51 protein-coding genes (1 of these 51 cut by a window edge) are annotated in these 56,698 nt (G+C 60.6%); 20 read left to right on the top strand and 31 right to left on the bottom strand.

Going from position 1 to position 56,698, the window contains the following annotated elements:
• The 5 genes from PMI28_RS10090 to PMI28_RS10110 all read right to left on the bottom strand — a co-directional run.
• Positions 1–604, bottom strand: the 5' portion of a protein-coding gene (locus PMI28_RS10090; RefSeq protein ID WP_007988806.1) for an AI-2E family transporter. It extends 452 nt beyond the left edge of the window; the window shows 604 of its 1,056 coding nt (coding positions 1–604); the start codon lies at positions 602–604; its stop codon lies off the left edge, out of view.
• A 69-nt stretch (positions 605–673) separates the two neighbouring features.
• The gene (locus PMI28_RS10095; RefSeq protein WP_007988805.1) at positions 674–1,480 is read right to left on the bottom strand and encodes a DUF4892 domain-containing protein; all 807 of its coding nucleotides are present in this window, start codon (positions 1,478–1,480) and stop codon (positions 674–676) included.
• 8 nt (positions 1,481–1,488) lie between these two features.
• On the bottom strand, positions 1,489–2,148 hold the full coding sequence (locus PMI28_RS10100) for a glutathione S-transferase family protein (RefSeq protein ID WP_007988803.1): 660 nt from the start codon (positions 2,146–2,148) through the stop codon (positions 1,489–1,491).
• A gap of 50 nt (positions 2,149–2,198) precedes the next feature.
• A complete protein-coding gene (locus tag PMI28_RS10105) occupies positions 2,199–3,053 on the bottom strand; it encodes an alpha/beta hydrolase (protein ID WP_007988801.1) in 855 nt (284 codons plus the stop codon).
• Entirely contained in the window at positions 3,050–3,856 is an 807-nt protein-coding gene (locus PMI28_RS10110) for an alpha/beta fold hydrolase (protein ID WP_007988799.1), read from the bottom strand. Before PMI28_RS10110 ends, PMI28_RS10105 begins: the two co-directional genes overlap by 4 nt.
• 205 nt (positions 3,857–4,061) lie before the next feature.
• Here PMI28_RS10110 and PMI28_RS10115 point away from each other — a divergent pair, with 205 nt between their 5' ends.
• Entirely contained in the window at positions 4,062–7,049 is a 2,988-nt protein-coding gene (locus PMI28_RS10115) for an RHS repeat-associated core domain-containing protein (protein ID WP_007988796.1), read from the top strand.
• Here PMI28_RS10115 and PMI28_RS10120 read toward each other — a convergent pair.
• The 5 genes from PMI28_RS10120 to PMI28_RS10140 form a co-directional block, all read right to left on the bottom strand.
• Entirely contained in the window at positions 7,046–7,489 is a 444-nt protein-coding gene (locus tag PMI28_RS10120; RefSeq protein WP_007988794.1) for a hotdog fold thioesterase, read from the bottom strand. The genes PMI28_RS10115 and PMI28_RS10120 overlap by 4 nt on opposite strands.
• Positions 7,490–7,521: 32 nt before the next feature.
• Positions 7,522–9,189, bottom strand: coding sequence for an AMP-binding protein (locus tag PMI28_RS10125; protein WP_007988792.1), 1,668 nt, complete (start codon positions 9,187–9,189; stop codon positions 7,522–7,524).
• Positions 9,190–9,389: 200 nt separating this feature from the next.
• On the bottom strand, positions 9,390–9,842 hold the full coding sequence (gene sixA, locus PMI28_RS10130) for a phosphohistidine phosphatase SixA (RefSeq protein ID WP_007988790.1): 453 nt from the start codon (positions 9,840–9,842) through the stop codon (positions 9,390–9,392).
• Entirely contained in the window at positions 9,839–10,186 is a 348-nt protein-coding gene (locus PMI28_RS10135) for a DUF4389 domain-containing protein (RefSeq protein ID WP_007988788.1), read from the bottom strand. Before PMI28_RS10135 ends, sixA begins: the two co-directional genes overlap by 4 nt.
• 31 nt (positions 10,187–10,217) lie before the next feature.
• The gene (locus PMI28_RS10140) at positions 10,218–11,243 is read right to left on the bottom strand and encodes an NAD(P)H-dependent glycerol-3-phosphate dehydrogenase (RefSeq protein WP_033063470.1); all 1,026 of its coding nucleotides are present in this window, start codon (positions 11,241–11,243) and stop codon (positions 10,218–10,220) included.
• A 195-nt stretch (positions 11,244–11,438) separates the two neighbouring features.
• Between PMI28_RS10140 and PMI28_RS10145 the strand changes: the two genes are divergently transcribed.
• From PMI28_RS10145 to PMI28_RS10170, 6 genes are all read left to right on the top strand, one after another.
• Positions 11,439–13,562 (top strand): TonB-dependent receptor plug domain-containing protein, encoded by a 2,124-nt coding sequence (locus PMI28_RS10145; RefSeq protein ID WP_007988783.1) that lies wholly within the window; start codon positions 11,439–11,441, stop codon positions 13,560–13,562.
• 1 nt (position 13,563) lies between these two features.
• Entirely contained in the window at positions 13,564–14,496 is a 933-nt protein-coding gene (locus PMI28_RS10150) for an ABC transporter substrate-binding protein (protein WP_007988780.1), read from the top strand.
• Positions 14,493–16,394, top strand: a complete 1,902-nt coding sequence (locus tag PMI28_RS10155) for an ATP-binding protein (protein ID WP_007988775.1) — start codon at positions 14,493–14,495, stop codon at positions 16,392–16,394. Before PMI28_RS10150 ends, PMI28_RS10155 begins: the two co-directional genes overlap by 4 nt.
• A gap of 247 nt (positions 16,395–16,641) precedes the next feature.
• A complete protein-coding gene (fabA, locus tag PMI28_RS10160) occupies positions 16,642–17,157 on the top strand; it encodes a 3-hydroxyacyl-[acyl-carrier-protein] dehydratase FabA (protein WP_003179264.1) in 516 nt (171 codons plus the stop codon).
• Between the two features lie 11 nt (positions 17,158–17,168).
• Positions 17,169–18,389 (top strand): beta-ketoacyl-ACP synthase I, encoded by a 1,221-nt coding sequence (gene fabB / locus PMI28_RS10165; protein WP_007974551.1) that lies wholly within the window; start codon positions 17,169–17,171, stop codon positions 18,387–18,389.
• A 409-nt stretch (positions 18,390–18,798) separates the two neighbouring features.
• On the top strand, positions 18,799–18,987 hold the full coding sequence (locus PMI28_RS10170; RefSeq protein ID WP_007988774.1) for a hypothetical protein: 189 nt from the start codon (positions 18,799–18,801) through the stop codon (positions 18,985–18,987).
• An 83-nt stretch (positions 18,988–19,070) separates the two neighbouring features.
• Here the strand turns inward: PMI28_RS10170 and PMI28_RS10175 are convergent, their stop codons facing one another.
• The 7 genes from PMI28_RS10175 to PMI28_RS10205 form a co-directional block, all read right to left on the bottom strand.
• Complete coding sequence (locus PMI28_RS10175) at positions 19,071–19,613, bottom strand: DUF2058 domain-containing protein (RefSeq protein WP_007988773.1); 543 nt, start codon at positions 19,611–19,613, stop codon at positions 19,071–19,073.
• 28 nt (positions 19,614–19,641) lie between these two features.
• Entirely contained in the window at positions 19,642–20,475 is an 834-nt protein-coding gene (gene mazG, locus PMI28_RS10180) for a nucleoside triphosphate pyrophosphohydrolase (protein ID WP_007988772.1), read from the bottom strand.
• Positions 20,476–20,604: 129 nt separating this feature from the next.
• Positions 20,605–22,848, bottom strand: coding sequence for a GTP diphosphokinase (relA, locus tag PMI28_RS10185; RefSeq protein WP_007974540.1), 2,244 nt, complete (start codon positions 22,846–22,848; stop codon positions 20,605–20,607).
• 122 nt (positions 22,849–22,970) lie between these two features.
• Positions 22,971–24,323, bottom strand: a complete 1,353-nt coding sequence (gene rlmD / locus PMI28_RS10190) for a 23S rRNA (uracil(1939)-C(5))-methyltransferase RlmD (protein WP_007988771.1) — start codon at positions 24,321–24,323, stop codon at positions 22,971–22,973.
• Positions 24,323–25,225, bottom strand: a complete 903-nt coding sequence (cysM, locus tag PMI28_RS10195; protein WP_007988770.1) for a cysteine synthase CysM — start codon at positions 25,223–25,225, stop codon at positions 24,323–24,325. The genes rlmD and cysM overlap by 1 nt, the downstream gene beginning before the upstream one ends.
• A gap of 167 nt (positions 25,226–25,392) precedes the next feature.
• Positions 25,393–26,814, bottom strand: a complete 1,422-nt coding sequence (locus PMI28_RS10200; protein ID WP_007988769.1) for a sensor histidine kinase — start codon at positions 26,812–26,814, stop codon at positions 25,393–25,395.
• Positions 26,804–27,523: a response regulator transcription factor gene (locus PMI28_RS10205; RefSeq protein ID WP_007988768.1), complete on the bottom strand. Its 720-nt coding sequence runs from the start codon at positions 27,521–27,523 to the stop codon at positions 26,804–26,806. The genes PMI28_RS10200 and PMI28_RS10205 overlap by 11 nt, the downstream gene beginning before the upstream one ends.
• A gap of 216 nt (positions 27,524–27,739) precedes the next feature.
• Between PMI28_RS10205 and PMI28_RS10210 the strand changes: the two genes are divergently transcribed.
• From PMI28_RS10210 to PMI28_RS10225, 4 genes are all read left to right on the top strand, one after another.
• Complete coding sequence (locus PMI28_RS10210; RefSeq protein ID WP_007988767.1) at positions 27,740–30,493, top strand: response regulator; 2,754 nt, start codon at positions 27,740–27,742, stop codon at positions 30,491–30,493.
• Positions 30,494–30,697: 204 nt separating this feature from the next.
• Positions 30,698–31,690 (top strand): 2-hydroxyacid dehydrogenase, encoded by a 993-nt coding sequence (locus tag PMI28_RS10215; RefSeq protein WP_007988766.1) that lies wholly within the window; start codon positions 30,698–30,700, stop codon positions 31,688–31,690.
• A 77-nt stretch (positions 31,691–31,767) separates the two neighbouring features.
• Positions 31,768–32,202, top strand: coding sequence for a hypothetical protein (locus tag PMI28_RS10220; protein ID WP_007988765.1), 435 nt, complete (start codon positions 31,768–31,770; stop codon positions 32,200–32,202).
• A complete protein-coding gene (locus tag PMI28_RS10225; protein WP_007988764.1) occupies positions 32,202–32,606 on the top strand; it encodes an META domain-containing protein in 405 nt (134 codons plus the stop codon). Before PMI28_RS10220 ends, PMI28_RS10225 begins: the two co-directional genes overlap by 1 nt.
• 196 nt (positions 32,607–32,802) lie before the next feature.
• Here PMI28_RS10225 and PMI28_RS10230 read toward each other — a convergent pair whose 3' ends face one another.
• The gene (locus PMI28_RS10230; protein WP_007988762.1) at positions 32,803–33,270 is read right to left on the bottom strand and encodes a TlpA disulfide reductase family protein; all 468 of its coding nucleotides are present in this window, start codon (positions 33,268–33,270) and stop codon (positions 32,803–32,805) included.
• A gap of 114 nt (positions 33,271–33,384) precedes the next feature.
• Between PMI28_RS10230 and arsC the strand changes: the two genes are divergently transcribed.
• The 3 genes from arsC to PMI28_RS10245 are packed head-to-tail and all read left to right on the top strand — an operon-like array spanning position 33,385 to position 34,758.
• The gene (gene arsC, locus PMI28_RS10235; RefSeq protein ID WP_007988761.1) at positions 33,385–33,738 is read left to right on the top strand and encodes an arsenate reductase (glutaredoxin); all 354 of its coding nucleotides are present in this window, start codon (positions 33,385–33,387) and stop codon (positions 33,736–33,738) included.
• Positions 33,735–34,331, top strand: coding sequence for an NAD(P)H:quinone oxidoreductase (gene wrbA / locus PMI28_RS10240; RefSeq protein ID WP_007988758.1), 597 nt, complete (start codon positions 33,735–33,737; stop codon positions 34,329–34,331). The genes arsC and wrbA overlap by 4 nt, the downstream gene beginning before the upstream one ends.
• Before the next feature lies 1 nt (position 34,332).
• Positions 34,333–34,758: a DUF2069 domain-containing protein gene (locus tag PMI28_RS10245; protein WP_007988756.1), complete on the top strand. Its 426-nt coding sequence runs from the start codon at positions 34,333–34,335 to the stop codon at positions 34,756–34,758.
• Between the two features lie 88 nt (positions 34,759–34,846).
• Here PMI28_RS10245 and PMI28_RS10250 read toward each other — a convergent pair whose 3' ends face one another.
• Positions 34,847–35,521 (bottom strand): DNA-3-methyladenine glycosylase I, encoded by a 675-nt coding sequence (locus tag PMI28_RS10250; protein WP_007988754.1) that lies wholly within the window; start codon positions 35,519–35,521, stop codon positions 34,847–34,849.
• A 178-nt stretch (positions 35,522–35,699) separates the two neighbouring features.
• A complete protein-coding gene (ttcA, locus tag PMI28_RS10255) occupies positions 35,700–36,524 on the bottom strand; it encodes a tRNA 2-thiocytidine(32) synthetase TtcA (protein ID WP_007988752.1) in 825 nt (274 codons plus the stop codon).
• Between the two features lie 283 nt (positions 36,525–36,807).
• Between ttcA and PMI28_RS10260 the strand changes: the two genes are divergently transcribed.
• Both PMI28_RS10260 and PMI28_RS10265 read left to right on the top strand, forming a co-directional pair.
• Complete coding sequence (locus tag PMI28_RS10260) at positions 36,808–37,410, top strand: Yip1 family protein (RefSeq protein ID WP_007988750.1); 603 nt, start codon at positions 36,808–36,810, stop codon at positions 37,408–37,410.
• A 157-nt stretch (positions 37,411–37,567) separates the two neighbouring features.
• Positions 37,568–38,062, top strand: coding sequence for a SprT family zinc-dependent metalloprotease (locus PMI28_RS10265; RefSeq protein ID WP_007988749.1), 495 nt, complete (start codon positions 37,568–37,570; stop codon positions 38,060–38,062).
• A gap of 109 nt (positions 38,063–38,171) precedes the next feature.
• On the opposite strand, the gene PMI28_RS10270 is transcribed toward PMI28_RS10265, so the two are convergent.
• Together PMI28_RS10270 and PMI28_RS10275 are read right to left on the bottom strand one after the other, a co-directional pair.
• On the bottom strand, positions 38,172–39,353 hold the full coding sequence (locus PMI28_RS10270) for a CaiB/BaiF CoA transferase family protein (RefSeq protein ID WP_007988747.1): 1,182 nt from the start codon (positions 39,351–39,353) through the stop codon (positions 38,172–38,174).
• Positions 39,354–39,497: 144 nt separating this feature from the next.
• Positions 39,498–40,832 carry a dicarboxylate/amino acid:cation symporter gene (locus PMI28_RS10275; protein ID WP_007988745.1) on the bottom strand — a complete coding sequence of 445 codons (1,335 nt, stop codon included), beginning with the start codon at positions 40,830–40,832 and terminating at the stop codon, positions 39,498–39,500.
• A 338-nt stretch (positions 40,833–41,170) separates the two neighbouring features.
• On the opposite strand from PMI28_RS10275, the gene PMI28_RS10280 reads away from it, so the two are divergent.
• Positions 41,171–42,169, top strand: a complete 999-nt coding sequence (locus PMI28_RS10280) for an AraC family transcriptional regulator (RefSeq protein WP_007988743.1) — start codon at positions 41,171–41,173, stop codon at positions 42,167–42,169.
• A 150-nt stretch (positions 42,170–42,319) separates the two neighbouring features.
• On the opposite strand, the gene PMI28_RS10285 is transcribed toward PMI28_RS10280, so the two are convergent.
• The 3 genes from PMI28_RS10285 to PMI28_RS10295 form a co-directional block, all read right to left on the bottom strand.
• Positions 42,320–43,666: an ATP-binding protein gene (locus tag PMI28_RS10285; protein WP_007988741.1), complete on the bottom strand. Its 1,347-nt coding sequence runs from the start codon at positions 43,664–43,666 to the stop codon at positions 42,320–42,322.
• Positions 43,663–44,340: a response regulator transcription factor gene (locus PMI28_RS10290; protein WP_007988739.1), complete on the bottom strand. Its 678-nt coding sequence runs from the start codon at positions 44,338–44,340 to the stop codon at positions 43,663–43,665. The genes PMI28_RS10285 and PMI28_RS10290 overlap by 4 nt, the downstream gene beginning before the upstream one ends.
• Before the next feature lie 189 nt (positions 44,341–44,529).
• The gene (locus PMI28_RS10295; RefSeq protein ID WP_007988738.1) at positions 44,530–45,132 is read right to left on the bottom strand and encodes a membrane protein; all 603 of its coding nucleotides are present in this window, start codon (positions 45,130–45,132) and stop codon (positions 44,530–44,532) included.
• Positions 45,133–45,278: 146 nt separating this feature from the next.
• Here PMI28_RS10295 and PMI28_RS10300 point away from each other — a divergent pair, with 146 nt between their 5' ends.
• Positions 45,279–46,070, top strand: a complete 792-nt coding sequence (locus tag PMI28_RS10300; protein WP_007988737.1) for a dienelactone hydrolase family protein — start codon at positions 45,279–45,281, stop codon at positions 46,068–46,070.
• Positions 46,071–46,282: 212 nt separating this feature from the next.
• The gene (locus PMI28_RS10305; protein WP_202949529.1) at positions 46,283–47,008 is read left to right on the top strand and encodes a 4'-phosphopantetheinyl transferase family protein; all 726 of its coding nucleotides are present in this window, start codon (positions 46,283–46,285) and stop codon (positions 47,006–47,008) included.
• Between the two features lie 126 nt (positions 47,009–47,134).
• On the opposite strand, the gene PMI28_RS10310 is transcribed toward PMI28_RS10305, so the two are convergent.
• Both PMI28_RS10310 and PMI28_RS10315 read right to left on the bottom strand, forming a co-directional pair.
• Positions 47,135–48,745 carry an ATP-binding protein gene (locus PMI28_RS10310; protein ID WP_007988734.1) on the bottom strand — a complete coding sequence of 537 codons (1,611 nt, stop codon included), beginning with the start codon at positions 48,743–48,745 and terminating at the stop codon, positions 47,135–47,137.
• Positions 48,742–49,464, bottom strand: coding sequence for a response regulator (locus tag PMI28_RS10315; RefSeq protein ID WP_007988733.1), 723 nt, complete (start codon positions 49,462–49,464; stop codon positions 48,742–48,744). The genes PMI28_RS10310 and PMI28_RS10315 overlap by 4 nt, the downstream gene beginning before the upstream one ends.
• A 740-nt stretch (positions 49,465–50,204) precedes the next feature.
• Here PMI28_RS10315 and PMI28_RS10320 point away from each other — a divergent pair.
• Complete coding sequence (locus PMI28_RS10320; RefSeq protein WP_007988732.1) at positions 50,205–53,099, top strand: ribonucleoside-diphosphate reductase subunit alpha; 2,895 nt, start codon at positions 50,205–50,207, stop codon at positions 53,097–53,099.
• A gap of 271 nt (positions 53,100–53,370) precedes the next feature.
• Here PMI28_RS10320 and flgE read toward each other — a convergent pair whose 3' ends face one another.
• From flgE to flgB, 4 genes are read right to left on the bottom strand one after another with little or no spacing between them, the layout of a single operon-like run.
• The gene (gene flgE / locus PMI28_RS10325) at positions 53,371–54,702 is read right to left on the bottom strand and encodes a flagellar hook protein FlgE (RefSeq protein WP_007988731.1); all 1,332 of its coding nucleotides are present in this window, start codon (positions 54,700–54,702) and stop codon (positions 53,371–53,373) included.
• A gap of 31 nt (positions 54,703–54,733) precedes the next feature.
• Positions 54,734–55,456 (bottom strand): flagellar hook assembly protein FlgD, encoded by a 723-nt coding sequence (flgD, locus tag PMI28_RS10330; RefSeq protein ID WP_007988730.1) that lies wholly within the window; start codon positions 55,454–55,456, stop codon positions 54,734–54,736.
• Between the two features lie 15 nt (positions 55,457–55,471).
• Entirely contained in the window at positions 55,472–55,915 is a 444-nt protein-coding gene (gene flgC, locus PMI28_RS10335) for a flagellar basal body rod protein FlgC (protein WP_007980123.1), read from the bottom strand.
• 3 nt (positions 55,916–55,918) lie between these two features.
• The gene (gene flgB / locus PMI28_RS10340) at positions 55,919–56,326 is read right to left on the bottom strand and encodes a flagellar basal body rod protein FlgB (protein WP_007988729.1); all 408 of its coding nucleotides are present in this window, start codon (positions 56,324–56,326) and stop codon (positions 55,919–55,921) included.
• Between the last annotated feature and the right edge of the window lie 372 nt (positions 56,327–56,698).

The following is a 56,698-nucleotide window of genomic DNA, read 5'->3' as shown; positions in this document are numbered from 1 at the left end:
CGACCAGTTCAATGTAGTAGCCGGCCCGTTGACCGATCAGCCGCTCCAGCAATGTGTGCACAAACGCCGCCAGGCGCGGCCCGTCACGATAGAAAAAGAACACGAAGAGGATGCTCAGGGTCAGTTCGAGAATACCGCCACCGATCTGCGCGCTGCGCGCCAGCAACCAGTTACCCACCTGCCCCAGATAAGGCTTGAGCGATACCATCATCGCTGCGCCGTGCTCATCAATGCTGTTCCAGAGCCCGACCAGCCGCTCGCCCACCAGGGGAATCGAGCCCAGCCAGGCTGGCGCCTCGGGTAGACCCTCGACCTGCGCATCCTTGATGAACGCCGTGGCATCGCGAACATGGTCGGCAAGGTTGAAGCCCAGCCACACCAGCGGTGCCGCTACCAGCACCATCCAGCCCACCGTCAGCAATGCCGCCGCCAGCGACTCACGGCCATTGAGCCAACGGGTCAACAAGCGCATCAGCGGCCAACTGGCAAAGGCCAGGACTGCGCCCCAGAACAACGCCGACCAGAACGGCGCCATCACCCAGAAGCTCGCGCCGAACAGCACCACGAGCAGGATCTGCACCAACAGGCGATCGTTATTGATCATCTAAAGTCTCGAAAAAGTCAGTCAGCAAAAGAGTAGGCGAACACGGCGTACGCGCTCGCCCGGTACAGCCTACCGCAATAGCTCGATGTGCAGACCAGAGCCTCCGGCACTTCCGGTTTCCATCCGCGCAGCACGCACGCCTTGGCCAATCAGTGCCTGACGCCAGGCTTCGGCATTCGCTCCGGAAATACTGACCCGCAAAGTGGTGTCGAGATTCAGTCCGCGAGAAATCAGGCGTAGCCAGGTCTCGTCAGGTGCGTCGCTCAACGCGGAGAAGTCGAGCTCACCGGTGCTCCTGAGTTCACGCAGCAAGGTCGCGGAGGTCGGCAACAACTCGCCCAGCGGTGCCGAAGCTTCGAACTGTTCGACATGCAGATAGGCTTTGCGATTACCCCGGGTGATGCTGTACAGCGCGACGAGGGTGTTGTCCCGAGGAGCGGCAAGTCGCAGCAGCAAATAGGCTTGTTGATCGTCGGCGCCGTACAGCTTGGCGTTGCCGAAGACTTGATTGGCCCAGAGGCTGCTTTCGCCGCAATCGCGCGCCTGGCACCAAAAGAGCAACCCGGCGTCCTGTTTTTGCAAAGCCTCGCGGGCAGCGGTGAACGCCTCGATGGACGAATGCTCCGGTGGCAACTCGTAGGTCACCGAAGTGACGTTGCCGCGGGCACTGACCTGACCGTCAAAACGTAACTGGCCACTGATCTTGCGGATCGAGCCCAACGGGTAGATCCGCTCCAGTTCGGCGGCGGGGCGATAGTCGACAATCTGGGCGTCAGCCATACGCGGCACTATCGGCAGGTCCTGACTGCCCGGAAGATCGGCGGCGAACAACAAGGGACTGAAACTGCACAGCACCAGCAAACTGAATGAACGCATGGATAGACTCATCGGATCAGCATGGCCTGGGCACCCTTGATGACACTGGCTTCATCGGCGCGTTGCGGTATCTGCAGTCCACGCTGCACCGCCGGCCGGGCCTCCATGGTTGCCATCCAGCGTTGCAATGCCGTCAAGCCCTCCACCGAGACACCCGACCACTCGTAACCGCGCACCCACGGAAAGGTTGCGATGTCGGCGATGCTGTACTCGCCAGCGAGGAATTCCACGCTTTGCAAACGCGTGTCGAGTACTTCGTAGAGACGACGGGTTTCATGCTGATAGCGGTCGATGGCGCCCTGGAGCTTTTCCGGAAAGTAGCGGAAGAACACGTTGGCCTGGCCCTGCATCGGGCCGATACCCCCCATCTGGAACATCAGCCACTGCAATACCACCGAACGGCCCTTCGGGTCGCAAGGCATCAGTTTGCCGGTTTGTTCAGCGAGGTAAATCAGGATGGCGCCGGACTCGAACACAGCGAAATCGCCGTTGGCACGGTCGACAATCGCCGGAATCCGGCCATTGGGGTTGATCTTGAGGAAGTCCGCGGACTTCTGCTCCTTTTTGTCGAAACTCAAGGCATGCACCGTGTAGGGCAGGCCGAGTTCCTCGAGCACGATAGAGACCTTGTGGCCATTCGGGGTCGCAGCGGTGTAGAGATCTATCATGGTTGTCTCCCATTTCAACCCGCCAAGCCTCGACAGTTGCCAGACGCAAGTCAAGGAATGGCGAAGAACCGATTGAAACAGTCTGCGACAAGATCGGCACCGGACTCGTCATTCAGGTGCAAATGGTGGCCGCCTGGCAGCTGTTCCCGGCTAAAGGGTAGACGCTCGAGCAATTCCGGGTGCTTGGCGAGCATGCCGTCAGCAGCGACCACCAGTGTTGCAGGACATTTGACCCGCTGGACGAAGGCCATTGCCTGTTCGGTTGTAAGACGCAGCGGCGATGGCAGCGTGAGGCGATTGTCGGTGCGCCAGGTATAACCGCCCGATACCGGCATCAGGCCACGCTGCGCCAGCAGTTCAGCGGCCTCGCGGCTGACCGCCACCAGGCCCTTCATGCGCGCTTCGATGGCACGGTCGAGGGTGTCGTAGACCGGTTTGCGCTTTTCCCGCAGATCCAGTTGCGCTTGCAGGGCCATGCCCATGCGCTCGGCAGCGTTTTCACCTTTGTCTGTAGGAGGAATGATGCCGTCGATCAACGCCAGGTGGGTGACCCGCTCGGGCATCGACCCGGCGATGATCAGCGAAGCGATGGCGCCCATGGAATGCCCCATCAGCGCAAATTTCTTCAGTCCAAGCTGTTCGGCGACCTGCAGCACATCGTGGGCATAGTCCCACATGGCGTAACCGGCTCCCGGCGGGCGGTGCCCGGAATGACCGTGACCGGCCATGTCCAGCGCGATGATGCGCAGGCCTTTGAGTTTGGGTGCCAGGCGGGCAAAACTGTTGGCGTTGTCCAGCCAGCCATGCAGGGCAATCACCGGCAAACCGTCTTCAGGACCGAACAGGTGCGCCGCCAGTTCGATGTGCGGCAGACTCAGGCGGACTTCTTCGACGACGTGGCTCATGCGCAATCCTGTTGTCGACGGCCGTCCCAGCGGTTGAACAGGCCTTTGAGCATTTCTGCGGTATCAAGGGGACGCTCAAGCGGAAACATGTGGCCACCGGGCATGGTCAACGACTCGCCCAGCGGCAGGCGGTCGACCGAACTGGCGTGATGGCGCATGACCACGCGGCTGTTGTGCCCGCGAACCACCGCCAGCGGCACTTTCAACTGCCGGGTGCTGCCCGGGCTGGTGTGCGGCACGCCGCGGTAGATGCTGATTTCCGTGGCCGGGTCGAAACGCAGGCGCAGCTTGTCGCCATCCTGGTGCAAGCCATGTTGCAGGTAGGCATCGAAGCATTCCGGGTCGAAACCGCGAAACAGGGTCTTACCGGCGAAATACTTGCGGGCGCTTTCCAGGTCGGCGAATTCTTCACGACGACCGAGGGTTCGGCCGGCCGGGGTCAGGCGGTCGATGAAACCAAAGCGCTTGGCCGCACGGATGACCCATCGATCGGTTCGGGTCAGCACCGGCGAGTCGAGCATCACCACGCCGCGATACAACTCGGGGCAGCGCAAGGCCGCATGCAGGTGCAACACGCCACCGAAGGAATGACCGACGCCCCACACGGGTTCGGCCTGCCGTTGCAGGTGATGGATCAACTCGTCCACCAGGTTGTACCAGTTGTCATCAGCCGGGAAACGCGGGTCGTGGGCGTGCTGCTCCAGATGCGTCACCTGATATTCGGGTGCCAGCGCCGCAAATAACTTGCCGTAGGTCCCCGAAGGAAAACCATTGGCGTGGGCGAAAAAAATCTGTTGCGACATACCTGCAAATCCATGAGCGAAAACAGGTGTTGATTGTCCGCAAGACCGCGTCCTGCAGCAATGACCGTAACTGCCAGGAATGATGACACACCCGCCGTGGCAATGACGCCACTGCGGACACCGCCTGTTATTTCTGACAGTTGACCGCCAACCGGTATCAAGCAGATAAGAAGGACTGTTCCACCCAGTCACAGGCAATCTCACGATGACCCACGCCAACACTCCGGCCATCCAGGTCTTTGACCCACGCGGGCTGAGCGTGCGCAGTTTGGCGTATCACCGTCGCGAGAACGCGTCGGCACCGGAGCCTTGCATCACTCAGCAGGAATATGACCGCGCCGGTCGCGCTGTTCTGACTCGTGATCCACGCCTGTTCCGTTTGCATCAAGACGGTCAGACGGCAGCCAATCAGCACAACATTTTCAGTTTGTCGGGCACTGTAGTGCTTTCGCAAAACAGTGACGCCGGTTGGCGCCTGGGGTTGCCCGGCGCGCACGGGCAAAGTGTTGAAGGCTGGGATCAGAAACTCAGCCAGAGCCGCGTGGACTATGACCCTCAGCGCCGCCCGGTCGCTACGTTCGAGCGTGCGTGGCAAGGAGCGGAACGCTGCATCGCACGTTTCACCTATGCCGATAACGACGCCGATACCAGCCATAACCTGCGCGGCCAGTTGATTCGGCACGACGACAGCGCCGGCACCCTGCTCTTTACCGAGTTCAGTCTGAACGCTACGCCGTTACAGCAAAGCCGCACCTTTATCGCCGATCCGCAATGGCCGGTGGACTGGCCCGAGTCAGTGCCTGAACGCGACGCCTTGCTGGAGAACGCGCCAGCCATCACTCGCCTTCATTGCAACGCCGCCGGTGAGCCCGTCACCCAGACCGATGCATTGGGCAACCGGCAGACATTCCTTCATACCTGTGCAGCCGAACTGCGTGAGGTTCGTCTGAAACTCGCCGGGCCGGCAGAGGAAACGGCGCTGGTCCGGGACATTCAGTACAACGCCTTCGGCCAGATAGAACGACAATGTGCGGGAAACGGCGTTATTTCATGGGCGACTTATCGGCCCGACGATGGCCGACTGGAACACCTCAAAGCCCATGTAACAGGGCAACCGGCCTTGCAAGATCTGACTTACGAATACGACGCTGTGGGCAATATCACCTGCATCACCGACGGCGCTGAAGCGACTCACTTTCACCGCAACCAGCGCATCGAGCCAGTCAATCGCTACCGCTACGACAGCCTCTACCGCCTGATCGAGGCCAGTGGCCGGCAATTGCGCAACGCGCCGGGTGGACCACAGCTACCGGATTTCCAGCCCGCCGCCGATCCCGGACAACTGGAAAATTACACGCGTATCTACACCTACGATGAAGCCGGTAACCTGAAGGTCATGCAGCATCAGGCAGACAGCGCCAGCCGTACCGAACGCACGGCTATCGCCAGACTCAGCAATCGCAGCCTTCCTGAAAAGCCCGATGGCGAACTGCCCGACGAACAGGAAATTGCCATCGGTCATGATCTCAATGGCAACCGTACCGGGCTTCAACCCGGGCAAACTCTGCTTTGGGATCTGCGCAACCAACTGCGCCAGGTCGATCAGGTGGTGCGTGAAGATGAACCGGACGATTGCGAGTTTTATGTGTACGACGGCAGTGGCCAGCGTCAGCGAAAAATCCGTCAGGCCTACACCGGCACATTGACCCGCACTCACGAAACCCGTTACTTGCCGGGAGTGGAAGTCCGCACGTCTGCCGACGAGACACTCCACGTCGTGACGATCAAGGCCGGACGCAGCACGGTGCAAATCCTGCACTGGCAGACTGAACCGCCAGCCGGCATTCCCCAGAACCAGCATCGCTACGGTTTTACCGATCATTTGGGCTCCAGCGCCCTGGAGCTGGACGAAGCGGCCTTGCTCATCTCCCGGGAAAGTTACTACCCCTATGGCGGAACCTGCTGGTGGGCCGGGCGCAACAAACTGGAAGCCAACTACAAAACACTGCGCTATTCAGGGCAGGAACGGGATGCCACCGGGTTGTATTACTACGGGTTTCGTTATTACGTGCCGTGGTGTCAGCGGTGGTTGAATCCGGACCCGGCAGGCGTTGCCGATGGCTTGAACCTGTTTGCCATGGTGCATGGCAATCCGATTGGACACGTGGACTTTCAGGGGCTGATCACTGTCGGTGAAGTGTTTAACGCTGCTGGCGCAACGCTTGCGCGTGACGGGCTGAGTGCCTTGGCGGGTGGAACTGTCAGGTATTTTGCGACACAAGCACTGACGCAATGGGCAACACCGTCTGACGATGCAGACGGTCAAGCCGTAGACCCCGGCTCCAACCTCGCTTTGACCGTAGCAGGTTCGGTGGTGGGGGCATTGGCCGGCGGTTCGATGGGGATGGGTGCAGGCAGCAATATCGTCTCCCGTTACAGCAACAGCCGTACCGCGCAGAGGGTCGGGGCGGGTATTGGCGGTTTGTTGGGTGCAACAGCGGGCGCAGCAGCTCCACTCTATTCATATTTGAGCAACCCTGGGACATTGAATGTTGTAGCCATTAGCGTCATTACCAGTGCGCCTGGGGGGCTGACAAGGGAAACCGGGCAACGAGTCTCCGCAGAGCTTGGTCCCAGACTCACACTCGCGCCGTCCGGTGTTGCGACGGCCCTGCGCACAGGTGTCTACGGGGCATTGCTGTTTAGCGGTGGCGCCATTCGAGCAGAACTATCTCCTTTAGCCGGAGTAGCCATCAGTGCTGTCGTCGAAGGTCTGGATGGGGCATCTATCGTCACTATCAATGCGTTGCGCGCAGGAACCTACGCATCAGGTACCAATCGGCTATCCATGCCAAATTTCTGGGAGGTCATATATGGCTGGTCTACGCGCACCGCCGGGGCAACCTTGACCGCCTCTCTGACGTTTATTTTCAACCCGCTGACCAGCGCGATCGAAAACGTCAATTTGCGGATGGGAACCGTCGCAACAATGGCAACTCCCACTGAAGCCCGAACGTATTTGGGACAACACGTGCAGCGCGGCACTGCCGCGCTGTTCAGGTATGACGATGTGGACTTCACCCTGGACCACTTCACCCAACCGAACAGGGAGTGGACGGGGCACCCGGACATGCCCACTCGCAACGACATTCCGATGATAACGTTCAGGCCCCGTGCTTCGAGCTTGCCTTAACGCACCGGCGGATTCTCACCCAACGGCACCACCGCCATGGTCAGCCGCGACACGCAACTGGCCTTGCCTTCATCACTGGTCAGGCGAATGTCCCAGACATGGGTCGTGCGGCCGATGTGGATTGGCTTGGCCACCGCCGTCACCCGCCCGCTGCGCAGGCCGCGCAAATGGTTGGCGTTGATTTCCAGGCCCACGCAATAGAACTTACTGGCATCGATACACAGGTAGCTGGCCATGGACCCGACCGTTTCGGCCAGCACCACCGAGGCACCGCCATGCAGCAAGCCGTAAGGCTGATGGGTGCGGTGATCGATGACCATGCTGGCGGACAGGGACTCCTCGTCGAAGGCTTCGAAACGGATGTCCAGCACTTCGCCGATGGTGTTTTTCTGGATTGCGTTCAACTGCTCGATGTTTGGAGTGGTGCGCCACAGGCTCATCGCAGAGTTTCCTTGTTGGTTTTGTTCGTGGATCAATCCTGCCACAGCACCGCTTCCTTGCGCTCGCTCCATTCTTCAAAGCGCTCGCCATAAGCCGCTTCGATCACGTTGCGTTTGATCTTCAGGGTCGGGGTGAGAAAGCCGTTTTCCACCGCCCAACTGTCCTTCACCACCACCAGGCGGCGCAGTTGCTCATGTTTGTCGAGGGCGCCGTTGACCTCTTCCAGCAGCTTTTCCAGGCTCGAATGCAAACCGGCGCGTGCAGTCCCGCCGGCATCCTGCTGGCCGACCGCCGACAACACGCACAAGCCCAGCGGTGCGCTCAAGCCATCGCCCACCACGCAGACCTGTTCGATGCGCGAATGTACGGCCAGGCGATTTTCAATCGGCGCCGGGGCCACGTATTTGCCTTTGCTGGTCTTGAAGATTTCCTTCAGGCGCCCGGTCAGGCGCAGATTGCCTTCGGCGTCTTCCTCGCCCTTGTCGCCGGTGCGCAGGAAGCCATCCCCGGTAATGGTGTCAGCGGTTTTTTCCGGTTCCTTGTAATACCCGAGCATGGTCGCGCCACTGCGCACCATGACCTCCCCCGTCTTGGCGATCCGCACTTCGACTTCAGGGCAGGGTTTGCCTATCCAGCCCGGTTTGTTCTGGCCCGGCATGCAGATGTGCGAATAGCCGCAACTCTCGGTCATGCCGTAGACCTCCAGCACGTCCAGCCCCAGTTTGCGGTACCAGAGCAGCAAGGTCTGCGGAACGGGCGCCGCGCCGGACAAGGCGATGCGCAAAGCATCCAGCCCGAGCCCGGCCAGGACTTTATGCCCGACCCGCTTGCCGATGATCGGCAGGCCGAGCAGGAAGTCGAGGCGCTTTGCCGAAATCTTGCTGTACACGCCCATCTGGAATTTGGTCCAGATGCGCGGCACGCCAAACAGCGCGGTGGGGCGCGCGCGCTGCAGATCGGTGAGAAAGGTGTCCAGGCTCTCGGCGAAGAATACCGTCTGGCCGGTATAGATCGACGCCAGTTCGACGAACATCCGCTCGGCAACGTGGCACAGCGGCAAGTAGGACAACAGCCGGTCCGACTCGTTGAGGCCGAACAACGCAGTGCCATGGGTGGTGGCGAATCCCAGAGTGCCAAAGCTGTGCATGACACCCTTGGGCAGGCCGGTGGTGCCGGAGGTGTAAATGATGGTCGCCAGTTGATCGGCGGCGGGTTTGGGATCGTCCTGGATCGGCGAGCTGCGTTGCAGGTCGTCCCAACTGAAATCAAAGTCGCCGGGGGGATGCAGCGGCAGGCTGATGGTCGGCAGGTCGGGGCTGACGCCACGGGACATGCCTGGCCAGTCGTCGAGCTTGCCGATGAACGCCAGCGCCGCTTCCGAGTGCTCAAGCACCTGGCAAACCGATTCGGCGGTGAGGTTGGGATACAACGGCACTGACACATGCCCGGCCATCCAGATCGCCAGGTCGGCAATGATCCAGTGCGCGCAGTTCTTCGAGATCAGGGCAATATGGCTGCCCTGCGGCAGTTCCCGTGCCCGCAACCAGTGAGCCGCGCAACGGGCCTGATGACCGACGTCCGCCCAGGTCAACGTCTCGACCTGGCCGCCTCCGACCGGCTGGACCATAAAGCGCTGGCGGGGATGACGGGCTTCACGCTCGTAGAAAACGTCCAGAGGCAAACGAAAAGCAGCAGACATGCGACTCGCTCCTGTGATTTTGGTCTGGAGCAAGCGTAGTCAACCAAGCAAGTGCTTGGTTGAATATTTCATTCAAAACTTTCCAGGCGATGACATCCCCTGTGGGAGCGTGGCTTGCCCGCGATGCAGGCTCCGCAGTTTATCAGGTACACCGAGTCGATACCTTCGCGGGCAAGCCACGCTCCCACAGGAATGCGGCGTTATGGGTGCTTGATGCTGTCGAGCTTCATCGAGCCGACTAGTAACTCATCACCCTTGAGTTCGGCCAACCCGGCGGTGCTGACTTTTTCCGGCGGATGCCCGGCACCATGTTGCAGGTAACTCAACAAATGCCCCACCAGCGGGTTGTGGCTGACCAAAAGGACGTTGCTCACCGATACGAGCTGCTCGGCCACTTTGTCCGGATCGGTTTCCGGAGTCAGCCAATCTACGGTGCGGATCTCGGGCTCGAAGCCCAATGCCTCGCGCACCAGTTGCGCCGTTTGCTGTGCACGCAGGTAGGGGCTGGCATAGATCGCCGTCAGCGGCTGGCCCATCAGCCGCGCCGCGCTGCTCAACACTTCCTTGCGGCCATGGTCGGTCAGTTTCCGCTCGGAATCGGGTCGAGTGCCGTAAGGCTCGGCCTCACCATGACGCAATACCCAGAGTTTCATAGCTTGGGTTCCTCATCTCGGGCCGGATGCGGTGCCGGTGCCACGACATGCGGCGCTTCACCTTCCGGCGTACGCGGCGCCGGCCAATCGGCGAACGGCCAGGGTTTCTGGTCGCTGTGAAAGCTGCCGAAACGCCCGATCTGCGCCAGAAACTGGCTCAGGCTGTCGCCGAAATTCATCAGGCTGGCGCTCGGGGCGCCATAAAACAAACGATAGATCAACTGCACCAGCACGACGGCGCCGAGGATGAACTGCGCCACTTGCCACACCAGCACGAAGACGATCATCCACAACACCCGCAGCAGGATGGATTCGTATTTGGCTTCTAATTTCGGATCGTTCATGCGCAACTCCCTGCTTTTCTGGCAAGTGTGATTAGTTGAAACCACTGGTGGAAATAAAGTCGACATCGGTTTTCGGCTCGCCACGCATTAACAGAGCGATGACCTGTTCCAGCGTACGGCCTTCGAACAGGATCGCATGCAGCCCGGCGACCAGCGGCATGTACACGCCAACCTCCTGGGCCTTGGCCTTGAGCACTTTAAGCGTGTTGACCCCTTCGGCGACTTCGCCCAGGCGTGTGACTGCCTCGTCCAGGCTCAGGCCCTGGCCGAGGGCGAAGCCGACCTGATAGTTACGGCTCTTGGGCGACGAGCAGGTCACGATCAGATCGCCCACGCCCGCCAGTCCCAGGAAGGTCATGGGGTTGGCGCCCTGATTCACCGCGAAGCGGGTCATTTCCGCCAATGCACGGGTGATCAGCATGCTCTTGGTGTTTTCCCCCATGCCCAACGCCACCGCCATGCCGGCGATGATCGCGTAGACATTTTTCAATGCCCCGCCCAGCTCGACACCGAAACGGTCGGCGCTGGCGTACACGCGAAAGGTGCGGCCGTGCAGCGCGGCCTGAACCTGCTGGCACAGTTCTTCGTCTTCACTGGCGACCACCGTGGCGGTCAGCGCGTGTTCGGCGATTTCACGGGCGAGGTTGGGTCCGGACAGGACGCCGATGCGCGCCTGCGGGGCAATCTCTTCGAGGATCTCGCTCATCAGTTTGAATGTGTGGGCTTCGATACCCTTGGTCAGGCTCACCAGCAATTTGCCGGTCAACCGTTCGGCGTGCGGCACCAGCACCGAGCGCAGCGCGCTGGAGGGCAATGCGACGAAACACAGGTCACAGGCATCCAGGGTGGCTTGCAGGTCGGTGACCGGCGTCACGCCGGGCAGGATCTTGATGCCTTTGAGGTAACGCGGGTTCTCGCGATTGACCCGAATGGCCTCGGCCTGTTCGGGGTCGCGCATCCACTGAAGGACCTGATGCCCGTTCTCGGCCAGCAGATTGGCCACGGCGGTCCCAAAACTTCCGCCTCCCAGGACCGCAATTGGGCGCTGTTCAGTCATATGCAATCCGTTAATCCATACCAGTGGCGATGTCAGCATTATACGGGGCGGCCCCTTGGCGGCCAGCCCCGACGTCAAATACTGGCTCCCGCGGGAAGAAGACCAACAAATCCGAGGAAAATGCGGGCATCGTGAATGGAAAAGTCATTCGGCTCGGTTAACATGCGCGCCTTCAATCACTGACAGGAACGTGTTGTGTCTCCGGGTTATCCTTCACCGCGTTCGCCTTTGGTACTGGCGCTGATTTTCAGTCCGCCATTACTGGCCGACGATTTGTTCCTGGACAGCGAACCGCTGCCGCAAGTGCTCACGGCCACGCGCCTGAAGCAGTCGCCGGCTGCCGTTCCGGGCAGCATGACCGTGATCGACAGCGCCCTGATCCACGCCAGTGGCGCCCGCGATATCAGCGAACTGCTGCGCCTGGTGCCGGGGATGATGGTCGGCAACATCAGTGGCAACCAGGCCGCGGTGAACTACCACGGCACCAACGCGACTCAAGCCCGGCGCATGCAAGTGCTGATCGACGGGCGCTCGGTGTATCGCGCCGGCCTGGCCACCGTGGACTGGAGTGACATTCCGGTGGCCATGGAAGACATCGAACGCATCGAAGTCTTTCGCGGGCCGAATACCGTCAGCTACGGCGCCAATGCCCTGATGGCGGTGGTCAACATCATTACCCGGCGGCCGGCCGACAGTCACGGCACGCGCATGAAAGTCACCCACGGCCAACGCGGCATCGACGACTTTTACGCCAGCCAGGGCGTGGGCTGGGAGGATGGCGACTTGCGCCTGTCCTTGTCCGGCCAGCAAGACGACGGTTTCGACAGTGACCGCACCGGTGCCGACTACCACGACGGCCGACGCTTGAACCGCTTCAACCTCGCCGTCAGCCAGACACTCAACGCACAGCAAAGTATTGATTGGCAATTGAATGCCAAGGACGGCACCAACCAACGGCCCTATACCTACAGTCCTGTGTTCCCGGGGATTACCCGCGCGGGCGACGACTCCGACGTCACCTCCAAGGACTATGCCGGGTCATTGCGCTGGAACCTCGATATCAATCCCGATCACAGCCTTTATATCCAGGGTTCGGCCCAACACTGGGATCGCCAGCAAACCTGGCGGGCCTGCGACGCAGAAGTATCGTTCAGTCCGCAACTGACCGAACTCTGGCAATTGAACCCGAACTACACCGAACGCCTGGCCCGCAACATCACGCGTTTCATCGGTCCTGGTGCGCCCGCCGGTACACCCGCCGAGCAGGCGTTGGCCAACCAGGTACTCGATCAATGGCGCAACGGCGCGAGCCAGACCGTTTGCGGCGACATCGACCAGAGCACCCGGGAATCGCGTTACGACCTCGAATTGCAAGACACTCTGAGCCTTGCCGATAACCTGCGGCTGGTCAGCGGGATAAACTATCGTTACGACCGGGCGGATTCCGAAACCTATTTCAATGGCACTCTCGATGACACGATCTGGCGGGCGTTTGGCCAGTTTGAGTGGCGTGCCACCGAACACTGGCTGCTGCAAGGCGGCGCCATGTTCGAAGATACCCGGTTGATCGGCAGCTCGCTGACACCCCGCGTGGCGGTCAACTACCTGATCAACCCGCGCCACGGCTTGCGTGCGGTGTACTCCGAGGCCATCCGCTCGCCGGACATGTTCGAGAACAACGTCAACTGGAGTTATCAGGTCACCAACCTCAAGCCCGGTGCCTTTGGCCAGTCCAGCGCCCGTTATTTCGTCAAGACCCGCGGCCCCGGCAACCTCGATCAAGAGCGCATGCGCTCCCGGGAACTCGGCTATAACGGCTATTTTCCCGAAGCGGGGCTGGCGCTCGACGTTAAGCTGTTCCACGACGAAATCACCGGCATGATCAGTGAACCGCTACGCAACAATCAGTACATCGCCAGCAACGCCAACAAGGAGCGTTTTTCGGGGGGCGAAACCCAGCTCGACTGGCGTGTCGGCAGCCTCGATCGCCTGCGACTGACCTATGCCTACGTCGATGCCGACGCCAGCAACCCGCTGGATGCCAAACAGACTGCACGCAACAGCGGTTCCGCCGGGTGGATGCGCGATTGGGGCCGGGGCTGGAACAGTGCGCTTTTCTACTATGGGGATGACGCCCTCAACGGCTACCGCTTCGAACGGGTCGATGCGCGCATCGCCAAGCGTATCGGCCTGGGTAAGGCCAGCCTGGAACTGGCCGGAGTGCTCCAGCAACGGCTGGACAATCAGCCGACCACCTTCATCGATAACAATTATGACCAGCGCCACGTGATGTATTTCAGTGCGGAGCTGGAGCTTTAAGATGCCGCATCGTCTGGCCAGTAGAATGCCGACCTTGGGCCGGCTGCTGGCCGCACTTTGCCTGTCGTTATGCGGCATGCTGGGCAGCCTGGCGAGTAACGCCGCCGACATTTTGCTCACGGGGGCCGAAGACAGCCCCGGTGTGCGGGCGTTTACCCAGGCCCTGAGCGAGTTGCGACCGGGCGATAACGTACGATTCCAGACACTGGCCAGTATGCCGATACCGGACAAGCTGCCGGAAAACATCCGCTTGATACTGCTCGACCTGCCCAGCCTCGACTGGCGCCTGCAGGACGCCCAGGGCCCGGCGACACTGGTGCTGCGCATCAGCCGCCTGCAAGCCCGGCAACGCTTGAACAACACGTTGCCTGCGCGCCTTTGCCTGCTATGGAGCGATCCACCGCTGGACCGCCAGTTGCGCTTGATCCGCACCCTGTTGCCTCAAGCCCAACGCATCGGCGTGCTCTACGACAATCACAGCGAATTCCTCTTGAGTGAGCTGCGTCAGGCCGCCCTCCCCTTGGGTCTTGAGGTGGTCACCCAGCGTTGGGACGACATTCACGACAGCCGTCCGTTACAGGCCTTGTTGAAAAACAGCGACGTGTTGCTGGGCCTGGACGATGCCGACCTGTACAACCCGCAAACCGCCAAGAACCTGCTGCTGAGCAGCTACTCACGGCAAATGGCGCTGATCGGACCCAACGCGGGTTTCGTCAAGGCCGGGAGCCTGGCCAGCACCTACAGCGATCAGAGTGATTGGCTGGCGGTCCTCGACGAATTGCTCGACCGGCCACCGGCCACCTGGCCGCGCACGCATTACCCCCATCGATTCAAAGTCGCGAGCAACCCGCAGGTAGCGCGTTCATTGGGCCTCGAGCAGATAAACGAAGCGTCTGTCGCCACACTGCTGGCTGAAGGAGAACGCCGTCCATGAACTTTCGCCGTCGCTGGGACATCAACACCCGTACCCAACTCATCAGCCTCGGCCCTGCTTTGCTGCTGACCTTGTTGTTGATCAGCTTCTTCACGTTCGTGCGCATCCAGGATCTGCGTCAGGAAATCACCCACACCGGCCAGTTGATCGCCAATCAACTGGCCCCCGCTACCGAATACGGGGTGATTTCGGGCAACAGCGAAGTGCTCGAAACCTTGCTCAAGGCGACACTGGCTACGCCCAATGTGCGCTTTCTGGAAATCCAGGACAGCGCCAACCGGGTTCTGGTGTACGTCGAGCAACCAAGCGAACCTCACAATCGAGCACAACAGGTCGAAGTGTTCCAGGCACCGATACGGCTACAGCGCATCGCTTTGCAGAATGATTTTTTCCAGAGCAGCAAAACCGCCAACGCGGCCCCCACCGAAGACTATCTCGGGCGGGTGATCGTCGGGCTGTCCAATGATGCCTTCAGCCAGCGCCAGCAGGAAATCGTACTCAAGGCCGCCATTCTGGCGCTGTTTGCCTTGCTGTTTACCTTCCTCGTGGCCCGGCGTCTGGCGGGCAGCCTATCGCAACCGATCCGTGATATCGGCAATGCGGTCAAGGCGATTCAGGACGGCGACTACAAAACACCGCTGCCGATTGTCGACGACACCGAACTGGGGGCGCTGTCGCAACACATCAACAACCTCGCCAGCGGTCTCGAAAAGGCCAGCCGCGAACAGCATCAGGCCATGGCGCAGCTGATCCAGACCCGCGAAGAGGCAGAAAAGGCCAACAACGCCAAATCCGACTTCCTCGCCATGATGAGCCATGAACTGCGCACGCCGATGAATGGCGTACTGGGCATGCTGCAGTTGCTGGAAACCACCAACATGACCGAGGAACAGCTGGAATACGCGGCGCTGGCCTCGGAATCCACCGAGCACTTGCTCAAGGTCATCAACGATATCCTGGACTTCTCGCGGATCGAACGTTCGGAGCTGGAACTGGAACACATTCCATTCAACCTCGCCGACCTGATCGGCAGTTGCGCCCAGTCGTTCCAGCACAGTGCCGCGCAACGCGGCCTGGACTTGAAACTGAAGATCCCCGACGACATGCGCGGCTTGCAGGTCAAGGGCGACCCGACGCGTATCCGGCAGATACTGGTCAACCTGATCGGCAATGCACTGAAGTTCACCGAGCAGGGCCGCATCACCCTCGAGGCGCAGTGGCAGTCGCTGGACCACGAGTTGCTGTGGTTCACCTGCACCGTGCGCGACAGCGGTATCGGCATTCCGGCGCAAAACCTGGAACTGATGTTCAACGCCTTCCAGCAGGCCGACAGCTCCATTTCAAGGCGTTACGGCGGCACCGGGCTGGGCCTGCCGATTGCCCGCACCCTCGCCGAGCGCATGGGCGGCACCTTGCGCGCGCAGAGTGAGGAAGGCCGCGGTTCGGTGTTCACCCTGGAAATTCCGCTGGCACTGCACCAGCAGACGCAGCCGCTGTTGCCCCCGCGCGCGCAAACCGGCAACAGCAGCGGCGAAGGGCGCAATGTGCTGCTGGTCGAAGACAACCCGGTCAACCAGACGGTCATCGAAGCCATGTTGCGCAGCCTGGGCTTCAAGGTCAGCGTCGCCACCGACGGCGCTCAGGCGATACGCAGCGCCGAGAGCCTGATTTTCGAAGCGATCCTGATGGATTGCCGCTTGCCGATCATCGATGGCTATGAAGCCACCCGGCAGATTCGCCAACTGCCCGGGTGCACCGACCTGCCGATCATCGCCCTGACCGCCAACGCCTTGCAGGGCGATCGCGAAGCCTGTTTGTCGGCGGGGATGAACGATTACCTGGCCAAGCCCTTCAAACGTACTGATCTGCAGCAAATTCTGCAGCGCTGGGTGCAGTAGTACAGGCCTTTCGAGCATCTGTGACTGGCGTGAAAGGCGAAAGTGCGGCAGTCTTAAGCACCCGAACAGGCCCGAAAAGGGGCTTGAATAATAATTTCAGTGCACAAGTGTACATTCATGTCCTTGGTGCTGTGACTTTCACCACAACGCAATAGTCTATGAGTAGGCTGCCGGTTCGAGGCATGAACGCTTCGATCGGCCGGGAAGATTTGCCCCACCTGCCGCATGGGACTATTGAGGAGCTCGCATGACCAAACAAAACGCCTTTACCCGGGAAGATCTGCTGCGCTGCAGTCGCGGTGAGCTGTTCGGCCCTGGTAACGCGCAACTGCCCGCCCCGAACATGCTGATGGTTGACCGCATCACCCTGATCAGCGAAGAAGGTGGCAAGTACGGCAAGGGTGAATTGGTCGCCGAGCTGGATATCACTCCGGACCTGTGGTTCTTCGCCTGCCACTTCGAAGGCGATCCGGTAATGCCGGGCTGCCTGGGCCTCGACGCCATGTGGCAACTGGTCGGTTTCTTCCTGGGCTGGCAAGGCCTGCCGGGCCGTGGCCGTGCGCTGGGTTCGGGCGAAGTGAAATTCTTCGGCCAGGTTCTGCCGACCGCCAAGAAAGTCACCTATAACATCCATATCAAACGCGTCCTCAAGGGCAAGCTGAACCTGGCCATCGCCGACGGTTCGGTCACTGTCGACGGCCGCGAAATCTACACCGCCGAAGGCCTCCGGGTCGGCGTGTTCACCTCCACTGACAACTTCTAAGGGTTATCCGCATGCGCCGCGTCGTTATCACTGGTCTGGGCATCGTTTCTTGCCTGGGCAATGACAAAGAGACCGTCTCCGCTAACCTGCGTGCAAGCCGCCCTGGCATCCGGTTCAATCCGGAATATGCCGAAATGGGTCTGCGTAGCCAGGTTTCCGGCTCCATTGACCTCAACCTTGAAGAACTGATCGATCGCAAGATTTATCGCTTCGTCGGCCACGCGGCAGCTTATGCCTACCTGGCCATGAAAGACGCCATCACCGACTCGGGCCTGACCGAAGAGCAGGTTTCCAACCCGCGTACCGGCCTGATCGCCGGTTCCGGTGGCGCATCGACCCTGAACCAGATGGAAGCGCTGGACATCCTGCGCGAGAAAGGCGTCAAGCGCGTCGGCCCATACCGCGTCACGCGGACCATGAGCAGCACCGTTTCCGCGTGCCTGGCCACTCCATTCAAGATCAAGGGCCTGAACTACTCCATCGCTTCTGCCTGTGCCACCAGTGCTCACTGCATCGGTACCGCAATGGAACAGATCCAGATGGGCAAGCAGGACATCGTGTTTGCCGGTGGCGGTGAAGAAGAACACTGGAGCCAGTCGTTCCTGTTCGACGCCATGGGCGCCCTGTCCAGCAAGCGCAACGACACCCCGGAAAAAGCCTCCCGTGCCTACGACGCCGACCGTGACGGTTTCGTCATCGCCGGCGGTGGCGGCATGGTCGTGGTTGAAGAGCTGGAACACGCTCTGGCCCGTGGCGCGAAGATCTATGCGGAAATCGTCGGCTACGGCGCGACCTCCGACGGCTACGACATGGTTGCCCCAAGTGGCGAAGGCGCAATCCGCTGCATGCAGCAGGCGCTGTCCACCGTCGATACCCCGATCGACTACCTGAACACCCACGGCACCTCGACTCCGGTCGGCGACGTCGCGGAAATGAAAGGTGTACGTGAAGTGTTCGGCGACAAGGCTCCAGCCATCAGCTCCACCAAGAGCCTGTCGGGTCACTCCCTGGGCGCCGCCGGCGTTCACGAAGCGATCTACTGCATGCTGATGATGGAAGGCAACTTCATTGCCGGCTCCGCCAACATCGACGAGCTGGACCCTGAAGTGGCCGATCTGCCGGTACTGACCAAGACCCGCGAAAACGCCACCATCAACACCGTGATGAGCAACAGCTTCGGTTTCGGTGGCACCAACGCCACGCTGGTACTGAAGCGCTGGGAAGGTAAGTAATTTCCCGCTGCCAAGCCGCACATGAAAACGCCCCGACTGATTCGGGGCGTTTTTTTTTGCCTGAATGCTGTCCGTAGCAGCTGGCGAAGCCTGCGTTCGGCGACGAAGTCGTCGTGAAATCATTAAAAACGCATGCGCAGGATTTGCGACTGCTTTGCAGCCGAACGCAGGCTTCGCCAGCTGCTACAGGTCCTGTGTTGTGTCGCAATTCTTCAATGCGAACATGAAGCTTTTGTCATGAAACTCAGCGGCATGCGACGCAATGCCGCAGATTTAAAGGCCTGCGGGATTTTCTCCGATTTTGCAAAAGATCGTTTCCAAATCGAAGCGTTTACTTAGCAAGCTAACAAAACATATAACGGAGGCCTGCACATGCCTTGCTGCAGATAACAAAGATTGGAGCTAGCAGATGACTGTAAAAGTAACTGAACGCGACGATTCACATAAATCCCACGAGGGTGTAGCCGCCGGTATCCGGATCTGGGACGTGCATCAACAAGACCTGCTGGTCGGGATGTTCCATTCCGAGACTGACGCGCAAAACTACAAGGCCGAACTGGAAACACTGGAGCAGCAACGAGAACGACACTCCGCCTGAACAGCTCCAATAAGCATTAAAAGCATTGAAAACGACAAACCCCGCCATGAGCGGGGTTTGCCGTTACTGCAACCGTTAACCGCTTACCACATCAGATCATCAGGAATCTTGTAGGCCGCGTACGGATCGTCCTCGACACTGACTTCTTCGGTCTGCACATTCAGCTGCACGATGCGTTGTGGGTCGCGCTCCTGAATCTTCAATGCCGCCTCGCGCGGAATCACTTCGTAGCCGCCAGCGTGATGCACGATGGCCAGCGAACCGCTGCTGAGCTTGTTGCGCATCAAGGTGTTGACAGAGATGCGCTTGACCTTCTTGTCGTCGACGAAGTTGTAGTAATCCTCGGTCGTCAGTTTCGGCAGGCGCGAGACTTCGATCAATTGCTTGACCTGCGCGGCACGAGCCTTGGCCTCGGCTTTCTCCTGCTGCTGGCGGTTGAGTTCCTGGTCGCGCTTGACCTTCTCGGCCATGGCTTCCTGCGCCGCGCGCTGCTGGGAGTCATCCAGCTCGATCTGGCCTTTGTGGGCCAGGCGTTGTTGTTTCTGCTTGTCTTTGCTGACCTGCTTGGCCTGCTTCTGGTTGACCAGCCCTGCTTTGAGCAACTGGTCGCGAAGGGAAATGCTCATGGTGCTTATTACTCACTTAGGCCACTGCTCAACCGCAGCTGGGCAAATTCTTTTCCTGACGTTTGGCTTCGCCCCACAAGGCGTCCAACTCTTCGAGGGTGCAATCTTCCATGGGACGACGGGTATCGCGCAATGCCTGTTCGATAAAACGAAAGCGTCTTTCAAACTTGCCATTGGCGCCACGCAATGCGGTTTCCGGATCGACCTTGAGATGCCGCGCCAGATTGACCACGGAAAACAGCAGGTCGCCGATCTCGTCGGCCACGGCCTCGGGATCGTTTTCCGACATGGCTTCGAGGACTTCATCGAGCTCTTCACGCACTTTATCAAGCACCGGCAAAGCGTCCGGCCAGTCGAACCCGACCTGCCCCGCGCGCTTCTGCAATTTTGCCGAACGGGACAACGCCGGCAGTGCGGCGGGAACATCATCGAGCAACGACAGCTGCTCGGGTGCCGAAGATTTCTCCGCGCGTTCCTCGGCCTTGATCTCTTCCCAACGCTGCTTGACCTGCTCTTCACTCAGGCGCGGGACATCCAGCGGCGCATACAGGTCACCGGTGGGGAACACATGAGGGTGACGGCGGATCAGCTTGCGGGTGATGCTGTCGACCACGCCGGCGAACTCGAAGCGCCCTTCTTCCCGGGCCAACTGGCTGTAATAAACCACCTGGAACAGCAGATCGCCCAACTCACCCTGCAAGTGATCGAAGTCGCCGCGCTCGATGGCATCAGCGACTTCGTAGGCTTCTTCAAGGGTATGCGGGACGATGGTGGCGTAAGTTTGCTTGATGTCCCATGGGCAACCGTATTGCGGGTCGCGTAGGCGGTTCATCAGGTGCAACAGGTCTTCAAGTGAATACATTTATCAAACTCTACTGGACCCTGTGGGAGCGGGCTTGCTCGCGAAGAGGGAGTATCAGGCAACACAGATGTCGACTGACACACCGCTTTCGCGAGCAAGCCCGTTCCCACAGTGGATCGGCGCTGTTCATCAAGGCGTCCGGTTACGCCGGGTTTCGATGATGTTCGGCAACTGGGAGATTCGCCCCAGCAACCGCCCCAATGCATCCAGTCCCGGAATCTCGATGGTCAGGGACATCAGCGCGGTGTTGTCCTCTTTGTTCGAGCGGGTGTTGACCGCCAGCACGTTGATCCGCTCGTTGAGCAGCACTTGCGACACATCACGCAGCAAACCGGAACGGTCGTAGGCACGGATGACGATGTCCACCGGATAAGTGAGCACCGGTACCGGCCCCCAGCTGACCTGGATGATTCGCTCGGGTTCGCGCCCGGCCAGTTGCAGCACCGAGGCGCAGTCCTGGCGGTGAATGCTCACGCCGCGGCCCTGGGTGATGTAACCGACGATTGCATCGCCCGGCAACGGTTGGCAGCAGCCGGCCATCTGGGTCATCAGGTTGCCGACGCCCTGGATCTGGATATCGCCGCGCTTGCCCGGTTTGTAGCCGGTGGCCTTGCGTGGAATCAGTTCCAGCTGTTCGTTGCCGCGCTCTGGTTCGACCAGTTGCTGCGCCAGGTTGACCAGTTGCGCCAGACGCAAGTCGCCGGCACCGAGGGCGGCGAACAGGTCTTCGGCGGTTTTCATGTTGGCCTTGTCGGCCAGCTTGTCGAAATCCACCGCCGGCAGACCGAGGCGATTGAGCTCGCGCTCAAGCAGCGTTTTACCGGCCGCGACGTTCTGGTCACGAGCCTGCAACTTGAACCAGTGAACGATCTTCGCTCGCGCCCGCGACGTGGTGACGTAACCCAGGTTCGGGTTCAGCCAGTCACGGCTTGGGGTGCCGTGCTTGCTGGTGATGATCTCGACCTGTTCACCGGTTTGCAGGCTGTAGTTGAGCGGTACGATACGCCCGTTGATCTTGGCGCCACGGCAGTTGTGACCGATTTCGGTGTGTACGCGGTAGGCGAAGTCCAGCGGCGTCGCGCCCTTCGGCAAGTCGATGGCGTGACCGTCCGGGGTGAAAATGTAGACGCGGTCAGGCTCGATATCGACCCGCAGCTGTTCCGCCAGGCCACCGATGTCGCCCAGCTCTTCGTGCCATTCGAGCACCTGACGCAGCCAGGAGATTTTTTCTTCGTAGTGATTGGAACCGGATTTGACGTCGGTGCCCTTATAGCGCCAGTGCGCGCACACGCCGAGTTCGGCTTCTTCGTGCATCGCGTGGGTGCGGATCTGCACTTCCAGCACCTTGCCCTCGGGCCCGATCACCGCCGTGTGCAGCGAGCGATAGCCGTTTTCCTTGGGGTTGGCGATGTAGTCGTCGAACTCTTTCGGGATGTGCCGCCACAGGGTGTGGACGATGCCGAGCGCGGTGTAGCAGTCGCGCATTTCCGGCACCAGCACACGAACGGCACGCACGTCGTAGATCTGGCTGAACTCCAGGCCCTTGCGCTGCATTTTGCGCCAGATCGAATAGATGTGCTTGGCCCGGCCGCTGATATCGGCATCGACGCCGGTGGCCTGCAATTCGTTTTTCAGCTGGCTCATCACGTCGCTGATGAAGCGCTCGCGATCCAGTCGCCGCTCATGGAGCAACTTGGCGATCTGCTTGTACTGGTCCGGCTCCAGGTAACGGAAAGACAAGTCTTCCAGTTCCCACTTGATGTGGCCGATACCCAGGCGATGGGCCAGTGGCGCGTAGATGTCGAAGACTTCACGGGCCACGCGGTTGCGCTTTTCGTCGTCGGCGGTTTTCACCGCACGGATCGCGCAGGTGCGTTCGGCCAGTTTGATCAGGGCGACGCGAACGTCATCGACCATGGCCACCAGCATCTTGCGCAGGTTTTCCACCTGGCCCTGGGTGCCCAGCACCAGGGATTTGCGCGGGCTCAGGCTGTCGCTGATCGCGGCCATGCGTTGCACGCCGTCGATGAGTTTGGCCACCACCGGACCGAAGCGCTGGCTGACGGCCGGCAACTTGATCTGGCCTTCGCGTACGCCTCGATACAGGATCGCGGCGACCAAAGAGTCCTGGTCGAGTTTGAGGTCGGCGAGGATCTCGGCGATCTCAAGTCCGGTACGGAAAGTCGAGTTACCTTCCGACCATAGATTCTGTGCCGCATTGGCTTGTTGTTCGGCCTCGCGAGCGTACTCGCAGGCTTCCTTCAAGGCTTCGCGATCCAGTGCCAGATCGACACTCACCGCGTGATCGAGCCAAGCCTCGAGATTGATACTGCCGTCGGTGTTGATCGGCTGGTGTGCTCTCACCTGTACCATCTTGCTTACCTTCCCTACGACGCAGATTCAATGCGTCAAATCGCTGACCTTCGTTGCCTGTGCGCCCACGTCGGGCTCGGTGCGCGGCTGCACGGGCGGGCCAGTCGGACCAGACGAGCATCCTAGCTCGCTTCAAATAACGCCATGGCCTCGACATGTGCCGTTTGAGGAAACATATCGAGAATCCCGGCACGTTTTAACCGGTAGCCCTGCTTGATCAATTCGACCGTGTCGCGCGCCAGGGTTGCCGGGTTGCATGACACATACACCAACCGCTCGGCGCCCAGGGTCTTGAGCTTGCGCACAACCTCGAAAGCACCGTCACGCGGTGGGTCCAAGAGTACCGCACAAAAGCCTTCGGCGGCCCATTCGGCGTCCGTCAAAGGCTGGGATAAATCGGCCTGAAAAAACTTCGCGTTATGCAGATTATTGCTAGCCGCATTCGCCGCTGCACGATCGACCATCACCTGCACACCTTCCACCGCCACCACTTCGCGAGCAGCCTTGGCCAGCGGCAAGGCAAAGTTGCCCAGGCCGCAGAACAAATCGAGTACGCGCTCATCGGCTGTCGGCTTCAACCAGTCCAGTGCCTGGGCGACCATCGCTTCGTTGACCCCGGCGTTGACCTGGATGAAATCTCCTGGCCGGTAAGCCAGTTCCAGATCCCACTGTTCAAGACGATAGCCCAATGACTGAGCGGCTTCGACCGGTTGCGGTTCACCGTCGCCATGCAGCCACAACTGGGCTTCGTGGAACGCGCAGAAATCCTTGAGGATGGTCATGTCACTTTCAGACAACGGCGCCATGTGCCGCAGCAAAACCGCCAGCGTCGAACCGCTGAACAACTCCACGTGCCCCAGCGCCTGAGGTTTGCTCAAGCGCCGCAACATCTCCGGCAAGCGGGCCATAATCGGCTGCAAGGGCTGTACCAGAACCGGGCATTCATCGATGCCCACGATGTCCTGGCTGCCGGCGGCGCGGAATCCGACTTCGAGTTTTTTCGCCTTCATGTCCCAGCGCACCGCGACGCGGGCGCGACGACGGTAGCCGAACTCCGGACCACTCAATGGCGCGGCCCATTCCTCGGGCTCGACACCGGCGACTTTGGACAATTGCTCGGCGAGCATGCGCTGTTTCAGGGCAAGTTGTTCGTTGTGAGGCAAATGCTGCACGCTGCAACCACCGCAACGACCGGCATGGGCGCACAGTGCCGGGCGACGCAACTCGCTGGCGGTGAACACCCGTTCGGTACGCGCTTCGACCACTTTGCCGTGGGCACCGAGCACCCGTGCCTCGATCTCTTCACCGGCCAATGCGCCGATGACGAACCAGGTGCGGCCTTCGAAAAACGCGATGCCGCGACCGTCATTGGCCAGGCGCTCGATGGTCAGGCGCTGCTTTTTGCCGGTCGGGATTTGCGGGGCCTTGCTGCCGCCGGTGGGCTGGAAGCGCAGGCCTCTTTCATGTTTGGCCATCAGTTGGGCGCGTCGAAAATGCCGGTCGACAGGTAACGGTCGCCACGGTCGCAGATGATCGCGACGATCACCGCGTTTTCAACTTCTTTGGACAGGCGCAGCATTGCCGCCACGGCACCGCCCGAGGACACGCCACAGAAAATGCCTTCTTCGCGGGCCAGACGACGGGTCACGTCTTCGGCTTCGCTTTGGGCCATGTCGACGATCCGGTCGACGCGATCGGCCTGGTAAATCTTCGGCAGGTATTCCTGGGGCCAGCGACGGATACCCGGGATCGCCGAGCCTTCCATCGGTTGCAGGCCGATGATCTGCACGTTGTCGTTCTGCTCTTTCAGGTAGCGCGACACGCCCATGATGGTGCCGGTGGTGCCCATGGAGCTGACGAAATGGGTGATGGTGCCCTGGGTCTGACGCCAGATTTCCGGGCCGGTGGTGGTGTAGTGCGCCTCGGGGTTATCACCGTTGGCGAACTGATCCAGTACCTTGCCGCAACCTTCGGCTTCCATCTTCAGCGCGAGGTCACGGGCGCCTTCCATGCCCTGCTCCTTGCTGACCAGAATCAGCTCGGCGCCATAGGCCGTCATGGCCGCCTTGCGTTCGGCGCTGGAGTTGTCCGGCATGATCAGGATCATCTTGTAACCCTTGATCGCAGCGGCCATGGCCAGGGCGATCCCGGTGTTACCCGAGGTCGCTTCGATCAGCGTATCGCCAACGTGGATCTGCCCGCGCAGTTCGGCGCGGGTGATCATCGACAGCGCCGGACGGTCCTTGACCGAACCCGCCGGGTTGTTCCCTTCGAGCTTGAGCAAAAGGGTATTGCTGGTGGCGCCGGGCAGGCGCTGCAAACGGACCAGCGGAGTATTGCCGACGCAATCGGCGATGGTTGGGTACTGCAAGGTCATGGCGTATTCGCAATCCAGACTGCGGGGGCACCTATCATACCGGCAAACGTTCCCAGGCCATATCACGCAAAGTGTGGTGCTTATGGCTAATGGGAATAAGCCAGGTTTTATCGGTGTGTGGGAGGGCCTCTTCGCGGGCAAGCCCGCTCCCACAGGGTACCGGGTGATCATACGTTTTGCGGCTGAAACACGGCCAATGTGGGAGCGGGCTTGCTCGCGAAGGCGTCGGCACTGGCGCTCTCAACATCCGCCAGCAAGCGCATATTCAGGCGCAACCCGGTCCCGGTGTTCTGCGCCCAAAGCTGTCCGCCCTGACGCTGCACCGCGTTCCGGGCGATGCTCAATCCCAGCCCGAATCCACCATCCCCCGGCCGCGAACCGTCGAGTCGGGTGAACGGCAGGAAGATCCGCTCAAGATCGGCCTCCGCCACACCGCCGCCCTGATCCTCCAGCCAAAGGTGCCAGAAGTCGCCATCACGCCGTCCACCGAGACTCACGACACCACCCTTCGGCGAATGACGAATCGCATTGCGCAGTATGTTTTCCAATGCCTGGGCCAGGGTGTTGAGATGACCGCGGACCCAGCAGGATGAATCTACGGTGCATTGCAACTGCGTATCGGGCCAGCCACTTTCATAACAGGCATTTTCCGTGAGCATTTCCCACAGGGCCTGGATCTGGATGGCTTCGTCGGGCAGTCGGGTGCGCTCGGTGTCCAGCCACGCCAGTTGCAGTGTGTCCTCCACCAGGCGCTGCATGCCATCGACCTCACGGCCGATGCGTTCGCGCAATGGTTCCAGCCCCTGTTCGCTTTCACTGGCCACCCGCAGGCGACTCAAAGGCGTGCGCAATTCGTGGGACAAGTCGCGCAGCAATTGCTGCTGCAAGGCCACGGTGCTTTGCAGGCGTTCAGACATGTGATCGAACGCCCTGCCCAACTCACCCAGTTCATCCGCACGATTGGTGGTCCGGGTCGACAGCCGTACGTTCAGTTGATCGGCACGCCAGGCATTGGCCTGCGCGCGCAAGTGATTGAGCGGCACCACCAACAAGCGATACAACCCGACGCACAACAGCAAGGTGAACAACCCCGGAATCACGCCGTTGGTGATCACCCGCCAGAACAGCCGGTAATGCCCTGGCACAAAGCGCTTGGGCAGTTCGATCACCAGGCTGCCGGCGGAAGGGTCACCGGGAAACGGTATGCGCATCCACGGCCGGCCTTTCCTGTGGATGGGCCAATCGAGGCCGCGCAAAAAAGTCAGGCGTTCGACTTCCTTGTCCGTCAGCGACTGGTTGCTCAAGGACTGCAAATCAGCGCCGATGACACCGACCCAGCCTTCTTCCCGCTGATACATGCCTTGCAGCCAGTCATCGACGCCGGCGCTCTGGCGCTGTTGCCATGCTTGCTCGGCCTCGGCGGCATAGCGTGTCAGGGTGCCTCGGGCCTCATCCGAGAGGAACTGGTTGCGTTCCTCCATGTAGCGGCCCCAGGACCAACTCAGCCAGATCATCAGCAAGCAGAACGCTACCAACAGACAGGCCAGTTTCCAGAACAGCGAATGCCTGCCCGGCAAGTTACATTTCATCGGCGGCGCTCAGGATGTAACCCTTGCCCCATACCGTACGTACTTCGCGCTCGGTGTAGCCAATGGCTTTGAGCTTGCGGCGGATCTGGCTGATGTGCATGTCCAGGCTACGGTCATGGGCCGCATAGCCGCGTTGCAGCACCTGTTGATAAAGGAAGGCTTTGCTCAATACTTCGTCGGCGCTGCGATGCAGCATCTCCAGCAACCGATACTCGCTGCGGGTCAGGCCGGCAGCCTGTTCGCCATAAAAGACCTCGAAGCTTTCATCGTCGAAACGCAGGCTGTCCATCGACGGGGCCGAGACGGTGGGCGCGGGTCGGCGGTCGAGTGCCACCCGCCGCAGAATCGCTTCGATGCGCACCCGCAACTCCACCATGCTGAAGGGCTTTGGCAGGTAATCATCGGCCCCCAGACGAAAGCCGCTGATGCGATCGGCCTCGGCACCGAGGGCCGACATCAGCAACACCGGGGTGGAATGGCTCTGGCGCAATTGGGTCAGTACCGCCAGGCCATCCATGCCCGGCAGCAGAATATCCATCAGCACCACGTCGAAAGGCTGCCGGCGGGCAATGTCCAGGCCTTCCTGGCCATTCTGGCACCAGGTTACCTGGAAGCCGCTGCGGTCCAGATGCTCATGAACGTAGGCTCCGAGCACAAGGTCGTCTTCGATGGAGAGGATTCGGGGGAAGCCGGCAGTGATGGGAGTCATGACTATCTGCAAATAATTCTCAGTTGTGACGATTATTCAAGATTGCCTCGCCAGGGGCAACCCACGGTTTGTCCGTATCGCCAATGAGTCGCCCGGGCCGACGAATGGCCGCACCATTTTTACCAGGATTGCCCGCGAGCAAATCGCTACACTGCGCAAGTGGTGCATGGCGGATGCATGTGCCGGTCGATAAATAGCGGGATGCAGGAGAGATGCGTGCTCAAGAAACTGGGAATCAAAGGCCGCGTGCTGTTGCTGACCCTGTTGCCAACCAGCCTGATGGCGTTGGTGCTGGGAGGTTATTTTACCTGGATGCAACAGGCTGACCTGCAAACCCAACTCATGCAGCGCGGCGAAATGATCGCCGAGCAGTTGGCTCCACTGGCAGCGCCAGCCATGGGCCATCAGGACAACGAACTACTGGAACGCATCGCCACCCAGGCCCTGGAACAAACCGACGTACGAGCCGTGACCTTCCTGGCTCCCGACCGCACGCTGCTGGCCCACGCCGGCCCGACCATGCTCAATCAGACGCCCTCCGGCGGCGGCGCGCAAATGCTGCGCCGCAGCGGCAGCGATGCGACCCGCTATCTGCTGCCGGTATTCGGCAAACACCGCAACCTGGCCGGGGACGTGATTCCCGAAGAAGCCGACCTCCTGCTGGGCTGGGTCGAACTTGAACTGTCCCATAACAGCATGCTGTTGCGTGGTTACCGCAGCCTGTTCGCCAGCCTGATGTTGATCAGTGCGGGACTGATCGGTGCGGCACTGCTGGCCTTGCGCATGGGCCGCACGATCAATCGGCCGTTGAGCCAGATCAAACAAGCCGTGGCTCAACTCAAGGACGGCCATCTGGAAACCCGCTTGCCGCCCCTCGGCAGCCAGGAACTGGATGAGCTTGCTTCCGGCATCAACCGCATGGCCGGCACCCTGCAAAACGCGCAGGAAGAATTGCAGCACAGCATCGACCAGGCCACCGAAGACGTGCGCCAGAATCTGGAAACCATCGAGATCCAGAACATCGAGCTGGACCTGGCGCGCAAGGAGGCCCTGGAAGCCAGCCGGATCAAGTCCGAATTCCTGGCCAACATGAGCCATGAAATCCGCACGCCGCTCAATGGCATTCTCGGCTTCACCCACCTGTTGCAAAAAAGCGAGCTCACCCCGCGCCAGCTCGACTACCTGGGCACCATCGAAAAATCCGCCGACAGCCTGCTGGGCATCATCAACGAGATTCTCGACTTTTCGAAAATCGAGGCGGGCAAACTGGTGCTCGACCACATTCCGTTCAACCTGCGCGACCTGATACAGGACACCCTGACCATCCTCGCCCCGGCCGCCCACGCCAAGCAGCTGGAGCTGGTGAGCCTGGTGTATCGGGACACGCCGCTGTCACTGGTGGGCGACCCGCTGCGACTCAAGCAGATCCTGACGAACCTGGTAAGCAACGCGATCAAGTTCACCCGCGAAGGCACCATCGCCGCCCGTGCCATGCTCGAAGAAGAACACGAAGACACTGTGCAATTGCGCATCAGCATTCAGGACACCGGTATCGGCCTCTCGAACCAGGACGTGCGGGCGCTGTTCCAGGCCTTCAGCCAGGCCGACAACTCGCTGTCGCGGCAACCCGGCGGCACCGGCCTGGGCCTGGTGATTTCCAAGCGCCTGATCGAACAGATGGGTGGCGAGATCGGCGTCGACAGCACGCCGGGGGAAGGTTCGGAATTCTGGATCAGCCTGAGCCTGCCGAAAGCCCGCGACGATGCCGAAGACTTGCCCGCCGCGCCCTTGCTCGGGCGTCGGGTGGCGGTGCTGGAAAACCACGAACTGGCCCGGCAGGCGTTGCAGCATCAATTGCAAGATTGCGGCCTCGAAACCACGCCGTTCAATACCCTGGAAAGCCTGACCAATGGCGTCACCGCCGCCCACCAGACCGATCAGGCAATCGACCTCGCCGTGCTCGGCATCACCAGCAACGACATGCCTCCGGAACGCCTCAACCAGCACATCTGGGACCTCGAGCATCTTGGCTGCAAGGTGTTGGTGCTGTGCCCGACCACGGAACAGACGCTGTTCCATCTTTCCGTGCCTAACCCCCACAGCCAGCTCCAGGCGAAACCGGCCTGCACCCGCAAGCTGCGACGTTCCCTGTCTGACCTGGTCAACCCGCGCCCGATGCGCAGCGAGCCGAGTGAGCCGGTTTCCAGCCGTGCGCCGAAGGTGCTGTGCGTCGACGACAATCCGGCCAACCTGATGCTGGTGCAGACCCTGCTCGAAGACATGGGCGCCAAGGTGCTCGCGGTGGAAAGCGGTTATGCCGCCGTCAAGGCGGTGCAGAACGAGGCATTCGATCTGGTGTTGATGGACGTGCAGATGCCCGGCATGGACGGCCGCCAAAGCACCGAGGCGATCCGCCAGTGGGAAAGCGAACGGCATTGCACGCCGCTGCCGATCGTGGCCCTCACCGCCCACGCCATGGCCAACGAAAAACGCGCGCTGCTGCAAAGCGGCATGGACGACTACCTGACCAAACCGATCAGCGAACGGCAATTGGCGCAGGTGGTGCTGAAGTGGAGCGGCCTGGCGCTGAACAACCACAGACCGGAGCGCTCCAGCGATATGCATGGCGGCGCTCATGACCTGTTAGTGCTCGACCACGAGGAAGGATTGCGCCTGGCCGCCGGCAAGGCAGATCTGGCGGCGGACATGCTGGCGATGCTGCTGGCGTCACTGGAGGCCGACCGCGAAGCCATCCGCTTCGCTCAGCAAAGCAACGACCACAACGCCCTGATCGAACGGGTCCATCGCCTGCATGGCGCGACACGTTACTGCGGCGTACCGCAATTGCGTGCAGCCTGCCAACGCAGCGAAACCCTGCTCAAGCAACAGGACCCGAAAGCCAGCATTGCACTGGAAGAACTCGACCGGGCGATCAATCGCCTGGCAGCCCAGGCGCGCACGAATGCTTGATGCAGCGCAACCCTGCCAGGCTGCATGAAAGCTAATGTAGCTAATGTAGCAGCTGCCGAAGGCTGCGTTCGGCGGCGAAGCCGTCGTAAGACAAGCCGCCGCAGTTCTGCAGGTTAGCCGCGGATACGGGTTTTGCGACGGCGAAGCCGCCGAACGCAGGCTTCGCCAGCTGCTACAGAAAGCTTTAACTCTCAGGGGGACAGCATGCGTACGATTCTTTTCAGCAGCCAGACCTACGACCGCGACAGTTTTCTCGCTGCCGAGCTGCCCGCCGGTATCGAGCTGCATTTTCAAGCGGCGCGACTGAGCCTGGATACGGCGGCACTGGCGGAACATCACGAGGTGGTCTGCGCCTTTATCAACGATGATCTCGGCGCCCCGGTGCTCGAACGCCTGGCCGCAGGCGGCACACGCCTGATCGCCCTGCGCTCGGCCGGGTACAACCATGTCGACTTGCCGACGGCCAAGCGCCTGGGACTGGCCGTCGTGCGCGTCCCCGCCTATTCGCCCCACGCGGTTGCCGAACACGCGGTGGCGTTGATCCTCGCGCTCAACCGCCGCTTGCACCGCGCCTATAACCGCACCCGTGAAGGCGATTTCAGCCTGCATGGGCTGACTGGTTTCGATTTGGTGGGCAAGACCGTCGGCGTGGTCGGTACCGGGCAGATTGGCGCCACCTTCGCCAGGATCATGAACGGTTTTGGCTGCCAGTTACTGGCCTATGACCCCTACCCCAACCCGCAGGTCGAAGCTTTCGGCGCGCGCTATATGAGCCTGCCGCAACTGCTGGCCGAATCGCAGATCATCAGCCTGCACTGCCCGCTCAACGAGCAGAGCAAGCACTTGATCAACCGCGAATCACTGGCGCACATGCAACCGGGCGCGATGCTGATCAATACCGGACGTGGCGGCCTGGTGGACACCCCGGCGCTGATCGATGCCTTGAAAGACGGTCGCCTGGGTTACCTGGGGCTGGATGTGTATGAGGAAGAAGCGCAGTTGTTCTTCGAGGACCGCTCCGACCTGCCACTGCAGGATGATGTGCTGGCACGGCTGCTGACCTTCCCCAACGTGATCGTCACCGCGCACCAGGCGTTCCTGACCCGCGAAGCACTGGATGCGATTGCCGCCACCACGTTGCGCAACATTGCAGCCTGGATGGCAGGCACACCGGAAAATCAGGTGACGGGAGACTGAAACGGATCGAAGGTCATCTGCCTGCGCGATGCGGCGTGCAAGCCCGTGCTAGCATATCGCGCATATTTGGAGGACCCATGGTCGAACACGATTTCCGCTACAGCCTGATGAACCCGCAACACACCCTCACCGAATGCCGCGCCCTGGTGCCGGGGCGTTATCAAGTCACCGGCAACGGTGGCTCGATTCGCAACAACGACGTGCTGGTCGTGACCCTCAAGGGTGCCAAGGACTTGTCCATGCGCCTGACCGTCGAAACGGTTCGCCACCTGATCAACCCGCCTGGCCAATGGGTCGCGGTGGCCAGTGGCCCGGTGTTCGGCGAACTGGCCATTCACACCTGGCAAGTGAACTGTGACAGCTGCGCCAAAGAGCTGAGCTTCGAGTTCGCCGTCGATGCCAAGCTGGGCAACAAGGCCGAAAAACCTGCCGCCACCGCGCGGATTGCCGAGCTGGGCTGGACCACCGTCGGCGAAAAACACCTGTGCCCGAAATGCCAGGAGCCTGCGTGATGAAACGCCTCGCTCTGACCGCCACGGTCAGCGCCAGCCTGCTGGGCTGCGCCGCCGAGCCGGTGCAACTGCAACAGAACCGCAGCTACATTCTGGAATGGATCGGTGAGCGGCCGTTGATGGACTACAGCCACCTGACCATCACCCTCGACGAGGATGGCCGGGCCTACGGCAGTGGTGGTTGCAACCACTGGTTCGCGCCGTACACCCTGGAAGGCAACAAGCTGACCTTCGGCAAAATTGGCAGCACCCGCAAACTGTGCGCGCCGGCGCTGATGGAACAGGAAAAACGCTTCCTCCAGGCACTGGAAAATGTCCAGCACTGGGACGTCTCCCCGATCGAGCAGATACGCTTCTGGCCAGCCGAAGGCAAGCCGCTGCGCTGGTGGCTTGAGGAGGGTTGATCGCCCTCAATGTCAGCTGGGTGAAACCTGTGGCGAGGGGCTTTTGTGGCGAGGGGGCTTGCCCCCGTTCGGCTGCGTAGCAGTCGCAAACCGGCGGACACGATGAATCCGATTAAACGTAGTGGCTGGGATTAGGGCTGCTTCGCAGCCCAACGGGGGCAAGCCCCCTCGCCACAAAAGCGTCCTTGGCCACAAATCAGTTTTTAGCCTGCAACGCCTCAAGCTTCGCCAGCACCCCCGCCGCCGTCTGCTCACCCATCAACTGCTCACGCACCTTGCCCTTGTTATCGATGATGTACGTCACCGGCAACGCCTCGCTGCGCGGCAGCTCGAACAGTTCGGAAGGGTCCTGGGCCAGCACCGTGAACCTGATCCCCAGTTTCTCGCTCGCGCCCTTCAGCTCCTGCCCCTGGACGTTGTCGAAGTTGACCCCGAACACAGCGATTTTCTTGTCCTTGAGCTGCTCGGCCAAAGTGTTCAACTCCGGAATCTCGGTACGGCACGGTCCGCACCACTCCGCCCAGTAGTTGAGCACCAGCCATTTGCCGTCCAGTCGGTCGGCGGCGACTTTCTGACCATTCTGATCGATGCCATAGTCAATACCGCAGCCCCCCAGCATCAACGTTCCGATGATCGCCAATGCCGCTGCCAGTCGCCTTGTCATGTCGTTTTCCTTGTCAAAAATTGAATGCGCCTGCGACCCATCGCCTCTCACGGTTCTGGATTGCGCGCTGCACAGTTAGAATAGCCGCCACCTTACGCAAGATGCGACCCGCTCATGACCGATCTGACGCTTTATCACAACCCGCGCTGCTCGAAATCCCGCGGTGCGCTCGAACTGCTTGAAGCCCGTGGCCTGACGCCGACCGTGGTCCGTTACCTGGAAACCCCGCTGGACGCCACGCAAATCCAGAGCCTGCTGGGCAAACTCGGAATCAGCGCCCGGCAATTGCTGCGCACTGGCGAGGACGAGTACAAAGCTCTCAATCTGGCCGACAGCAGCCTGAGCGAAGCGCAATTGATCGCCGCCATCGCCGCCCACCCGAAACTGATGGAGCGACCGATTCTTGAACTCGGCGACAAAGCCATCATCGGCCGCCCACCGGAGCAGATCCTGGAACTGTTGCCATGAGTGCGCCGTACATTCTGGTTCTGTACTACAGCCGCAGCGGCTCGACCAACGAAATGGCCCGGCAGATTGCCCGTGGTGTCGAACAGGCCGGGCTTGAGGCCCGCCTGCGCACGGTGCCGGCGATTTCCACCGAGTGCGAAGCCGTTGCGCCGGAAATTCCCGACGAAGGTGCGCTGTATGCCAGCCTCGACGACCTGAAGAACTGCGCCGGCCTGGCGCTCGGCAGCCCGACCCGCTTCGGCAACATGGCGGCGCCGCTCAAGTACTTTCTCGATGGCACCAGCAACCTGTGGCTGACCGGCGCTTTGGTCGGTAAACCGGCCGGTGTGTTCACCTCCACGGCAAGCCTGCACGGCGGCCAGGAAACCACGCTGCTGTCGATGATGTTGCCGTTGTTGCACCACGGCATGCTGATCACCGGCCTGCCGTACAGCGAATCGGCACTGCTGGAAACCCAGGGTGGCGGCACGCCATACGGCGCCAGCCACCACGCCGGTGCTGATGGCAAAAGCGGCCTGGACGCCCATGAAGTGGCGCTGTGCCGGGCACTCGGCATGCGCCTGGCCAAGACTGCGCAGAAACTGGAGAGCTGAGGTGGCCAAGAAGCCGAAGATCCTGCCCGCCCTCGAATGGCTCGAACCACGCGTCAAGGCAATGCGCGCCATCAGCCTGCTGTGCTTTTTCGGTCTGGTGGGGCTGCTTTGCGTTTACTACCTGGCGATCGCCGATCTGCATGGGGCACGCCCTTGGGTGATCCTGTTGATCGAGCTGGTGCCACTGCTGATTTTGGCGCCGGGGATGATCGTCGGCAGCCCTCGCGGGCATTCGTGGATGTGCTTTGTGGTGAACCTGTTTTTCATCAAGGGCGCATTGGCTGCCTATGACCCGAACCGGCAAATCTTCGGCTTGCTGGAGATGGGCGCGAGCCTGGCGGTGTTCTGCTCGGCGCTGTTGTATGTGCGCTGGCGGTACCAGTTGAACCGTAAGCTGGCTGGCGAGGGTGAGATTTCCGTCGCCTGATACATCGCCTTCGCGAGCAAGCCCGCTCCCACAGGGTTCACGCGGTCCTTGTGGGAGCGGGCTTGCTCGCGAAGGGGGCGACGCGGTCTCAATGATTGACGGTATAAGCCAGCATCATCGAAATCTGGCTCATCGGCCGCCCGCCACTTTCCTCATGCCACTGGTTGAACACGTCCTGCACCAACGCCAGGTCGCGCAAACTGCTCGGCACCTTGTCGATGATCTCCTGCGCATTCAGCGCCGCCACCACGTCGTAGCTCGGTACAAAGGTGTCCTTGCCGATCATGCGCAAGAAGCGCGGGGCTGACAGGCCGCCCAACTGATGTCCGCGTTTTTTCAGGAAGGTCCAGAGCCCGACGATATCGGTCACCGGCCAGTCGGCGATCAGCGCACCGAAGCTGCCCTTTTCATGGGCCACGTCCAATATGAACTGCGCATTGCGCGGCACACTCTTGAGCTTGCCCAGGTGACGAATGATCCGCGTGTCCTGCATCAGGCGCTCAAGGTGCTCGGCGCTCATCAACACGACTTTTTCCGGGTCGAACTTGAAGAACACTTCTTCGAAAGCCGGCCACTTGGCATCCACCAGGCTGTGTTTGAGTCCGGCGCGGAATACCCGTAGCGCCATCATCGAGAGGTAACGATCGTCGCTGATCTTGCGCAGTTGCGCCGGAGTTTTGGGAACGGGCAGATGGGCTTCCAGTTCAGCCGCCGAACCGAAGCGGTTCAGACAGTACTCATTAAGCCACTTGTAATCGCGCATGCCCTCTCCTGAGGATTGAAACGAAAAACAAAGTGGGAGCGGGCTTGTGGCGAGGGGGCTTGCCCCCGTTTGAGTGCGTAGCACTCACAAGATCTTTGCTACATCAGACATCTTGGGGCCGCTTCGCAGCCCAACGGGGGCAAGCCCCCTCGCCACAGGCCCGCTCCCACAGTTTTGATCAGAGGTTGACCACGTTGACGAAGCGCGAAGCCGCGCTTTCGTCGATCTTGAGGCTGGTGAAGTCGAACAGGTTGCGGTCCGCCAGTTGCGACGGAATCACGTTCTGCAGACTGCGGAAAATACTCTCGGTACGGCCCGGAGTCTTGCGCTCCCAGTCCAGCAGCATTTCCTTGACCACCTGGCGCTGCAGGTTTTCCTGGGAACCACAGAGGTTGCACGGAATGATCGGGAACTGTTTGAGATCCGAGTAAGCCTGGATGTCTTTTTCGTTGCAGTAGGCCAGCGGGCGGATCACCACGTTGCGGCCATCGTCGGCACGCAGTTTGGGCGGCATGGCCTTGAGCGAACCGTTGAAGAACATGTTCAGGAAGAACGTTTCGACGATGTCGTCGCGATGGTGACCGAGGGCCATCTTGGTTGCGCCGATTTCGTCGGCGAAGGTGTAGAGCGTGCCGCGACGCAGGCGCGAGCACAGCGAGCATGTGGTCTTGCCTTCCGGGATCAGTTCCTTGACCACCGAGTAAGTGTCTTTCTCGACGATGTGGTACTCGATGCCCAGCTCTTTGAGATAAGCCGGCAGCACGTGCTCCGGGAAGCCGGGCTGCTTCTGGTCCATGTTCACGGCCACGATCTCGAACTTGATCGGCGCGACCTTCTGCAAATGCATCAACACGTCGAGCATGGTGTAGCTGTCCTTGCCACCGGACAGGCAGACCATGACCTTGTCGCCGTCTTCGATCATATTGAAATCGGCGACCGCCTCTCCGGCCTGTCGGCGAAGGCGCTTTTGCAGTTTGTTCTGGTTGACCGTGAGAGTGCCCATGACGCGAAATCCGTGAGGTGTGACGAAAGGCCCGCATTTTACGCAAAAACGCTTCAGGGGCGAAGTGCCTCGCCACAGGTGTCACACCGCACAGACCCGACGGCGATTAACAATTGTGTTTACAGCGCGATTTGCTCTAATGCCCCTACTCCCTCTGGGGAAACTCCTCCCTATACTGCGACATAAGGTCGCATATTATCTTCAGACCTATGACTTGCCTGGCCGCATTGGCCCGTAGGCGCTCCACTGGGGGGCGACGGTAAAACAAAGAGGAGTGACTGGCATGATCCATCACGTAGTGGGGCTCTTCACCCACCCTGACCAAGAATGGAAAGAAATCCGTGGCGACCAAGAGGAAAGTATCAGCCACATGTACCTGACCCATACGCTGATCCTGGCGGCGATCCCTGCCGTGTCTGCCTTTATTGGCACCACACAGGTCGGCTGGGTCATCGGCAATCGGCCTCCCGTGATGCTGACCGTAGAAAGCGCGATATGGATGACGGTCATGTCGTACCTGGCGATGCTCGGTGGTGTCGCGGTAATGGGCGCATTCATCCACTGGATGGCCCGCACCTATGACGCCAACCCAAGCCTTGCCCGCTGCATTGCGTTTGCAACCTACACCGCTACACCGCTGTTCATCGGCGGCCTTGCCGCCTTGTACCCGCACTTGTGGCTGGGGATGATCGTCGGCACCGCAGCCATCTGCTACACGGTGTACTTGCTGTATGTGGGCTTACCGACATTCATGAACATTCCATCAGACGAGGGCTTCCTGTTTTCAAGTTCAGTGCTCGCCGTAGGCCTGGTGGTGCTGGTCGCCATCATGGCGTTCACTGTGATTGTCTGGGGACTCGGCGTGGGGCCGGTCTACACCAGTTAACCGTTCATCACTGAAAATCAGAACTGCCGACAAAGGCCGCCGCAAGGCGGCCTTTTGATTCTTCGGTAACAAAAAGGCACACGACCATTCGGCAACCTGGCGATTCGCAAGGCCCGAGGGTTGCGGCATACTCGAGCGCTCTGGAGATCCATCAAGCATGCCCGAGCAACTCAATACCCGCGTCGAAGACTGTTTCCAACTCGCCGAATCCTTTTTCAAACGATCTTTCAAGCGCCCCGTGGTGAGCCTCAAGCTGCGCGGGCAAAAAGCCGGTGTCGCGCATTTGCACGAGAACCTGCTGCGCTTCAACCCGCAGCTGTACCGGGAAAACACCGAAGATTTCCTCAAGCAGACCGTGGCCCATGAAGTCGCGCACCTGATCGCCCATCAACTGTTCGGCGACCGCATCCAGCCCCATGGTGAAGAGTGGCAATTGATCATGCGCGGCGTGTACGAACTGCCGCCTAACCGCTGCCACACCTATGACGTCAAACGCCGCAGCGTGACCCGCTACATCTACAAGTGCCCGTGCGCCGACAGCGACTTCCCGTTCTCGGCCCAGCGCCACAGCCTGGTGCGGCAAGGGCGGCGGTATTTGTGCCGGCGCTGTCGCCATACCTTGGTGTTCAGTGGGGAGATGCGGGTCGAGTAGTTGTTTTTTTGGTGACTGCACTGGCCTCTTCGCGGGCAAGCCCGCTCCCACACTGGATCTATGCCACCCTGTGGGAGCGGGCTTGCTCGCGAAGAGGCCGAAGCAGGCCCTAGAGAATCACCTTGGCCCGCCGCAATTCCTCAATCCGCTGCGCACTGAACCCCAACTCCCCCAACACCTGATCCGTATGCTGCCCCAGCGTCGCACCGATATGCTTCGGCTCTGGCAAGCCATCGGAAAACTTCAACGGGCACGCCATCTGCGCCTGAATTGAACCATCGCCCCGCGGCACGTCGGCCACCAGCTCCCGCGCCTGCAACTGCGGATGACACAGCGCTTCTCCCAGGCCCAACACCGGCTCGACACACGCATCCAGCTCCGCGAACAGCGCACACAACTCGGCAAAGTCATGCTTTTCAAATTCGACCGTCAACGCATCTTTAAGCTGTTTCTGATGCGCCGGTTGCGGTGACAGGCCGAGACCGGCCAGTTCCTCCAGCCCCAACGCCGTGCACAGCTGCTTCATGAAGGCCGGTTCCAGGCTGCCCACCGACAGCCAGCGCCCGTCCCGGGAGCGGTAGTAATCGTAGAAGCTGCCGCCATTGAGCACCTGGCTTTCCGGCCCTGGCTCAATGCCACAGGCCAGATACCCGGCGCCCGCCATCGCATTCAGGCTGAACGCGCAGTCGGTCATGCTGATATCCAGGTGCTGGCCCTGACCGGTTTGCTGCCGGGCAATGACTGCTGCCAGCAAGCCAATCACCCCGTGCAACGAGCCACCGGCGACATCCGCCACCTGCATGCCCAACGGCAGCGGCCCACTGTCGGCACGGCCGGTGTAACTCGCCAGCCCGGACAGGGCCAGGTAGTTGATGTCATGGCCGGCGCGGTCCTTGTAGGGGCCGGTCTGGCCGTAGCCGGTGATCGACACATAAATCAGTTTCGGATTGATCGCCTTCAGGGCTTCGTAGCCCAGACCCAGACGCTCCATGACACCCGGGCGGAACTGCTCGAGCACAATGTCGTAGTCCTGCAGCAACGAGCTGATCACCTCCAGTGCCTCAGGCTGCTTGAGGTCCAGGGCGAGGCTGCGCTTGTTGCGATTGAGGTAGGCATGACTGGCCGACACCCCTTGATCGTGGGGCGGCAACACCCGCAGCAGGTCCAGGCGGGTCGGCGATTCGATGCGCAGCACTTCGGCGCCCATGTCCGCCAGCAGCAACGAGGCGAACGGCCCCGGCAGCAGTGTCGAGAAATCCAGAACCTTGAGTGATGCCAGTGGACCGAGCATGAGCGTTCTCCCTATACGATGCCTCCAGACTAGGCAGCCGAACGCATTGCAGCAATCACCTAATACGCCAGTCACGCTGACCGTTGCGCTCAAATCACAGGCAACAAAAAACCCGCCGAAGCGGGTTTTTCATTACAACAAGGCTTACTTGGCGTTAGTCGGGGTTACCCCTTCGACGTGGCCCAAAACATCGTCTTTAGGCTCGTCGGCAATGCCGCGACCGCCCGAGGCCAGTTCGGCTTGCAGCACGTCGGTGTCCAGTTCCTTGACCCACTTGGCCACAACGACAGTGGCAACGGCGTTGCCGATCAGGTTGGTCAGGGCGCGTGCTTCGGACATGAAGCGGTCGATGCCGAGGATCAGCGCCAGGCCGGCAACCGGCAGGTGGCCGACAGCGGACAGGGTGGCTGCCAGTACGATGAAGCCCGAACCAGTTACACCGGCGGCGCCTTTGGAGGACAGCAACAACACCACCAGCAGGGTGATTTGGTGCGTGATGTCCATGTGGGTGTCAGTTGCCTGGGCAATGAACACGGCCGCCATGGTCAGGTAGATGGCGGTACCGTCGAGGTTGAACGAGTAACCGGTCGGGATCACCAGACCCACGACAGATTTCTGCGCGCCCAGACGCTCCATCTTGACCAGCATCCGTGGCAGTACCGATTCCGAAGAAGAAGTACCCAGCACGATCAGCAGTTCCTCACGGATGTAGCGGATCATTTTCAAAACGCTGAAGCCGTGCATGCGGGCAATGCCGCCCAGCACGATCAGGATGAACAGCAGGCAGGTGATGTAGAAGCACGCCATCAACTGACCCAACTGCACCAGCGAGCCGACACCGTAGGCACCGATGGTGAACGCCATGGCACCGAAGGCACCGATTGGCGCGAGCTTCATGATCATGTTGATGATGTTGAACATCACGTGGGCGAAGCGATCGATGAAGTCAAGGATCGGCTTGCCGTAGGCACCCAGGCGATGCAGGGCGAAACCGAAGATCACCGAGAACATCAGCACTTGCAGGATGTCGCCAGTGGCGAACGCGCCGACGATGGTGGTCGGGATCACGTTGAGCAGGAAGCCGACCACGCTTTGATCGGCACCGGCCGCGACGTAGGTAGCGACTTTGGAAGCGTCCAGTGTGCTCACGTCGATGTGCATGCCAGCGCCTGGCTGCACGACGTTGACCACGACCAGACCCACCAGCAAAGCGATGGTCGAAACGATTTCAAAGTAAAGGAGTGCGTAACCGCCAGTCTTGCCGACCGCTTTCATGTCCTGCATGCCGGCGATACCGCTGACGACGGTGCAGAAGATGATCGGGGCGATGATCATTTTGATCAGTTTGATGAACCCGTCACCCAGCGGCTTTACCGCCACACCGAGCTGCGGATAGAAGTGACCGAGCAAGATACCGATGACAATTGCAACGATCACCTGGAAATACAGGGATTTGTACAGTGGCTGACGAGTCGTCATTGCAAAGTTCCTCAAGGGTGCCCGGTGACAACATCCATCTGTTGCCCGCAACACCGCAATTGCGAACCCTCCTGCACTGGAGGGATTTGTTTTGTCGAGCTGCGCTACGGCAGGCATCTGCTCGTTGTATCGCAAGGCCCGTGCCACTTTCCGTAAAAACCCTGCAAGCCTTTTGATACCAAGGGTTGCAGCAAACTCCCTGTCAGCGGGCAGTTACAACGGTGTGGCGGATTTCCGCCCTTCTACTAAAAGTCGTCCTGCTAATTGGCGGATATCCGCCCTGTTCATGCCCGCAGTGCGCAGCTACCATCCGTCGTTCAACGGTCAGAACTGCTGCCATGCGCGAACGCACCATCGCCAGTCATTTCGCCCGCGCCGCCCTTGGAGGTGCGCGTCGGCACGGCTACGACTATTCGGGCCTGCTCCAGCAATTGGGAATCAGCCCCGAATTGCTGGACGAGCCGCGGGCGCGCATCGCTCCGGAGCAGTTCACCCAACTGATTCAGGCCTTATGGCTGGCACTGGACGACGAGTACCTGGGTTTTGGGCAAGCCCCGAGCAAACCGGGTAGCTTCGCGATGATGTGTCATGCCGTGATCCACTGCCGCAATCTGGATAAGGCACTCAATCGCGGCTTATTGTTTTATAGCCTATTCCCCGGGGCTCCGCGTTTGACCCTGAGCCGCGAGGATGAATGGGTCCGCCTGAGCCTGGACGACGCGCAACTTTGGGACCCGGACCACTTTCTGAGCGAGGCTCTGTTGGTGATCTGGCATCGATTCGGCAGTTGGCTGATCGGCCAGCGCATTCGCCTGGAGCAGGCCACGTTCAGCTACCCCAGGCCCGAACACGGCGCCGAGTACGACCTGCTGTTTTCCTGTCCGCTTGAGTTTTCCAGGACCCAGAGCAGCCTGTTGTTTCACAGCCGCTACCTGGCCATGCCGCTGTTGCAGGACGAACGCACCCTCAAGCATTTCCTCGAACGTTCCCCCGCCGACCTGCTCTCGCGCCCGGACGAAGGCGACAGTTTGAGCAGCCGCTTGCGGCGCTTGCTCAGCCGCGACAGTGCACGCTGGCCCGACCTGGAAGCCGTGGCCACCCACTTGCACATCAGCCCGCAAACCTTGCGCCGGCATCTGCGGGAAGAGGGTTCGAGTTTTCAGGAATTGAAGGACCAACTGCGCCGGGACATCGCGATTTATCACCTGAGTCGCGCTGACCTGTCGTTGCAACAGATCGCCGAGCAACTGGGGTTTTCCGAGCCTTCGGCGTTTCACCGGGCGTTCAAGAAATGGACCGGGCTGACACCGGGGGCTTATCGGGCGCAGGAGAACTGATTCCCAAGGCCGATTTTTTTGAAATATTCACTGGCCTCTTCGCGAGCAAGCCCGCTCCCACAGGGGACCGCATTTACCTCGCGTACGCGGCCAAATGTGGGAGCGGGCTTGCTCGCGAATGGGCCAGTAGATGCACTATCAATCTCCCGGTTAAACCACCGGGAAGTGAATCCGGAACGCCGCCCCGCCCATTGGCGAATCCCCCAGCGTCAGCTGGGCGCTGTAGCTTTCGATGATGTCCTTGACCACCGCCAGGCCGATGCCCTGCCCCGGGTGCTGGCGGTCCAGGCGCTCGCCGCGCTCGAGAATCCGTGCGCGCTGATCCTGTGGTACGCCGGGGCCGTCGTCCTCGACACACAACTCGGTGCCGCCGAGGGTTTCGCGCACGCTAATGCGTATTTCGCCAAGGCACAGGCGATAGGCGTTTTCCAACAGGTTGCCCAGCATCTCCAATAGAGCGCCCTGCTCGATCGGTACGTAGCACGGGTCGGGCAGGTCGAAGGCAACATGCACGCGCTTGTCGCGATAGACCTTGTCCAGGGTATCGCACAGGCTTTTCAGTACCGGCCGCAAGCGCACCTGATGACGCACCAGACCGCTTTTGCGCAGGCTGGCGCGCTGCAACTGGTAGCTGATCTGCTGGCTCATGCGTTCGATCTGGGTTTGCAGCACCCTGGCCTGATCGCGATCCTCCGGCCGCTGGGCCATGTCTTCACTGACGCCTTGCAACACCGCCAGCGGCGTTTTCAGGCTATGGGCCAGGTCATCGAGGGAATCGCGGTAGCGACTGCGCTGCTCACGCTCACTGTGCAGCAAACGGTTGAGGGAACCGGTCAGGCGCAGCAATTCCCGGGGATGTTCTTCGCTGAGGCTTTCGCGGGTGCCACCTTCGATCTGGTCCAGTTCCTGGCTCAGGCGCCGCAATGCCTGCAAGCCCCAGGTCAGACCGATCCACAGCAATGCCAGCAACACCAACAGTGCCGCGCCAAAACCCAGGTAAAGATTTTCCCGCAGGCCTTCGAGGGTCAGTTCGTACTCGCGAACCGGTTGCAGCGCCACGATGCTGAACGCTGCACTTTTACCGCCGAGCAACTTGACCTCGACGTCGTAGACGAAGAACTCCTGGCCATTGGCTTCGCGGATCCGCGCGAACTCGCTGCCACGCCCGTCGTAGCGCGGCGTGTAATTGATGTGTTCTTCCTGGGTTGCCTTCGAACGCCAGACCTGGTGCCCCTCACGGTCATAGATGTAGCCGAGCAATCGGCTGTCGGTGAGGTTGAAGCGTTCGTCGGGCAATTGCGCCGGCATCTGCAGGCTGTTGTTCTCCACCCGGGCGGCAGAGATCAGCGTGGTCACGTCCGATGCCAGGCGCTGCTCGATGGAGTCCTGCAGCGCCAGGCTGAAGGCCCCTTGCATCGCCGGCAGCAACGCCAGCATGAACAACACCGCCAACAGCGTGGCGGCGAGCATCAAGCGAATGCGCAGCGAACGGATCAAGTGCAACGCTCATTGAACAGGTAGCCCAGGCCGCGCACGGTGTCGATCGGCTTGAATCCGCCCGGCCCCTCCAGTTTGCGCCGCAGCCGGCCGACCAGTACCTCGATCACATTCGGATCACGCTCGTCGTCATCCGGGTAGAGCTGTTCCATCAAGCGGTCCTTGGGTACTACTTGCTGATGGTGGCGCATCAGGTATTCGAGGATGCGGTACTCGTACGCGGTCAGCGCCAGCGGCTGTTCATCGAGGGACGCCTGTTTGCGATTGAGGTCCAGCAGCAAGGGACCGGCAACGATGGTCGATTGGGTAAAACCGCTGGAGCGGCGCAGCAAGGCATTCAGACGGGCGTCCAGCTCTTCGAACTGGAACGGTTTGACCACGTAATCGTCGGCCCCGGCGGCCAGGCCTTCGACCTTGTCCTGCCAGTTGCCGCGCGCGGTCAGGATCAGGATCGGGAAGGTCTTGCCACTTGAACGCAACTGACGGATCAGGTCGAGCCCGCTCATGCCCGGCAGACCGAGGTCGATCACCGCCAGGTCAAAATTGAACTGTGCGGTCTGATACAGCGCCTCCTCGGCGTTGGCCACGGACTCGACCACGTGGCCGCTCTCCGTCAGGCGGGTTTGCAGGTGATGACGCAACAGCGCTTCATCTTCGACAACCAGCAGTTTCATAACGCTCTCCCGGGCAAATCAACATCTCCAGAGGCACAACGTCGCACCTCAATAGCTAACATGGTAACGGTCACTGTAGGAGCGAGCTTGCTCGCGAAGACGGCGGCACAGTCAACATTGATGTTGCCTGACACACCGCTTTCGCGAGCAAGCTCGCTCCTACAGGCTTCGCGTTGGCGCCTGCCCTTGTCAGAAAGCGTAGTTGGCGGACAGGTAAGTCTGGGCGCTGCTGGTCAGGTCCAGCGAACCCTGCTTGCTGCCTCCGCGCTCACTCATCTCGGTGCTGGCATTGCTGCGCAGGTAACGGTAACCCAGTTCAACCGAGGTGTTCTGCGAAACCTGTTGCAGCACACCCACCTGGCCACCGATGGCGTAGCCGATATCGCTGTCACGGCTGAAGCCTGGCGATTCCTGCGTCAGTTTGGTCAGGCCCGCGGTGGCACCGCCGAACAATTTGGTACTGCTGCTCACCGGGTAGAACAGATCGTAGCTGCCCAGGAGGTTTTCCTGACGCAGTTTAATGCCGTTGTGCGAGCCCGACACATTGTCGTAAGTGGCGTAGTAACGGCCCTGGCTATTCTGCTGGCCCAGACGCACACCCCAGGTGGTGTCTTTGCCGATCACACCGTCGGCGTTCGGGTGATTGAGGTTGTCGTTCAGGGCGTGGGACTTTTTGACTTTGTCGCTGGTCTGTCCAAGAGTAAGGCTGGCGAAGTTGTCGTTGGACGCGAAGGCTGCGGTGCTCGCGCCCAGAACGGCGAACGCCAGTAGCAGTTTTTTGAATCCAGTCATTGGGGAGTTTCCTTATGCGCTGTTTGATTTTTGGGTACGGGGCAAGGTTACGCACCACGCCCTGAACTCCCCCTGAACGCACTCTGAACCTGGGCTGAACCGCCCCCTCCCGAATGTTTCGACACGTTTCAACAGGAGATCCGACCATGCGCATGTTCTTCGCCGTCCTCCTACTGGCCTTGAGCGGGCTCGGCCAGGCCGCCATCAAGACCCAGGAAATCCCTTACCAAAGTGCCGACGGCACGAAATTGATCGGCTATTACGCTTATGACGATGCCATCAAAGGCCCGCGCCCCGGGGTCTTGGTGGTACATGAGTTCTGGGGCCTGAACGACTACGCCAAGCGTCGCGCCCGGGATCTCGCCGGCCTGGGCTACAGCGCCCTGGCCATCGACATGTACGGCGAAGGCAAAAATACCGAGCACCCCAAAGACGCCATGGCCTTTATGCAAGCTGTGACGAAAGACAGTGCCGTGGGCAGTGCGAGGTTTAACGCCGGGCTCGATTTGCTAAAGAAACAGGCACAAACCAACCCGAACAAAATCGCCGCCATCGGCTACTGCTTCGGTGGTGGCGTGGTACTCAACGCGGCGCGCCAGGGTGTGCCGCTGGCGGGCGTGGTGAGTTTCCATGGCGCGCTGGCAACCAATACGCCGGCAACGCCGGGCAGCGTCAAGGCGAAGATCCTGGTGGAGCACGGGGCGCTGGACAGTATCGTCACCCCGGAAAACATCACGGCTTTCAAGAGCGAGATGGACAAGGCCGGGGCCGACTATGAATTCGTCAGCCTCGATGGCGCCAAGCATGGGTTCACCAATCCGGATGCCGATCGGTTGAGCCATGGCGATCATGGCGGACCGGACATTGGCTACAACAAGGCCGCGGATGAAAAATCCTGGGCGGACATGCAGGCTTTCTTCAAAAAGATCTTTGGCTGAGACCGCCCTCTGTGGCGAGGGGGCTTGCCCCCGTTGGGTGGCGAAGCCACCCCAAAACCTGCAATCGCATTGGGCCAGATAGGGCGCGGTTGCAGGATTTACGACTGCTTCGCAGCCGAACGGGGGCAAGCCCCCTCGCCACAGCAAGCTCCCTCGCCACAAAAGCTATCGGCTACTACCCAGTCTTGCTGCTTAACGGCAAAATGCCCGACATGAACTCCACCCCCGCCCTGCCCGTCTGCTGTACACCCCTCGATGACCATTGGCCGCTGCCATTTGTGCTGCCCGATACGGTCCTGCTGAGCACTCACTTCGATAGCGCCCGGCTGGCCAGCGATGATTTCCAGCGCAGCGCCGTCGAGGCGCCGGCGAGCATCCAGCGCTCGGTGGCCAAACGGCAGGCGGAGTTTCTTGCCGGGCGGGTGTGTGCCAGGGCCGCGTTACAACGGCTCGAAGGTTTGAATTTGGTTCCGGCCATCGGTGAAGACCGGGCACCGGTGTGGCCCGCTCATATCACCGGCTCGATCACCCACGGCACCGGCCGGGCCGCAGCGATCGTGGCGAACAAAAGCCATTGGCGCGGCCTGGGCATGGACCTGGAAAACCTGCTCAATGCCGAACGGGCCGAACGCCTGGCCGGGGAAATCCTCAACCCACCGGAGCTACAGCGCCTGGCGGCCGGTGATCACGATCAACGGGCGCTGCTGGTCACCCTGACGTTCTCGGTCAAGGAAAGCCTGTTCAAGGCGCTCTATCCGATCGTTCAGCAACGCTTTTACTTCGAACACGCCGAAGTGCTGGAGTGGCGTGAGTCGGGTGAGGTGCGGTTGCGACTGCTCACGGATTTATCCAGCGAATGGCGCAGCGGCACCGAGCTGGATGCGCAGTTCGGGGTCAAGGACGGGCAGTTGTTGAGTCTGGTCAGCATCAAGGCCTGAAGATTTCGGCACATGACCGGGCCTCTTCGCGAGCAAGCCCGCTCCCACACTGGATCTGTGGTGCTCACAAAGCCCAATGTGGGAGCGGGCTTGCTCGCGAAAGCGGTTGAACAGTCACCAAAAATCTCAACGCTTCTCCTGATTTCGCGGCCAACTCAGACTGAAACACGCCCCACCCAGGCTCTTGCTCTTGCCGATCAACGCACGCCCGTCGTGCCAATAGATGATGCGCCGCACGATCGACAACCCCAGTCCATGCCCGCCCGATGCGCGGGTACGGCTGTCGTCGAGGCGCAGGAACGGCGTGAAGATCTTCTCCCACGCCGACTCCGGCACACCCGGCCCGTCATCCTCGATATCCACCCGGCAACGCTGCTGCCCCACCTGATAGCTGATGGTCACCCGTGATTGCGCATGGCGCATGGCATTAGTCACCAGATTCTGGATCGCCCGGTGCAGATAACGCGGCTCGGCCTCGACCCAGGCATCGTCGTTATCGGCGGCCGACAGGCACAAACCCCGCTGTACCGTGACGTCGGCGCGCAACGGCGCCAGCTCTTCAATCACTTGATTGACCAAGGCATCCAGATCGATCCGCTGGAAATTCAGCGCCGGCGAGCCCTGCTCCAGCCGCGCGTAGGTCAGCATCTCGTCCACCAGCCGATCGAGGTCTTCGATGTCGTGGTCCATGCCCTGGCAGTATTTTTCCAGGGTTTGCGGCGTGGTGGCCGAGCCGATCATCTCCAGGCCGAAGCGCAAGCGCGCCACCGGCGTGCGCAATTCGTGGGACACCGCGCGCACCAGTTCGCGCTGGATCGCCAGCAACTGTTGCAAGTGCTCGGCCATGCCGTTGAATGCCGAGGCCAGCCGTCCCACCGAGTCCGCGCCGCGCGCTGGCACGCGGGTTTCCAGGCTACCCTTGGCAATGCGCGTGGCGGCAGCTTCGAGGCCACGCAAGCGTCGCTCCAGCTGGCGCACCAGCAGATAGACGATCAAACCGATCAGCGTCAGGCCCAGCGCGGCAATCAACACCAGCCACTCCGGCGGATAAGGATTCATCTGGTACAACGGGCCGATTTCCAGGACCCACGGCGTGCCGACCATGCCGGCAAACACCCGGATCGAATCACCCTCCTTGCCCAGCGCCATCACGGTGTCACCCTCGGACACCCGGCGGCTCTGGTCGTCGTCCATGCCCGCCTCGTCAACCGTGACCAGCCGCAGGTCGAAGCCGAAGCCCTTGCTTTCCTTCAATTGCGCCAGGCGCAAGGGCTGCTCGGCTACCGGGGTCCGCACAAGTTCATCGGTCAACAGGTAGATGGTCGCCCGGGCCAGTTGTTCGCTGATCTGCTGCACTTCCCCGGTGAGCATCAACTGCTCCTTGTCGCTGACCAGTTTGTAGACCTTCGCCGCGTGCGGCCCGGTCTGCTCCACCAATGCCTGGCCGCGCAACACACGAGTGCGCTGGGTAAGGTCAAGGTCAGTCTCGGCAAAGGTTTTCAACGCCAGCGGAATGCCCAGCAGCCGCTCCCACACCAGCAAGGCCCGGTGGCGTTCGGTCGGGTTCATCGGTTGCAGGTTATCGGCCATCAGCGAAAACGTGCCGTGGGCCAGGCGCTCGCGGTATTGCTCGCTGCGCACCTGATTGAGCAGGTGCAACGCCAGCACACCGAGCACCGCCACCAGAATCAGCGCGGCGCACATGCCGCCATAGATACGCAGGAAGATCGAGTTCACAGGGGCTGGTCTACGCAAGCCTCGGGAACGAACAGATAGCCTTTGCTGCGCACGGTCTTGATCAGCCGTGGATGCTCCGGGTCATCGCCGATCTTCGGGCGAATGCGCGAGATGCGCACATCGATGGAGCGGTCCTGACCGTCATAACCGATGCCCCGCAGCGCGGTGAAGATCTCTTCCCGGGACAGGATGCGCCCGGCATTGGCCACCAGCAGCCAGAGTAAGTCGAATTCGGCACTGGTCAGCTCGATGCCATTGCCCTGCAGCCAGGCTTCGCGCAAGGCGTTGTCGACGATCAGCGGGCCGAACTGCAGACGCCGCTGTTTTTCCGGGGCGACCTCGGGCGTTTCGCTACGACGCAGCAGGGCCTGGATGCGCGCCAGCAGCAGGCGCGGGCGCACCGGCTTGCACACGTAGTCATCGGCACCCAGGTCCAGGCCGAGAATCTGGTCGGTGTCGTCGGTGCGGGCGGTGAGCATCAGGATCGGGCCGTCATAGCGGGCGCGGACCTTGCGGCAAATGCTCAGGCCGTCTTCACCGGGAAGCATCAGGTCGAGAATCACCAGGTCCGGTTGTTCCTTGATGATGCGGTTCGCAGCGAGCGCACCATCCCCTTCGATCGATACACGCAGGCCATTGGCTTCCAGGTAATCGCGGGTCAGTTCGGCCAGTCGCTGGTCGTCCTCCACAATCAATACCTGCCAGGCTTCTTGCTCCACGGGTGACCTCTGCTTGCCAAAAACACTAATAAGGAAGGATCCACCCGTCTTTTTGTAATGGTTCGGGGGGACAAATAGGTATACACGCTGGGCCGATTGTATAAACGCCGCCCGTCGAGAACACAAGCGGGTAAATGCGTTCGGACAACACGGTTTTTTGTGATAGGGTTCGCGCCCTTAAAAATCCGCCCGAGCGTTTTCGATCGTAGAAAATCGCTGAAAAAAGGTCCGGTCCAGCTGCGTCGCGGCCTACACGCCGGTTCCCTCTTTCACACACAATTTACGCACAGGTTTATCCACAGGCAGTACGTTGCAATCGCCCCCCAAAACGCATTATCTTGTAGCCCGGCGCTAAAAAAACCCTAGATATAGGGTTTTGCGCGAAAAACCAAACACAAACCAGACACCAATTTCAAGCGCTTTTATTGCCTCTGTCCGGTTGAGCCAAACGTATTTTCGAAAGTCCAAACCGCGCGTGCGGATGGCTACTGTATTTCGGCCCCGAGTGGTGAAAACGGTACGGGTGTTGCAGTCCCAACTGTCACCTATAACGGACCCCGGTTTCAGGCCCAAGGCGTGAGACCAAAGACTTCGGCATGGAAGCGGCGCCCGATAAAGCCCCCTTCCTCCTGTCCCGAAGTTGTTATGCCCGGCGCTCGCCGGTTGTAGTGCTTCAGGACGGAACGGTGGGCACCGTGATGGTGCCCAAACAAACATAGAGAATGTGGAGACACTCCCCCATGCAAACCGACACAACTCGCGAGAACCCGCAGGGCACCTTGCCGCAGGCCGCTGATTCGAATTCGGATCTGTCCGCCACCGCGCCTGGCCAACTGCGTGTGATCAAGCGTAACGGCACTGTCGTTCCCTACACCGATGACAAAATCACCGTCGCCATCACCAAAGCGTTTCTCGCAGTTGAAGGCGGCACCGCTGCTGCCTCGTCGCGAATCCACGACACCGTTGCCCGCCTGACCGAACAGGTCACCGCGACCTTCAAGCGTCGCATGCCATCGGGCGGCACCATCCACATCGAGGAAATCCAGGACCAGGTCGAACTGGCCCTGATGCGTGCCGGCGAGCAGAAAGTGGCTCGCGACTACGTGATCTACCGTGACGCCCGTTCCAAGGAGCGCGCCGTGCGTGCACCGGCCGACGAAGCGGTCAATGCTCACCCGTCGATCCGCATCACCCGTGCCGACGGCAGCCTGGCGCCGCTGGACATGGGCCGCCTGAACACCATCGTCACCGAAGCATGCGAAGGCCTGGAAGAAGTCGACGGCGACCTGATCCAGCGCGAAACCCTGAAGAACCTGTACGACGGCGTGGCCCTGACCGATGTCAACACCGCCCTGGTGATGACTGCCCGTACCCTGGTTGAACGCGAGCCGAACTACTCGTTCGTGACCGCCCGCCTGCTGATGGACACCCTGCGTGCCGAAGGCCTGGGCTTCCTCGGTGTTGCCGAGAGCGCCACTCACCACGAAATGGTCGACCTGTACGCCAAGGCGCTGCCGGCCTACATCGCCAAGGGTATCGAATACGAGCTGCTGAACCCTGAGCTGGCCTCCTTCGACCTGGAAAAACTGGGCAAGGCGATCAACCACGAGCGCGACCAGCAGTTCACCTACCTGGGCCTGCAAACCCTGTACGACCGTTACTTCATCCACAAGGATGGCGTGCGTTTCGAACTGCCGCAGATCTTCTTCATGCGCGTGGCCATGGGCCTGGCGATCGAAGAGAAAGAGCGCGAAGCCCGTGCCATCGAGTTCTACAACCTGTTGTCGTCCTTCGACTACATGGCTTCGACCCCGACCCTGTTCAACGCCGGTACCCTGCGTCCACAGCTGTCGAGCTGCTACCTGACCACCGTGCCGGATGACCTGTCGGGCATCTACCACGCGATCCACGACAACGCCATGCTGTCGAAATTCGCTGGCGGCCTGGGCAACGACTGGACGCCGGTTCGTGCGCTGGGTTCGTACATCAAGGGCACCAACGGCAAATCCCAGGGTGTGGTTCCGTTCCTGAAAGTAGTGAATGACACCGCCGTTGCCGTTAACCAGGGTGGCAAGCGCAAAGGCGCTGTGTGTGCCTACCTGGAAACCTGGCACATGGACATCGAAGAGTTCATCGAGCTGCGCAAGAACACCGGTGATGACCGTCGTCGTACCCACGACATGAACACCGCCAACTGGATCCCTGACCTGTTCATGAAGCGTGTCTTCGATGACGGCAAGTGGACCCTGTTCTCGCCGTCTGAAGTACCGGACCTGCACGACCTGACCGGCAAGGCCTTCGAAGAGCGCTACGAGTACTACGAAGCCCTGACCGAGTACCCGGGCAAGGTCAAGCTGTTCAAGACCATCCAGGCCAAAGACCTGTGGCGCAAAATGCTGTCCATGCTGTTTGAAACCGGCCACCCATGGCTGACCTTCAAGGACCCGTGCAACCTGCGCAGCCCGCAGCAACACGTCGGCGTGGTCCACAGCTCGAACCTGTGCACCGAGATCACCTTGAACACCAACAAGGACGAGATCGCCGTTTGCAACCTGGGCTCGATCAACCTGCCGAACCACATCGTCGACGGCAAGCTGGACACCGCCAAGCTGCAACGCACCGTGAACACCGCCGTGCGCATGCTCGACAACGTGATCGACATCAACTACTACTCGGTGCCGCAAGCGAAGAACTCCAACTTCAAGCACCGTCCGGTCGGCCTGGGCATCATGGGCTTCCAGGACGCTTTGTACCTGCAGCACATCCCTTACGGCTCCGACGCAGCCGTCGAGTTCGCCGACAAGTCGATGGAAGCGGTCAGCTACTACGCGATCCAGGCTTCCTGCGACCTGGCCGACGAGCGCGGTTCGTACGAGACGTTCCAGGGCTCGCTGTGGTCCAAAGGCATCCTGCCGCTGGATTCGCAACAGATCCTGATCGAGGCCCGTGGCCAGAAGTACATCGATGTCGACCTGAACGAAACCCTGGACTGGGCACCGGTTCGCGCCCGTGTACAGAAAGGCATTCGTAACTCGAACATCATGGCCATCGCACCGACCGCGACCATCGCCAACATCACCGGCGTATCGCAGTCGATCGAACCGACCTACCAGAACCTGTATGTGAAATCGAACCTGTCGGGCGAATTCACCGTGATCAACCCGTACCTGGTTCGCGACCTCAAGGCTCGCGGTCTGTGGGACTCGGTCATGATCAACGACCTGAAGTACTACGACGGTTCGGTGCAGCAGATCGAGCGCATCCCGCAAGAACTCAAAGAGCTCTACGCGACTGCCTTCGAAGTGGACACCAAGTGGATCGTCGACGCGGCCAGCCGTCGTCAGAAGTGGATCGACCAGGCTCAATCGCTGAACCTGTACATCGCTGGCGCTTCGGGCAAGAAACTGGACGTGACCTACCGCATGGCCTGGTACCGTGGCCTGAAAACTACTTACTACCTCCGTGCCCTGGCTGCGACCAGCACCGAGAAGTCGACCATCAACACCGGCAAGCTGAACGCTGTTTCCAGCGGCGGCAACCACGGTGACGACTCTGTCCTGGCAGCGCCTGCCGGCCCTGCTCCAGTGCCGAAGGCTTGCGCCATCGACGAGCCGGATTGCGAAGCTTGCCAATAAGCTGAGCCGGTAAGCACCGAGAGGCGCTTACTAAAAACCCCCGATCAGCCTCTGGCGGGTCGGGGGTTTTCTTTTGCCTCAAGGAAAGCGGTGACTGATCTGACGCTTTCGCGGGCAAGCCCGCTCCCACAGGGGACCGAGTCTTTCCAGATAAACACGATCAACTGTGGGAGCGGGCTTGCCCGCGAAGAGGCCATCACCACCAACACAAAACCTCAGGCCACAAAAAAGCCCCTCTCTCGAGGGGCTCCTTGCACAGCACTTTCCAGCATCAGGTCATCTGAATGATGGTCTGCATGATGGTGCTCTGGGTGGAGATGGTCTTGGCGTTCGCCTGGTAGTTGCTCTGCGCCTTGATCAGGTCGACCAGTTCGTTGGTCAGGTTGACGTTGGACTCTTCCAGGGAGTTGGAAACGATCGAACCCAGGGTGCCAGTCTCCGGCGCATCGTAGCCTGGAATGCCCGACGCGTAGGTTTCTTTCCAGCTGGTGCCGCCTACCGGCTGCAGACCTTGCTCATTGGTGAAGCTGGCCAGGGAAATCTGGCCGATGGGCTTGGTCTGGTTGTTGCTGAAGTTGGCCAGCAGAACACCGCTGCCGTCGATGGTCAGGTTGGTGATCTGGCCAGTGGCGTAACCGTTCTGTGCTGGAATCGAACGCGCGGTGTCGGCGTTGAACTGGGTGGTGTTGCCCATGGCGATGGTCAAACCAGCCGGATCGGCAGCGGCGCCGTTGGCTGTCCAGACGCCACCGGTCACGGAGCCCGGAGTCCAGTTGGTGATCTTCAGGTCACTGCTGATCACCGAAGTCGGTGGCGTGGTTGGCGGCGTCACGGGGGTGCTGACCGTAGTCAGTTTGCCGGTGGAGTCGAACGACATGGTCGAAGCAACCGGAGCGGTAACTTTGGGATCGCTGCCATCCGGGTTGCGACCATCGATCAGGGTGTAGGTGTCCCACGTGTTCGCGCCAGTCTTGACCATGTATTGATCCATGGTGTGCTGGTTACCCTGAGTATCGAAGATCGGGGTACTGAACGACTTGGTAAAGGTCTCGGTCTTGCTCGGGTCGAACTTGTTCGCCGCAACCGTCTGGTCGATCACCGCCGAGGTGGAGTTCAGGTTGATCGTCGACGACACGGTGCTGGTGGACTTCGGCGCCAGGTTGGAGGTGTCGATGCGCAGGTCGGTCAGCACGCCGTTGACGATCTTGCCGTTGGAATCCACACCGTAACCTTGCAGGCGGGCAGTACCGTCGCTGTTGGTGACGTAGCCTTCCTTGTCGGTCTTGAACGTACCGGCACGGGTGTAGGTCAGCGAACCGTTGTTGCTCAGGACGAAGAAGCCGTTGCCCTGGATACCCATGTCGAGCACGTTGCCGGTATTGTTCACGTCGCCCTGGCCGAACTGCTGGGAAACGTTGGCCAGGCGCACGCCGTTGCCGACGGTCTTGCTGCCGGTACCCAGGCGAGTCGCCGAGTACACGTCTTCGAATTCTGCACGGGACGATTTGAAACCGGTGGTCGCGACGTTGGCGATGTTGTTGCCGGTCACGTCCAGTTGCTTGTTGGCTGCATAGAGACCGCTAAGGCCGATATTGAAAGACATCATCCACTCCTTTGTGCCGTGTTAGTCGGCTCTACATACCAATGGTTTGTACTTTGGACAGGGCAACGCTGCCCAGCCCGGCCAGGTTGAGCATCAACTCACCGCCGGTCTGGCTGATGGTCACGCTGTTGACGGTCGCTGGCAGGTTGGTGATCAACGCGACGGACTTGCCATCGATGGTGCTCGTGGCGCCGAAGGTGTAGGTGCCCGCAGGTACCGTCTCACCCGCATCGTTCTTGCCGTCCCAGATGAAGCTGGCGTTGCCGGCCTTCTGTGAGCCCAGGTCGATGGTGCGCACGGTCTTGCCGGCTGCGTCGGTGATCTTCAAGGTGGCGGACGCCACCGAAGACGGCACGACCACTGTGCCGCTGAGGCTCTTGGTGGTGTCGACCACGGCCTTGTCGCCCGGAGCGATCACCGAACGGCCCACCAGCGACGACGCCTGCAAGGCCTGCGACGAGTTGTAGTTGCTGGCCAGGCCGCTCACGGTATCGTTGAGCGTGGTGATGCCTTCCAGGCTACTGAACTGTGCCAACTGGGCCACGAACGCGCCGTTGTCCTGAGGCTCCAGCGGGTTCTGGTTTTTCAGCTGGGTCACCAGCAACTGCAGGAACGCATCCTTGCCCAGGGCCTTGTTGCCGGTGGCACTGCCGGTTGCCGACGCGAGGCCATCCGTCGTGGTGTTGGTCTTGATCGAGGAATTGGCCAGGATGTCGTTGAGGCTCAAACCGCTGGTGGAATCGGTAACACTCATCTGAGTCGCCCCTTATCACTGACCGAGGGTCAGGACTTTCTGCATCATGGTTTTGGCGGTGTTCATCATTTCGGCGTTGGTCTGGAACGAACGGCTCGCGGAAATCATGTCGGCCATTTCCTCCACCACGTTGACGTTCGGGTAGTAGACATAGCCCTTGGCATCGGCCGCCGGATGGTTCGGCTCGTAGCGCGCCTCGAGGTTGCTCTGGTCTTCGACCACACCCAGCACCTGCACGCCCTGACCGGCGGCGTCCTGGCTCTGGAACAGCGAGTCGCTGCCGCCGCTCTGGCCGCCCTGGAACATGGTGGCGAACACCGGATGACGCGCACGGTAGGTCTGGTCGATGCTCGACGAGACGGTCTCGGCGTTGGCGATGTTCGAAGCGACGGTGTTCAAACGCGTGGTCTGCGCACTCATGCCGCTACCGGCAATGTTGAAAACACTGGATAGAGACATGGCTTACTCTCCGCGCAGGGCTGACACCAGCCCTTTGAATTTGCTGTTGAGCAGGGTGAAGCTGGCCTGGAAGCCGATCGCGTTTTCCGCGTAGTTCGACTGTTCCAGCTGAGCGTCCACGGTGTTCTGGTCGATCGACGGTTGCATCGGCGTGCGATACAGCAACGACTCGTCACCATTACCCAGGCCTTCGGCTTCGATATGACGGCTGTTGGTCATGTTCAAGGCGAAGGTGCCGTTTTTGGTTTTCTCGTTCTGCTCGGCGAGCACCTTCGAGAAGTCCAGATCCCGAGCCTTGTAGTTCGGGGTATCGGCGTTAGCGATGTTGTTGGCCAGGACTTCGGCACGCTGGGCGCGGAAGCCCAGGGCTTGTTCGTGGATACCGAGCGCTTTATCGAAGCTGATGCTCATGTCGGGAAACCTTCGGGTGACCTGATTTTTCGTAGGATCGACATAGCAAGCCCCATGCCAATTCAAAAAAGCCCGGAAACCGGGGCCTTACCGGCCATGGCAACGCGGCAATGCCAGAAAAGCGGCAACGGTTTTCCGCCGCCTGCCGCTTTTCTGCCGCTTGATCCGCTGTCGAGAACACCGCCTGACAACTGTGGGAGCGGGCTTGCTCGCGAAAGCGGTGTGTCAGAAAAACAAATACTGACTGCCAAGACGCTTTCGCGAGCAAGCCCGCTCCCACAGGGGATTTATGGTGTGTAGGAGAGATATTGCGGACAAAAAAAACGGGAGCCCCTGAGGACTAATGCCGATCAGTTAAGCCACAACGCAATC

This window comes from Pseudomonas sp. GM48 (assembly GCF_000282335.1).
Taxonomy (GTDB): domain Bacteria; phylum Pseudomonadota; class Gammaproteobacteria; order Pseudomonadales; family Pseudomonadaceae; genus Aquipseudomonas.
The sequence above is the reverse complement of the archived record's forward strand: the minus strand, read 5'-3'. Positions and strand labels throughout refer to the sequence as shown.

What these genes read in the sequence shown, in the direction of transcription:
- PMI28_RS10270 (WP_007988747.1), bottom strand. Translation starts at nt 39,353, where the DNA reads ATGCTCGGTCCACTGGCATCACTCAAGGTTCTGGATTTCTCGACACTG.
- PMI28_RS10205 (WP_007988768.1), bottom strand. Translation starts at nt 27,523, where the DNA reads ATGACTCCCATCACTGCCGGCTTCCCCCGAATCCTCTCCATCGAAGAC.
- PMI28_RS10095 (WP_007988805.1), bottom strand. Translation starts at nt 1,480, where the DNA reads ATGCGTTCATTCAGTTTGCTGGTGCTGTGCAGTTTCAGTCCCTTGTTG.
- ttcA (WP_007988752.1), bottom strand. Translation starts at nt 36,524, where the DNA reads ATGGGCACTCTCACGGTCAACCAGAACAAACTGCAAAAGCGCCTTCGC.
- flgC (WP_007980123.1), bottom strand. Translation starts at nt 55,915, where the DNA reads ATGTCTCTATCCAGTGTTTTCAACATTGCCGGTAGCGGCATGAGTGCG.
- PMI28_RS10100 (WP_007988803.1), bottom strand. Translation starts at nt 2,148, where the DNA reads ATGATAGATCTCTACACCGCTGCGACCCCGAATGGCCACAAGGTCTCT.
- PMI28_RS10110 (WP_007988799.1), bottom strand. Translation starts at nt 3,856, where the DNA reads ATGTCGCAACAGATTTTTTTCGCCCACGCCAATGGTTTTCCTTCGGGG.
- wrbA (WP_007988758.1), top strand. Translation starts at nt 33,735, where the DNA reads ATGAGTGCGCCGTACATTCTGGTTCTGTACTACAGCCGCAGCGGCTCG.
- mazG (WP_007988772.1), bottom strand. Translation starts at nt 20,475, where the DNA reads ATGTATTCACTTGAAGACCTGTTGCACCTGATGAACCGCCTACGCGAC.
- PMI28_RS10265 (WP_007988749.1), top strand. Translation starts at nt 37,568, where the DNA reads ATGCCCGAGCAACTCAATACCCGCGTCGAAGACTGTTTCCAACTCGCC.
- PMI28_RS10215 (WP_007988766.1), top strand. Translation starts at nt 30,698, where the DNA reads ATGCGTACGATTCTTTTCAGCAGCCAGACCTACGACCGCGACAGTTTT.
- PMI28_RS10220 (WP_007988765.1), top strand. Translation starts at nt 31,768, where the DNA reads ATGGTCGAACACGATTTCCGCTACAGCCTGATGAACCCGCAACACACC.
- PMI28_RS10260 (WP_007988750.1), top strand. Translation starts at nt 36,808, where the DNA reads ATGATCCATCACGTAGTGGGGCTCTTCACCCACCCTGACCAAGAATGG.
- PMI28_RS10175 (WP_007988773.1), bottom strand. Translation starts at nt 19,613, where the DNA reads ATGAGCATTTCCCTTCGCGACCAGTTGCTCAAAGCAGGGCTGGTCAAC.
- flgB (WP_007988729.1), bottom strand. Translation starts at nt 56,326, where the DNA reads ATGAGCATCAGCTTCGATAAAGCGCTCGGTATCCACGAACAAGCCCTG.
- PMI28_RS10140 (WP_033063470.1), bottom strand. Translation starts at nt 11,243, where the DNA reads ATGACTGAACAGCGCCCAATTGCGGTCCTGGGAGGCGGAAGTTTTGGG.
- fabA (WP_003179264.1), top strand. Translation starts at nt 16,642, where the DNA reads ATGACCAAACAAAACGCCTTTACCCGGGAAGATCTGCTGCGCTGCAGT.
- PMI28_RS10305 (WP_202949529.1), top strand. Translation starts at nt 46,283, where the DNA reads ATGAACTCCACCCCCGCCCTGCCCGTCTGCTGTACACCCCTCGATGAC.
- PMI28_RS10150 (WP_007988780.1), top strand. Translation starts at nt 13,564, where the DNA reads ATGCCGCATCGTCTGGCCAGTAGAATGCCGACCTTGGGCCGGCTGCTG.
- PMI28_RS10200 (WP_007988769.1), bottom strand. Translation starts at nt 26,814, where the DNA reads ATGAAATGTAACTTGCCGGGCAGGCATTCGCTGTTCTGGAAACTGGCC.
- PMI28_RS10115 (WP_007988796.1), top strand. Translation starts at nt 4,062, where the DNA reads ATGACCCACGCCAACACTCCGGCCATCCAGGTCTTTGACCCACGCGGG.
- arsC (WP_007988761.1), top strand. Translation starts at nt 33,385, where the DNA reads ATGACCGATCTGACGCTTTATCACAACCCGCGCTGCTCGAAATCCCGC.
- fabB (WP_007974551.1), top strand. Translation starts at nt 17,169, where the DNA reads ATGCGCCGCGTCGTTATCACTGGTCTGGGCATCGTTTCTTGCCTGGGC.
- PMI28_RS10290 (WP_007988739.1), bottom strand. Translation starts at nt 44,340, where the DNA reads ATGAAACTGCTGGTTGTCGAAGATGAAGCGCTGTTGCGTCATCACCTG.
- PMI28_RS10135 (WP_007988788.1), bottom strand. Translation starts at nt 10,186, where the DNA reads ATGAACGATCCGAAATTAGAAGCCAAATACGAATCCATCCTGCTGCGG.
- PMI28_RS10300 (WP_007988737.1), top strand. Translation starts at nt 45,279, where the DNA reads ATGCGCATGTTCTTCGCCGTCCTCCTACTGGCCTTGAGCGGGCTCGGC.
- cysM (WP_007988770.1), bottom strand. Translation starts at nt 25,225, where the DNA reads ATGACCTTGCAGTACCCAACCATCGCCGATTGCGTCGGCAATACTCCG.
- sixA (WP_007988790.1), bottom strand. Translation starts at nt 9,842, where the DNA reads ATGAAACTCTGGGTATTGCGTCATGGTGAGGCCGAGCCTTACGGCACT.
- rlmD (WP_007988771.1), bottom strand. Translation starts at nt 24,323, where the DNA reads ATGGCCAAACATGAAAGAGGCCTGCGCTTCCAGCCCACCGGCGGCAGC.
- PMI28_RS10320 (WP_007988732.1), top strand. Translation starts at nt 50,205, where the DNA reads ATGCAAACCGACACAACTCGCGAGAACCCGCAGGGCACCTTGCCGCAG.
- flgD (WP_007988730.1), bottom strand. Translation starts at nt 55,456, where the DNA reads ATGAGTGTTACCGATTCCACCAGCGGTTTGAGCCTCAACGACATCCTG.
- PMI28_RS10275 (WP_007988745.1), bottom strand. Translation starts at nt 40,832, where the DNA reads ATGACGACTCGTCAGCCACTGTACAAATCCCTGTATTTCCAGGTGATC.
- relA (WP_007974540.1), bottom strand. Translation starts at nt 22,848, where the DNA reads ATGGTACAGGTGAGAGCACACCAGCCGATCAACACCGACGGCAGTATC.
- PMI28_RS10225 (WP_007988764.1), top strand. Translation starts at nt 32,202, where the DNA reads ATGAAACGCCTCGCTCTGACCGCCACGGTCAGCGCCAGCCTGCTGGGC.
- PMI28_RS10105 (WP_007988801.1), bottom strand. Translation starts at nt 3,053, where the DNA reads ATGAGCCACGTCGTCGAAGAAGTCCGCCTGAGTCTGCCGCACATCGAA.
- PMI28_RS10170 (WP_007988774.1), top strand. Translation starts at nt 18,799, where the DNA reads ATGACTGTAAAAGTAACTGAACGCGACGATTCACATAAATCCCACGAG.
- PMI28_RS10250 (WP_007988754.1), bottom strand. Translation starts at nt 35,521, where the DNA reads ATGCGCGATTACAAGTGGCTTAATGAGTACTGTCTGAACCGCTTCGGT.
- flgE (WP_007988731.1), bottom strand. Translation starts at nt 54,702, where the DNA reads ATGTCTTTCAATATCGGCCTTAGCGGTCTCTATGCAGCCAACAAGCAA.
- PMI28_RS10295 (WP_007988738.1), bottom strand. Translation starts at nt 45,132, where the DNA reads ATGACTGGATTCAAAAAACTGCTACTGGCGTTCGCCGTTCTGGGCGCG.
- PMI28_RS10120 (WP_007988794.1), bottom strand. Translation starts at nt 7,489, where the DNA reads ATGAGCCTGTGGCGCACCACTCCAAACATCGAGCAGTTGAACGCAATC.
- PMI28_RS10155 (WP_007988775.1), top strand. Translation starts at nt 14,493, where the DNA reads ATGAACTTTCGCCGTCGCTGGGACATCAACACCCGTACCCAACTCATC.
- PMI28_RS10125 (WP_007988792.1), bottom strand. Translation starts at nt 9,189, where the DNA reads ATGTCTGCTGCTTTTCGTTTGCCTCTGGACGTTTTCTACGAGCGTGAA.
- PMI28_RS10280 (WP_007988743.1), top strand. Translation starts at nt 41,171, where the DNA reads ATGCGCGAACGCACCATCGCCAGTCATTTCGCCCGCGCCGCCCTTGGA.
- PMI28_RS10230 (WP_007988762.1), bottom strand. Translation starts at nt 33,270, where the DNA reads ATGACAAGGCGACTGGCAGCGGCATTGGCGATCATCGGAACGTTGATG.